Annotated in this window: 59 protein-coding genes (1 of these 59 running past the window's edge); 28 read left to right on the top strand and 31 right to left on the bottom strand. The window is 65.6% G+C overall.

Annotation, left to right across the window (positions count from 1 at the left end):
* A protein-coding gene (locus HWN72_RS23370; RefSeq protein ID WP_036525223.1) for a class II aldolase/adducin family protein crosses the window boundary here: on the bottom strand, positions 1-371 show its 5' portion. It extends 289 nt beyond the left edge of the window; 371 of the gene's 660 nt are visible here — the first part of the coding sequence; it begins with the start codon at positions 369-371; its stop codon lies off the left edge, out of view.
* A 112-nt stretch (positions 372-483) separates the two neighbouring features.
* On the opposite strand from HWN72_RS23370, the gene HWN72_RS23365 reads away from it, so the two are divergent.
* The 7 genes from HWN72_RS23365 to HWN72_RS23335 are packed head-to-tail and all read left to right on the top strand — an operon-like array spanning position 484 to position 7,009.
* Entirely contained in the window at positions 484-1,761 is a 1,278-nt protein-coding gene (locus tag HWN72_RS23365) for an aromatic ring-hydroxylating dioxygenase subunit alpha (protein ID WP_211151537.1), read from the top strand.
* Positions 1,754-2,257 carry an aromatic-ring-hydroxylating dioxygenase subunit beta gene (locus HWN72_RS23360; protein ID WP_069709350.1) on the top strand — a complete coding sequence of 168 codons (504 nt, stop codon included), beginning with the start codon at positions 1,754-1,756 and terminating at the stop codon, positions 2,255-2,257. The genes HWN72_RS23365 and HWN72_RS23360 overlap by 8 nt, the downstream gene beginning before the upstream one ends.
* A gap of 17 nt (positions 2,258-2,274) precedes the next feature.
* Entirely contained in the window at positions 2,275-3,180 is a 906-nt protein-coding gene (locus HWN72_RS23355) for a VOC family protein (protein WP_036525226.1), read from the top strand.
* Positions 3,173-3,919 (top strand): SDR family NAD(P)-dependent oxidoreductase, encoded by a 747-nt coding sequence (locus tag HWN72_RS23350; RefSeq protein ID WP_036525227.1) that lies wholly within the window; start codon positions 3,173-3,175, stop codon positions 3,917-3,919. The genes HWN72_RS23355 and HWN72_RS23350 overlap by 8 nt, the downstream gene beginning before the upstream one ends.
* 19 nt (positions 3,920-3,938) lie before the next feature.
* Positions 3,939-4,787, top strand: coding sequence for an alpha/beta fold hydrolase (locus HWN72_RS23345; RefSeq protein WP_211151536.1), 849 nt, complete (start codon positions 3,939-3,941; stop codon positions 4,785-4,787).
* On the top strand, positions 4,784-6,388 hold the full coding sequence (locus tag HWN72_RS23340) for a long-chain fatty acid--CoA ligase (protein ID WP_202902834.1): 1,605 nt from the start codon (positions 4,784-4,786) through the stop codon (positions 6,386-6,388). Before HWN72_RS23345 ends, HWN72_RS23340 begins: the two co-directional genes overlap by 4 nt.
* 12 nt (positions 6,389-6,400) lie before the next feature.
* Complete coding sequence (locus tag HWN72_RS23335) at positions 6,401-7,009, top strand: TetR/AcrR family transcriptional regulator (protein ID WP_051586787.1); 609 nt, start codon at positions 6,401-6,403, stop codon at positions 7,007-7,009.
* Here the strand turns inward: HWN72_RS23335 and HWN72_RS23330 are convergent, their stop codons facing one another.
* Entirely contained in the window at positions 7,010-7,753 is a 744-nt protein-coding gene (locus HWN72_RS23330; protein ID WP_051586788.1) for a MerR family transcriptional regulator, read from the bottom strand.
* A 126-nt stretch (positions 7,754-7,879) separates the two neighbouring features.
* On the opposite strand from HWN72_RS23330, the gene HWN72_RS23325 reads away from it, so the two are divergent.
* Positions 7,880-8,995 carry an alkane 1-monooxygenase gene (locus HWN72_RS23325; protein ID WP_211151535.1) on the top strand — a complete coding sequence of 372 codons (1,116 nt, stop codon included), beginning with the start codon at positions 7,880-7,882 and terminating at the stop codon, positions 8,993-8,995.
* Positions 8,996-9,119: 124 nt separating this feature from the next.
* On the opposite strand, the gene HWN72_RS23320 is transcribed toward HWN72_RS23325, so the two are convergent.
* The 6 genes from HWN72_RS23320 to HWN72_RS23295 form a co-directional block, all read right to left on the bottom strand.
* Positions 9,120-9,932 carry a tyrosine-protein phosphatase gene (locus HWN72_RS23320; protein WP_248006281.1) on the bottom strand — a complete coding sequence of 271 codons (813 nt, stop codon included), beginning with the start codon at positions 9,930-9,932 and terminating at the stop codon, positions 9,120-9,122.
* A 94-nt stretch (positions 9,933-10,026) separates the two neighbouring features.
* Entirely contained in the window at positions 10,027-11,157 is a 1,131-nt protein-coding gene (locus HWN72_RS23315) for a phosphotransferase family protein (protein WP_211151533.1), read from the bottom strand.
* A complete protein-coding gene (locus HWN72_RS23310) occupies positions 11,154-11,660 on the bottom strand; it encodes a hypothetical protein (RefSeq protein ID WP_211151532.1) in 507 nt (168 codons plus the stop codon). Before HWN72_RS23310 ends, HWN72_RS23315 begins: the two co-directional genes overlap by 4 nt.
* Complete coding sequence (locus HWN72_RS23305) at positions 11,657-12,622, bottom strand: hypothetical protein (RefSeq protein WP_211151531.1); 966 nt, start codon at positions 12,620-12,622, stop codon at positions 11,657-11,659. The genes HWN72_RS23310 and HWN72_RS23305 overlap by 4 nt, the downstream gene beginning before the upstream one ends.
* A 12-nt stretch (positions 12,623-12,634) precedes the next feature.
* The gene (locus tag HWN72_RS23300; RefSeq protein WP_211151530.1) at positions 12,635-15,001 is read right to left on the bottom strand and encodes a TonB-dependent receptor; all 2,367 of its coding nucleotides are present in this window, start codon (positions 14,999-15,001) and stop codon (positions 12,635-12,637) included.
* Between the two features lie 69 nt (positions 15,002-15,070).
* The gene (locus HWN72_RS23295) at positions 15,071-16,186 is read right to left on the bottom strand and encodes an alkane 1-monooxygenase (protein WP_211151529.1); all 1,116 of its coding nucleotides are present in this window, start codon (positions 16,184-16,186) and stop codon (positions 15,071-15,073) included.
* Positions 16,187-16,468: 282 nt separating this feature from the next.
* On the opposite strand from HWN72_RS23295, the gene HWN72_RS23290 reads away from it, so the two are divergent.
* The gene (locus tag HWN72_RS23290) at positions 16,469-17,224 is read left to right on the top strand and encodes an SDR family NAD(P)-dependent oxidoreductase (protein ID WP_036525234.1); all 756 of its coding nucleotides are present in this window, start codon (positions 16,469-16,471) and stop codon (positions 17,222-17,224) included.
* A gap of 74 nt (positions 17,225-17,298) precedes the next feature.
* Here HWN72_RS23290 and HWN72_RS23285 read toward each other — a convergent pair whose 3' ends face one another.
* The 12 genes from HWN72_RS23285 to HWN72_RS23230 form a co-directional block, all read right to left on the bottom strand.
* On the bottom strand, positions 17,299-18,267 hold the full coding sequence (locus tag HWN72_RS23285; protein ID WP_211151528.1) for a hypothetical protein: 969 nt from the start codon (positions 18,265-18,267) through the stop codon (positions 17,299-17,301).
* Positions 18,268-18,282: 15 nt separating this feature from the next.
* Entirely contained in the window at positions 18,283-18,795 is a 513-nt protein-coding gene (locus HWN72_RS23280; protein ID WP_211151527.1) for a hypothetical protein, read from the bottom strand.
* Positions 18,792-19,973 carry a phosphotransferase family protein gene (locus tag HWN72_RS23275; protein ID WP_211151526.1) on the bottom strand — a complete coding sequence of 394 codons (1,182 nt, stop codon included), beginning with the start codon at positions 19,971-19,973 and terminating at the stop codon, positions 18,792-18,794. Before HWN72_RS23275 ends, HWN72_RS23280 begins: the two co-directional genes overlap by 4 nt.
* 16 nt (positions 19,974-19,989) lie before the next feature.
* Positions 19,990-20,781 carry an enoyl-CoA hydratase/isomerase family protein gene (locus HWN72_RS23270; protein WP_036525237.1) on the bottom strand — a complete coding sequence of 264 codons (792 nt, stop codon included), beginning with the start codon at positions 20,779-20,781 and terminating at the stop codon, positions 19,990-19,992.
* Positions 20,778-21,494, bottom strand: coding sequence for an NAD(P)H-dependent oxidoreductase (locus HWN72_RS23265; RefSeq protein WP_036525239.1), 717 nt, complete (start codon positions 21,492-21,494; stop codon positions 20,778-20,780). The genes HWN72_RS23270 and HWN72_RS23265 overlap by 4 nt, the downstream gene beginning before the upstream one ends.
* Positions 21,491-22,030, bottom strand: coding sequence for a hypothetical protein (locus tag HWN72_RS23260; protein WP_155986217.1), 540 nt, complete (start codon positions 22,028-22,030; stop codon positions 21,491-21,493). Before HWN72_RS23260 ends, HWN72_RS23265 begins: the two co-directional genes overlap by 4 nt.
* Entirely contained in the window at positions 22,020-23,204 is a 1,185-nt protein-coding gene (locus tag HWN72_RS23255; protein ID WP_036525242.1) for a phosphotransferase family protein, read from the bottom strand. Before HWN72_RS23255 ends, HWN72_RS23260 begins: the two co-directional genes overlap by 11 nt.
* On the bottom strand, positions 23,197-23,706 hold the full coding sequence (locus HWN72_RS23250; RefSeq protein ID WP_036525243.1) for a hypothetical protein: 510 nt from the start codon (positions 23,704-23,706) through the stop codon (positions 23,197-23,199). The genes HWN72_RS23255 and HWN72_RS23250 overlap by 8 nt, the downstream gene beginning before the upstream one ends.
* Complete coding sequence (locus HWN72_RS23245) at positions 23,703-24,911, bottom strand: phosphotransferase family protein (RefSeq protein ID WP_051586794.1); 1,209 nt, start codon at positions 24,909-24,911, stop codon at positions 23,703-23,705. The genes HWN72_RS23250 and HWN72_RS23245 overlap by 4 nt, the downstream gene beginning before the upstream one ends.
* Positions 24,912-24,970: 59 nt before the next feature.
* Entirely contained in the window at positions 24,971-25,648 is a 678-nt protein-coding gene (locus HWN72_RS23240; RefSeq protein WP_036525245.1) for a TetR/AcrR family transcriptional regulator, read from the bottom strand.
* A 299-nt stretch (positions 25,649-25,947) separates the two neighbouring features.
* Positions 25,948-27,387: an aldehyde dehydrogenase gene (locus HWN72_RS23235; protein ID WP_036525246.1), complete on the bottom strand. Its 1,440-nt coding sequence runs from the start codon at positions 27,385-27,387 to the stop codon at positions 25,948-25,950.
* Positions 27,388-27,416: 29 nt separating this feature from the next.
* Complete coding sequence (locus tag HWN72_RS23230) at positions 27,417-28,472, bottom strand: 2Fe-2S iron-sulfur cluster binding domain-containing protein (RefSeq protein WP_036525248.1); 1,056 nt, start codon at positions 28,470-28,472, stop codon at positions 27,417-27,419.
* A 170-nt stretch (positions 28,473-28,642) separates the two neighbouring features.
* Between HWN72_RS23230 and HWN72_RS23225 the strand changes: the two genes are divergently transcribed.
* From HWN72_RS23225 to HWN72_RS23195, 7 genes are all read left to right on the top strand, one after another.
* Positions 28,643-31,243, top strand: coding sequence for a TonB-dependent receptor (locus HWN72_RS23225; RefSeq protein WP_211151525.1), 2,601 nt, complete (start codon positions 28,643-28,645; stop codon positions 31,241-31,243).
* 75 nt (positions 31,244-31,318) lie between these two features.
* Positions 31,319-32,026 (top strand): hypothetical protein, encoded by a 708-nt coding sequence (locus HWN72_RS31910; protein ID WP_036525251.1) that lies wholly within the window; start codon positions 31,319-31,321, stop codon positions 32,024-32,026.
* Positions 32,027-32,028: 2 nt separating this feature from the next.
* Positions 32,029-32,628, top strand: a complete 600-nt coding sequence (locus HWN72_RS31905) for a cytochrome c oxidase subunit 3 (protein ID WP_051586795.1) — start codon at positions 32,029-32,031, stop codon at positions 32,626-32,628.
* Positions 32,625-32,951, top strand: a complete 327-nt coding sequence (locus HWN72_RS23210) for a cytochrome C oxidase subunit IV family protein (protein WP_036525253.1) — start codon at positions 32,625-32,627, stop codon at positions 32,949-32,951. The genes HWN72_RS31905 and HWN72_RS23210 overlap by 4 nt, the downstream gene beginning before the upstream one ends.
* 147 nt (positions 32,952-33,098) lie before the next feature.
* The gene (locus HWN72_RS23205; RefSeq protein ID WP_036525255.1) at positions 33,099-33,887 is read left to right on the top strand and encodes an enoyl-CoA hydratase/isomerase family protein; all 789 of its coding nucleotides are present in this window, start codon (positions 33,099-33,101) and stop codon (positions 33,885-33,887) included.
* 4 nt (positions 33,888-33,891) lie between these two features.
* Entirely contained in the window at positions 33,892-35,451 is a 1,560-nt protein-coding gene (locus HWN72_RS23200) for a class I adenylate-forming enzyme family protein (RefSeq protein ID WP_036525257.1), read from the top strand.
* Positions 35,448-36,563, top strand: a complete 1,116-nt coding sequence (locus HWN72_RS23195) for an alkene reductase (RefSeq protein WP_051586797.1) — start codon at positions 35,448-35,450, stop codon at positions 36,561-36,563. The genes HWN72_RS23200 and HWN72_RS23195 overlap by 4 nt, the downstream gene beginning before the upstream one ends.
* A gap of 20 nt (positions 36,564-36,583) precedes the next feature.
* On the opposite strand, the gene HWN72_RS23190 is transcribed toward HWN72_RS23195, so the two are convergent.
* Both HWN72_RS23190 and HWN72_RS23185 read right to left on the bottom strand, forming a co-directional pair.
* The gene (locus HWN72_RS23190) at positions 36,584-37,855 is read right to left on the bottom strand and encodes a TetR/AcrR family transcriptional regulator (protein WP_069709347.1); all 1,272 of its coding nucleotides are present in this window, start codon (positions 37,853-37,855) and stop codon (positions 36,584-36,586) included.
* Between the two features lie 108 nt (positions 37,856-37,963).
* A complete protein-coding gene (locus HWN72_RS23185; RefSeq protein ID WP_156799935.1) occupies positions 37,964-38,170 on the bottom strand; it encodes a hypothetical protein in 207 nt (68 codons plus the stop codon).
* A gap of 59 nt (positions 38,171-38,229) precedes the next feature.
* On the opposite strand from HWN72_RS23185, the gene HWN72_RS23180 reads away from it, so the two are divergent.
* From HWN72_RS23180 to HWN72_RS23165, 4 genes are all read left to right on the top strand, one after another.
* Positions 38,230-39,153 carry a hypothetical protein gene (locus tag HWN72_RS23180; protein ID WP_036525259.1) on the top strand — a complete coding sequence of 308 codons (924 nt, stop codon included), beginning with the start codon at positions 38,230-38,232 and terminating at the stop codon, positions 39,151-39,153.
* A gap of 44 nt (positions 39,154-39,197) precedes the next feature.
* Positions 39,198-40,379, top strand: a complete 1,182-nt coding sequence (locus HWN72_RS23175) for a phosphotransferase family protein (protein WP_051586799.1) — start codon at positions 39,198-39,200, stop codon at positions 40,377-40,379.
* Entirely contained in the window at positions 40,376-40,885 is a 510-nt protein-coding gene (locus HWN72_RS23170; RefSeq protein ID WP_211151524.1) for a hypothetical protein, read from the top strand. Before HWN72_RS23175 ends, HWN72_RS23170 begins: the two co-directional genes overlap by 4 nt.
* Positions 40,886-41,070: 185 nt before the next feature.
* Positions 41,071-41,388: a putative quinol monooxygenase gene (locus HWN72_RS23165; RefSeq protein WP_036525263.1), complete on the top strand. Its 318-nt coding sequence runs from the start codon at positions 41,071-41,073 to the stop codon at positions 41,386-41,388.
* A 43-nt stretch (positions 41,389-41,431) separates the two neighbouring features.
* On the opposite strand, the gene HWN72_RS23160 is transcribed toward HWN72_RS23165, so the two are convergent.
* From HWN72_RS23160 to HWN72_RS23120, 9 genes are read right to left on the bottom strand one after another with little or no spacing between them, the layout of a single operon-like run.
* The gene (locus HWN72_RS23160; protein ID WP_036525264.1) at positions 41,432-42,373 is read right to left on the bottom strand and encodes a nitronate monooxygenase family protein; all 942 of its coding nucleotides are present in this window, start codon (positions 42,371-42,373) and stop codon (positions 41,432-41,434) included.
* Between the two features lie 4 nt (positions 42,374-42,377).
* A complete protein-coding gene (locus tag HWN72_RS23155) occupies positions 42,378-43,226 on the bottom strand; it encodes a MaoC/PaaZ C-terminal domain-containing protein (protein ID WP_211151523.1) in 849 nt (282 codons plus the stop codon).
* Positions 43,227-43,228: 2 nt separating this feature from the next.
* A complete protein-coding gene (locus HWN72_RS23150) occupies positions 43,229-44,143 on the bottom strand; it encodes an SDR family NAD(P)-dependent oxidoreductase (RefSeq protein ID WP_036525268.1) in 915 nt (304 codons plus the stop codon).
* A gap of 10 nt (positions 44,144-44,153) precedes the next feature.
* Positions 44,154-45,332, bottom strand: coding sequence for an acyl-CoA dehydrogenase family protein (locus tag HWN72_RS23145; RefSeq protein WP_036525270.1), 1,179 nt, complete (start codon positions 45,330-45,332; stop codon positions 44,154-44,156).
* The gene (locus HWN72_RS23140) at positions 45,329-45,658 is read right to left on the bottom strand and encodes a hypothetical protein (protein ID WP_211151522.1); all 330 of its coding nucleotides are present in this window, start codon (positions 45,656-45,658) and stop codon (positions 45,329-45,331) included. Before HWN72_RS23140 ends, HWN72_RS23145 begins: the two co-directional genes overlap by 4 nt.
* Complete coding sequence (locus HWN72_RS23135) at positions 45,655-46,530, bottom strand: CoA ester lyase (RefSeq protein ID WP_036525273.1); 876 nt, start codon at positions 46,528-46,530, stop codon at positions 45,655-45,657. The genes HWN72_RS23140 and HWN72_RS23135 overlap by 4 nt, the downstream gene beginning before the upstream one ends.
* Entirely contained in the window at positions 46,527-46,979 is a 453-nt protein-coding gene (locus HWN72_RS23130; RefSeq protein ID WP_036525275.1) for a MaoC family dehydratase, read from the bottom strand. Before HWN72_RS23130 ends, HWN72_RS23135 begins: the two co-directional genes overlap by 4 nt.
* Before the next feature lie 23 nt (positions 46,980-47,002).
* A complete protein-coding gene (locus tag HWN72_RS23125; RefSeq protein WP_211151521.1) occupies positions 47,003-48,202 on the bottom strand; it encodes an acetyl-CoA acetyltransferase in 1,200 nt (399 codons plus the stop codon).
* Positions 48,202-49,626, bottom strand: coding sequence for an OB-fold domain-containing protein (locus tag HWN72_RS23120; RefSeq protein WP_036525279.1), 1,425 nt, complete (start codon positions 49,624-49,626; stop codon positions 48,202-48,204). Before HWN72_RS23120 ends, HWN72_RS23125 begins: the two co-directional genes overlap by 1 nt.
* 163 nt (positions 49,627-49,789) lie before the next feature.
* Here HWN72_RS23120 and HWN72_RS23115 point away from each other — a divergent pair, with 163 nt between their 5' ends.
* The 8 genes from HWN72_RS23115 to HWN72_RS23080 form a co-directional block, all read left to right on the top strand.
* Positions 49,790-50,680, top strand: coding sequence for an SDR family oxidoreductase (locus tag HWN72_RS23115; RefSeq protein ID WP_036525281.1), 891 nt, complete (start codon positions 49,790-49,792; stop codon positions 50,678-50,680).
* Between the two features lie 3 nt (positions 50,681-50,683).
* Positions 50,684-51,847, top strand: coding sequence for an acyl-CoA dehydrogenase family protein (locus HWN72_RS23110; RefSeq protein WP_036525283.1), 1,164 nt, complete (start codon positions 50,684-50,686; stop codon positions 51,845-51,847).
* 74 nt (positions 51,848-51,921) lie between these two features.
* On the top strand, positions 51,922-52,398 hold the full coding sequence (locus HWN72_RS23105; protein WP_162177375.1) for a MarR family winged helix-turn-helix transcriptional regulator: 477 nt from the start codon (positions 51,922-51,924) through the stop codon (positions 52,396-52,398).
* A gap of 26 nt (positions 52,399-52,424) precedes the next feature.
* Positions 52,425-53,183, top strand: a complete 759-nt coding sequence (locus HWN72_RS23100) for an SDR family NAD(P)-dependent oxidoreductase (RefSeq protein ID WP_036525287.1) — start codon at positions 52,425-52,427, stop codon at positions 53,181-53,183.
* A 7-nt stretch (positions 53,184-53,190) separates the two neighbouring features.
* The gene (locus tag HWN72_RS23095) at positions 53,191-53,622 is read left to right on the top strand and encodes a PaaI family thioesterase (protein ID WP_036525289.1); all 432 of its coding nucleotides are present in this window, start codon (positions 53,191-53,193) and stop codon (positions 53,620-53,622) included.
* Positions 53,619-54,413, top strand: a complete 795-nt coding sequence (locus tag HWN72_RS23090) for an enoyl-CoA hydratase-related protein (protein ID WP_036525291.1) — start codon at positions 53,619-53,621, stop codon at positions 54,411-54,413. Before HWN72_RS23095 ends, HWN72_RS23090 begins: the two co-directional genes overlap by 4 nt.
* Before the next feature lie 35 nt (positions 54,414-54,448).
* Positions 54,449-55,693, top strand: coding sequence for an acetyl-CoA hydrolase/transferase family protein (locus HWN72_RS31900; RefSeq protein ID WP_051586802.1), 1,245 nt, complete (start codon positions 54,449-54,451; stop codon positions 55,691-55,693).
* Between the two features lie 19 nt (positions 55,694-55,712).
* On the top strand, positions 55,713-55,988 hold a 276-nt coding region (locus HWN72_RS23080), incomplete at its 3' end, for a 3-keto-5-aminohexanoate cleavage protein (RefSeq protein ID WP_211151520.1).

Genomic DNA, 55,988 nt, shown 5'->3' with positions numbered 1-55,988 from the left:
TCGTCCCACAAGGCGGGGCCCGGCGCGAAGTATGCACCGATGCCGTGGCGCGCGGCCGGGACGATCCCTTGCGTGGACAGCGCCATGAGCGCAGGCGGCATCGTACGGCAGATCCCGCCGACGTCGGCGCGCCGCGCATAGATCGCCTGATGCACGCGCACTTCGCCCAGCACGCCTTCCGGCAAAGGCCCCGATATCGGCACGACGACGCCCGGCTCGTCCGAAACCAGCCCCATCGGCATCGCCGCGCAGACAAGGAAACTGTCTCCATCGAGCCGCGCCGAACAATGCCCATAGGCATGCGCCAGCCCGCTGCGCCCCAGCGCCCGCGCGGCCTTGCGCACCAGATCTTGCCGCGCATTCGCCTCCATCGATCTCTCCCGCGTTGCCGGGTGTTGACCCCGGGTCCATCGCTTCTTACAAACCAAGTGCTCGGTTTGTTGATTCGTCTTGTAGCCGGGCCAATACGGGAGTCAACACGACATGGAGAGGATAACGACCGGGATCATCGATGATCCGGCGTCCAACAGGTTTCTCGTGCCGCGCCGGGTCTTCACCGACCGCGCCACGTTCGAGCGCGAATATGCGGCGATCTTCGACACTTGCTGGCTGTACCTCGGCCACGCATCCGAATTGCCCGCGCCCGGCAGCTTCGTGACGCGCAAGGTCGCGCGCAGGCCGATCCTGTTCACCCGCGACCGCGACGGCGAATTCCACGCGCTGTTCAACGCCTGCCCCCATCGCGGCGCCACGGTGTGCCGCGAGCGCAGCGGCAAGTCGCCGGCGTTCATGTGCCTCTACCACGGCTGGACTTTCGGTTCGGACGGGCACCTCAAGACGCTGCCCGGCTCCTCGGGCTATCCCGAGGGCTTCAAGACCGACCCGCAGAAGCAGATGGTCCACGTGCCGCGCATGGAGCGCTTCGGGGACTTCTTCTTCATCAGCTTCGCCCGCGACGGCGAGGATCTGGCGACCTACCTCGCGGGCGCGGGCGACTACCTCAAGCTGGTCTCCGAGCATTCCGCCAGCGGCATGCAGATCGTCGGCGGCACGCAGGAGTACGCCATTCGCGGCAACTGGAAGCTGCTCTCGGAAAACAGCTTCGACGGCTACCACGCCGCCTGCAACCACTCGACCTACCTCGAATACCTCAAGAGCGCGAACGGCGCCCTCTCCGCCACGCCGCTTGCGGGCGACGCGTTCGACCTTGGCAACGGCCACGCCGTCGTCGAATATTCCGCGCCCTGGGGCCGCCCGATCGCCAGTTGGGTGCCGCTGTGGGGCGAGGAAGGCAAGGCCGAGATCGACGAAGTCTACGCCGAACTCGTCAGCCGCGTGGGCGCCCCGCGCGCCGACCGTATTGCGCGCAAGAACCGCAACATGGTGATCTTCCCCAACCTGGTGGTGAACGACATCATGGCGATCACCGTGCGCACCTATTTTCCCACCGCGCCCGACTACATGGAAATCAACGCCTGGGCCCTCGCCCCGCGCGAGGAAAGCGAGTGGCGGCGCAAGTACCGGCTCTACAACTTCACCGAATTCCTCGGTCCCGGCGGCTTCGCGACGCCCGACGACGTGGAAGCGATCGAGAAGTGCCAGCAGGGCTACGCCACCGCCGGCGACGCGCTCTACAACGACATCTCCAAGGGCATGATCCGCTCCGACGCCCCCTCGTTCGACGACGAGGCGCAGATGCGCTGCTTCTGGCGCGAATGGGACCGCCGGGTCACGGCGGCGAAAGTGATGGCCGATGCCTGAGATGATCGACGACACCCTGATGCTGCGCCTGCGCGTGGAAGACCTGCTGTTCGAGGAAGCCGACCTGCTCGACAGCTGGCGGCTCAAGGAGTGGCTGGCGCTCTATACCGAGGACGCCTGGTATCATGTGCCGCCCAGCGACGTGGACGGCGATACCGCCGATCCCGACACCTCGCTGTTCTACATCATCGACGACGCCGTGCGCATGCGCGAGCGGGTGTCGCGCCTGTCCAAGATCGGCGCGCATTCCGAGCACCCGCGATCGAAAGTGCGCCACATCGTCTCGAACGTGCGCGTCCACCGCGACGGCACGGTGATCCGGGCGCGGTCCTCGTTCATCATCTACCGCAGCAAGGACATTACCAGCGACGCCTTCGTCGGCCACTACATCCACGAGATCGTCGAGCGGGACGGCGCCTTGCGCATCGCGGGCAAGAAGTGCGTCCTCGACATGGAAGCGCTGCGTCCACACGCGCGCATCAGCATCATCCTCTGACCGGCGGGAGAGACGCCATGGACCATCCCCTTCGCTTCGCCCGGCTGGGCTACTGCCGCCTGCACGCGCCCGATCTGGAGCGCAGCATCGGCTTCTACCGCGACGTCGTCGGCCTGACGCTGGCCCGCCGCGACGATACCGAGGCATGGCTGCGCTGCGGCGACAAGCCTTACGACATTGTGCTGGGCGAAGGCCCGGCGGGCCTCGCCGCCGTGGGCTTCGAGGTGGAGAGCGAGGCCGATCTCGACCGCGCCCATGCCATCGCCGAAACCCTCGATCTCTCGCCCCACTGGGCCGACGAGGCAACATGCGCGCGCATGCAGGTGCGCCGTTCGCTGCGCTTCACCGATCCTATCACCGGCATGGAAATCGACTTCTTCACAGGCCTCGCGGTGACGGACGAACCGCTCGCCTCGCAGCTCACCAAGATCGTGCGCATGGGCCATGTCGTCATCAACGTTCATGACCTGAGTGCTGCGCACAATTTCTGGGTCGAGACGCTCGGCTTCGCGGTGTCGGACCGGGTGGAGGGCATGGCCGAATGGCTGCGCTGCTGGCCCAATCCCCTGCATCACAGCCTGGCCCTGCTGCAAAGCCCGACCGGCGCCAACACGCTGCACCACGTCAACTTCATGGTGACGGACATCGACGATATCGGCCAGGCCATGAACCGCCTCAAGGGCGCCGAAGTACCGATCGTGTTCGGGCCGGGCCGCCACCTGCCCTCGACCAGCGTGTTCCTCTATTTCCTCGACCCGGACGGCAACAGCGCCGAGTTCAGCTTCGGCATGGAACTGTTCGAGGAACAGGGCGCGCGGGGCCCCCGCGAACTGGAGCACAAGGCCGAAGTCATGGACACCTGGGGTGGCCGCCCCGACCCGCGCTTTGGCAAGGGTAGCCCGGTGCTCGCGCGTCATGGCTGACGGACCGCTGGCCGGACAAGTCGCCATCGTCACCGGCGCGGGGCGCGGGATCGGCCGCGCCATCGCGCAGCGGTTGCGGGCGGACGGCGCGCGGCTCGTGCTGGCCGATCTCTCGCTCGATGTTGCCGAAGCGCTGGCCGGGGAACTCGACGGGATCGGCTGCGGTGGCAATCTGGCGCAGGAGGCGGTCGCCCGCGCCCTCGTCGATACCGCGCTGGACACGCACGGCCGGATCGACATTCTGGTGAACAACGCGGGCGGCGGCATCATCGCGCCGTTCCTTTCGCATACGCCCGAAACCTTGCGAGAAACAGTGGACCGCAACTTGTGGTCGGCGCTCTGGATGTGCTGGCTGGCGCTGCCGCACATGAAGCAGGCCGGGTACGGGCGCATCGTCAACATCGGCGCGGATTCGGTGCGCAACGGCCTTGTCGATCATGCAGCATACAATGCAGCAAAAGGCGGCGTGCATGGCCTGACGACCGGCCTTGCACGCGAATTCGCGCAGGACGGGATCACTGTCAACACCGTAGCCCCCTGCGCCGTGCGCACCGAACAGTACGACGAGATCGAGGCGGTGAACCCCGATCTCATCCGCAAGGTCGTCGAGGTCATCCCGATGGGCCGCCCCGGCACTGTGGAGGAAGTCGCCTCGATGGTCGCCCACCTTGCCAGCCCCGCCGCGGCGTTCGTGACCGGACAGGTCATCAGCGTCAACGGCGGCACCACCATGCTATAAGCCTTCTGGGAGAACGATGATGAGCACGGATTCCGCAACCTTGATCAACCCCGAGATCGGCGAGCGCGTCGACGTGGGCGGCATCGGCACCAACTATATCGTGGCGGGTGAAGGCGATCCGCTGATCCTGATCCACGGCTCCGGCCCCGGCGTCACCGCCTATGCCAACTGGCGCGGCGTGATCCCCGATCTGGCGCAGCATTTCCGCTGCTATGCGCCCGACACGCTGGGGTTCGGCTACACCGATTTCCCCGAGGATATCGCCGGCTTCGACATGGACCGCTGGATCGCGCACCTGACCGGCTTCATGGACGCGCTGGGCATCGAGCGGGCGCACTTCATCGGCAACAGCTATGGCGGCGCGCTGGCGCTGGCGCTGGCGACGCGGCACCCCGAGCGGGTCGGCCGCCTGGTGCTGATGGGCGCGGCGGGCGTGCACTTCGAGGTGACGGAGGGCCTGCGCAAGGTCTGGGGCTACGAACCCTCGGTCGAGGCGATGCGCGACCTGATGACCACTTTCGCTTTCGACCCCGCGCTGGTGAAGGACGAGATCGTGCGGTCCCGCTTCGAGGCCAGCGTGCGCCCCGGCGCGCAGGAGGCGTTCTCCAGCCTGTTCCCCGAGCCGCGCCAGCGCTGGCTGGAAGCCCTCGCCACCGACGAGGCCAAGCTGGCCGCCCTGCCGCATGAAGTGCTGATCGTCCATGGCCGCGAGGACGTGATCGTCCCGCATGCCGTGTCGGAGCGCTTCCACCAGCTCATCCCCAACAGCGAACTGCACCTGTTCGGCCAGTGCGGCCACTGGACGCAGATCGAGAAGCGCGAACGTTTCGTGGCGCTGGTGACGCCCTTCCTGAAAGGCCCGCAATGACCATACCCGGCTCGATGCAGGCGCGCCCGCTCGCCATCATCGACATATTGCGCTTCGCCGCCAGCGCGCACGCCACGCGCGAGATCGTCTCGCGCAACGTGGACGAGCCGCTGTGGCGTTACGACTATGCCGCCTGCCTGCGCCGCGCCGCGCAGGCGGCGGGGATGCTGGCCGCTATGGGCGTCGCCTCGGGGGGCCGGGTGACGTCGCTGGCGTGGAACACGCACCGGCATTTCGAGCTGTTCTTCGCGGTCCCCGGCATGGGCGCGGTGCTGCACACCGCTAACCCGCGCCTGCCCGACGAACATCTGGTCTACACCATCAATCACGCGGGCAGCCGCGTACTGCTGCTGGACCGCAACATGGCGGCGACAGTTGCGCGCATACGCGACCGGCTGGAGCATGTCGAACGCCTGATCGTGCTGTCCGACCGGACCTGCGAGGGCATCGAAAGCTATGAAGACCTGATCGCCCCGCACCCAGATGCGCTGGACTGGCCGAGCTTCGATGAAAATGCTGCGGCATTCCTGTGCTACACTTCAGGCACCACGGGCGATCCCAAGGGCGTGCTCTATTCGCACCGCTCGACCGTGCTGCATGCCCTGGCGGGCGGACTGTCGGGCAGCATGGGGTTCAGCGCCTTCGACGTGGTGATGCCGTGCCAGTCGCTCTACCATGCGACCGCGTGGGGCCTGCCATTCGCCGGCGCGATCAACGGCGTCAAGTTCGTGCTCCCGGCCGACCGCATGGACGGTGCCTCGCTCGACGAACTGGTCCGCACCGAGGGCGTTACCTTCTCGGGCGGGGTGCCGACGATCTGGACGATGTACCTCGATCACCTCGACCGCACCGGGGGAGACACCGGCGCGCTGGAGCGCGTGTTCATCGCGGGCTCTGCGGTGCCGCGCGACATGGCGGTGGCCTTCGACCGGCGCGGCGTCGCGGTGCGCCAGATGTGGGGCATGACCGAGACGAGCCCGCTGGGCGTCGTCTCCGCCCCGACCCCCGCGCTCGCTGACCTCGGCGAAGAGGACGCGCGCGAACGCATCTGGACGCGGCAGGGGCGCATGCTGTTCGGGATCGAGATCGAGATCGTCGACGCGCAAGGCAGACCCCTCCCCCACGATGGCGAGACCTCCGGCGCGCTGATGGTGCGCGGACCATGGGTGCTGGACCACTACTACCGCAGCGAGGAAAGCGCCTGCGACGCGCAGGGCTGGTTCGATACCGGCGATATCGCCACGATCGACCGCTTCGGCTTCATGCGCATCACCGACCGCACCAAGGACGTCATCAAGTCCGGCGGCGAGTGGATCAGTTCGATCGACCTCGAAAACACCGCCGCAGGCTGCCCCGGCGTGAAGGTCGCCGCCGTCGCCGGGGTGCCGCATCCCAAGTGGGAGGAACGCCCGATCCTGCTGGTCGAGGCGCACGAAGGCGTCGCGCTGTCCGAGGCGCAAGTGCTCGATCACCTCGCCGCACGGGTGGCGAAATGGTGGATGCCCGACCGCGTGATCTTCGCAAGCGTGCCGCTGACCGCTACGGGCAAGATCGACAAGAAGGTGATCCGCGACACCTATCGCGATATCCTTGCCAGCTGAGAAGGACCGCGATTGCCGACCGAAACGAAACCACGCCGCACTCAGGCCGAACGCAGCGAAGCGATGCGCGCCCGGCTTGCCGCCGCCGCGTACGAGACGATCGCGCAAGGCGGCTTCAATGCCCTGCGCATGCGCAACGTGGCGCAGGCGGCGGGCGTCTCGCAAGGTGCGCTGATGCACCACTTCCCGGACAAGAACGCGCTGGTCCTCGCCGCCGTGGAGCAGGCGCTGGCGCTGGCCGAGCAGGACAGCGGCGTGGGCGACCTCGCGCCAGATGCATCGCCCGAAGCGGTCCTGCGCGCGCTGCTTGACGACCTGCACGGGTTCTTCTTCAGCGACCGCTTCTGGGTGGCCATCGGCATGACCATGGAAGCAGCCAAGGACGCGGAATTCTACCCCGTCCTGCGCGGCAGCGTCAGCGGGCTGCGCACGCCGGTCTATGAAGGCTGGAAAAACCGCCTCGCCGCCGCAGGCTGGAGCGAGGAGGAAGCGCAAGGGGCGGTGCGCTCGGCGGCGGCGATGATCTCGGGCTTCTCGATCCGCCGATTCTGGGCGGAACCCGATGCGCTGGAGGAAACCCTGACGCAGCAATGGATCGCCGAACGACTGGCGCGGCGCTGATCAGCCCTTCGCGCGAGGCGCGCGGGGCAGCTTCTTCACCTTGATCCCGGCGCCGTCGCGGGTGCGTTCGCCGATCATGCGCAGGAACGCGCGCTGGCGCAGGATGCCGAAAAAATCGAGCATCGAGGGCAGCGCCACTTCCAGCATCGCCGCCGCCTCATCCTCGCCCATCTGGCCTTCGACCTGTTCGAGGAACAACTTCGCCTCGTTCGCCGCGACGAATTCGGACGCCTTGACGTAGTAGTCGAGGATGTCGGGCGGGAAGCCGTGCTCCTCGTCGAAGCCGACGCTGCGCATGCGGCTCCAGATGTTGAGCAGCTCGGCATCGGTGATGCTGATCATCGGGCCGTCCTCGCCCTCGGCCAGTTCGATGATCTCCAGCTTCGCCAGCGCGCGGGCATCGCCCGGAGCCTTGGGGTTCTGTTCCGCGAGCGCCGCCAGCGACAGGTAGCCCTTGCGCACGCCGACGCGGCCGGACACCAGTTCCTCCAGATGGCCGAGCGCATTGGCACCGATCTGCCTCGTCCCGTTCTGCCCGCTGAGCGCCGCCTTGATCTGCGGCAGGGTCATGCGCGAATCCTGCTGCAGCTTGCGCACCGCGAGAATCGCGCGGACGTGCTCCTCGCCGTAATCGGCCACGTTGCGCGCCGGACGGTGCGGATCGGGGAGCAGTCCGGCACGGAACAGCACGCGGATGGTTTCGCGGTTCACACCGGTACGGGCTTCCAGATCACGCATTTTCATGGGCCTTCCATACGCATTCCAAGCGGGAATGTCTTGGCCGACCGAGATGCAATTTCACGGATTGCCATAACGCATTTTTTGCGTATATATATAACGCAATTATTGAGCATTCCTGTGGAGAGGAACATGGACTACTCGCGCTACTATCTGGGCGTGCTTTTGCAGGTGGCGGTGATCGCCAGCTTCATCGTCGGCGGGCCGTGGGTCTGGGTCGGCATCGCCAGCCTGCCCGCGTTCGGCCTTGTCGACAGCGTGCTGCCCAACGACTTTCGCGCCCGCCGCATCCGGCATGAAGGGCTGGTCGAGATCCCCGTGTGGCTCTGCGCGCTGCTGGGTCCGGTGATCTACCTTGCCGCCGCTTACTGGGCCGCACGCAATCCCGGCGCGAACGGGTGGGAATATGCAGGCGTCATCGCCTCGTGCGCGTGGCTGAGCGTGATCCCGCTGGTTCCCGCCACGCACGAACTCTACCACCAGCGCGGCAAGCTGCGCCGCCTTGTCGGCCGGTACTGCCAGGTCTGCTACCTCGACGCGACGCGCGAGATCGCGCACGTGGTGGGCCACCACATCCACGTCGCCACCACGCTGGACGGCGACACCGCGCCGCGCGGCACCAGCCTCTACGCCTTCACCCCGCGCGCGGTGGTGGAGAGCACGAAGGAAGCCTGGCGCTCGGAAAGCGACAATCTGGAGAAGATGGGCAAGGGCCGCTGGTCGATCGGCCACCGGGTATACCGCGCGGCGCTGGTGCTGCTGGCGTTCCACGCGATCCTGTTCGCGATCGGCGGCTGGCGCGCGAATGCCGTGGCGCTGGCCGGGATGATCGGCGCGCGCTTCTGGATCGAGAGCTTCAACTACTTCCAGCACTACGGTCTTATCCGGGTTCCCGGCACGCAGATCGACCGACGCCATGTGTGGAACCATCTGAAGCCGATCTCGCGCGTGATGGGCTTCGAGATCACGAACCACGCCGATCACCACACCAACAGCTTCGCGGCGTTCTACGAACTGGTGCCGGATCGGCAGTGGATCCCGATGCCGAGCGTGTTCGTGTGCTTCTTCTCGGCGCTGATCCCGCCCTTGTGGCACCACAAGGTCATCATGCCCGCACTGCGCCGCTGGGACAACGAGATGGCCTCTCCCGCCGAGCGTGTACTGGCGCGGGAACAGAACCGCCGCGCCGGATGGCCCGACTGGTTCGAGGACAAGCCCGTAGCCGAAGGACAGATGGCGGCGGCGTGAGGCCCCCTTCGTCATTGCGAGCCCAGCGAAGCAATTCAGGGCCGCGTAAACCGCCCTGGATTGCTTCGCTGCGCTCGCAATGACGAGGGAGGTGGCCTTTGAGTGGCAGCCTCGCCGCTCCGGATCAGGCCTGCAATCGCTGCCCGATCCGGTCCATGGCTCCCGATGGAAGCCCCGCCATCGCCTCAAGGTAGGCTGCGGGGCTTGCGCTGATCTCGCCGATCTTGGCGAGGCCGGCTTCCAGATACTCCGGCCGCACCGACATGGCTTCTTCCAGCACCCATTGCGAACCGCGAGCACGATCCTTGCCGAGCAGCGCGTCGAGCCCGGACTCGATGCGCTCCGGTCCCATGGCGTTGGTCAGCAGGTAGTCGTGGAACACGTCGTCGCGGTGGACGCCGAGCGCGATTTGCACCAGCGCGACCGCCAGCCCGGTGCGGTCCTTTCCGGCGAAGCAGTGGATCAGGGTGGCGCCGTCGTCCTGATCCAGCGCGGTCACCAGATGGCCCATGGATTCGCGAAAGCGCGGACTGTCGGGCAGGATGCGGTAGATCCGCGTCATGTGCGCGACCACTTCCTCGATCGTCGTCATCTTCAGGAATGCGGCGACGGCGTGGGGGATCGTCTCGTCATGGGCGGTCGCCCGGCGGATCGCGCCGGCATAGCCGTCGAAGGCCCCGCCCCTTTCGAGCGTGCACTCCGAACCGGCGCGCAAGTCGATGATCGTCGCCACGCCGAGCGCGGACAGGATGCCCTCGAACCCCGCCCCCGCCGCTTCGAGCTGGCCCGAACGCAGCAGGCGCCCGGGCTTGAGCCGGGCACCGGAGGCGGTGGCATAACCGCCGAAGTCACGGAGGTTGTGGACGGGCGAGCCCGCCGGAAACGGGCCCTGAAGAACCGGGGGGGTGCCGGTGGCCGGCTGGCTGTTCGATGTCATCACGCAAGAATCCCGTTGCTGGATTTCGAGGGGCCTTCTGGCAGCTTCGGCGCCTCGGGGTCAACGAAATGGTACATGGATTTACGATTTCCTGTCAGTGCCGCCCCTTCTCCAGCAGTGCGGTCAGGTGGCTCAGCACCACATGGGCGGAGGTCGCCAGCCAACTGAGCAGCGCGTCCTGATGGTTGTTGCCGTCGCGCGCGGCGGTGAGGCAGCTGGAGAGGTCGATCACCGCGCATTTCCACGCGGCGAGCACGTCGTAGAAGAACAGCGCGGCCGGATCGACCGTGCGGCCCGAGGCATTTTCGTAGGCGGACAGGAATTCGTCGCGCCGAAACAGGCCCGATATCATCGTCTCGCCATCGGCACCCCGGTTGGCGAAGATGGGCTGGAGGTTCCAGGCGAGGTCTTCGTGAAAATCGCCGACATGGGCGAGTTCCCAGTCGAGGATCGCGGTGACTGCGCCGCCCGCAGGGTCGAACAGGTAATTGCCGGTGCGGTAGTCTCCGTGGACCAGCACCGGGTCGGTGCAGGCGGGCAGGTTCTCGCGCAGCCAGCATTCGGCCAGCGCCATGATCGGGAAGGCATCGACGACGTCGTCGGCCCAGACCTTGGCCCACCAGTTGACCTGCCGAAGCGCCATTTCGTGCGGGGCACCGCCTGGCATCGCGAAGTCCGGCAGGGCGGCGGCGCGATAGTCGAAGCCGTGGATGCACACGAGGTTGTCGATGAAGGCGGGTGCCAGCAGCGCGATCCAGTGCGCGTCGAAATCGGTGCGCAGACCCGATACGGAGGCGGCGGCCTGCGGGGGCTTGGCGACGCCGGGCACGAACGTCGTGACCAGCGCGGGCAGGCCGAAGGTGGCGCCGTCGATATCGGCATGGCGCACCTCGGGCACCGGCACGACGCCGTGCATGGCGCGCAGCACCTGATCCTCGCGGCGGCGGCAGGTCTCGATCAGGCCCTCCAGCGGGTCCATGCGCAGGACGAGGCGCTCGCCGCCGTGGTCGAACACGAACTGCTCCTTGGAAGCCCCGCCCGCCATGCGCCGCAGGCCCGAGATGCTGCCGGGGCCATACAGGCTTTCGAGCGAGGCGGTGACCTGCGCGATGCTGCGCGGGATATAGGGGCCGGTCAGGCGGCGGGCCTTCTTCTCCTCGAGGATGGCGAAGATGCGAGGTTCGATGGCCACGCAGGTATCGGTGTTTTCGGCGGTCAGGATCACCGGGCGGTCTCCATGGTCAGGTCCGCGATGCTGTGCAGTTCGGCGGGGTTGAGGTCGAAACCGCTGGCGGCGAACCACGAACGATCGCGCAGCGACTGCCGCGTGCTGAAGGCGAGGACGCCGCGGTGCAGCGCCTCGCGGAAGGCGGGTTCGCCATCGCGCGCGGCGGCGCGCACGAGGCTGTCGGTCGCGCGCATCACCGCCTTGTAGTGCGCTTCCGCCGGACCATCCGCCACGCGCGCCTCGGCCAGTTCGGCAGCGGCGGCGCGGGTGGCCGGGCCGCCGGAGGGGGCAAGGCCCTCCAGCGTCGCCTCGAGATCGGCAAGGCAGGTGCGCGCATAGCTTTCCGCCTTGTTCCACTGGATCGCCAGAAGCCGCAGATGCCCGACGATCAGCGCCGCCTGCTCTGCGGCAAGGCTGTTGAGCGGATCGATCGCCGGGCGCACCACGTCCTCCATGGCGCGCACCATCGAGGCGATCCTGAGGTCGATGTCGGGCGTCATGCCAAGTCCGCCCGCAAGCGGTTGAGCGGGAAGCCCTCCAGATACGTGCCCACGCCGATCGCGCCGTCGCTGCGGTGCCAGCGCGCCATCGTGATCGGCGAGAGGTTGTTGCCGTAAGGCACCCAGGGGTGATGGACCAGCACCGAGCCGGAGACGGTATGCTCGCGGTCGTCGCGATCGACGATGGTCATTTCCATCGTCGTGGGGAACAGCCCCGGGCGGTGCGTGCGGACCGAGCCCGCCTTGGCCCCGCGCACTTCGCCGCCCACCAGCGCATAGCCGTGCTTGAAGACGTGCTGCTGCCCCACCGGCGCGGTGCGATCGACCGAGAAGATGCCGTGGAGCGCCAGCCCGTCATCGAAATGGGCATTGGCCCACAGGATCGGATGGAAGCCGTTCTCCGGACGCGGCCCCCAGCTGTGGTCCATGGTCGAGACGCAGTCGATCGCATGGGTCCGCCCGCCCAGCGAGAGCGAACCCTTCATCCGCACCGTCATGTCGAAGTGCGCCGAATAGGCCGTCCCGAAGCCCGAGTTCGCGACGGCCGCCGCCGCGTCCGCCACGGCCATCGGGTCCATCGCGGGGTCGTGGATGTCGTAGGGCTCCATCAGCGCACTGGCTTCGATGTGCAGCTTCACGCCGCCTGCATCATAGTCGAGCACATAGTCGCGGATCGAGGTCGCGTTGAACGACAGGCCGGTTTCCAGCCGGAAATCCTCGGCTCTGTCCACCAGCGGGTTGTGGTTGATGAGGTCGATGTAGACCGCATCGTCGGCGCTGAACCCTGCGCGGTCGATGATCTCGATGTCGCTCACCGTCGCGCCCACTCCGGCGCGGTGGACGATGTAGATGAAGCCGAAGATGTTGGCTTCGGGAATGTAGAAGTTGAAGTATCCGGTCTCGGCCCAGTCGGCGCGGCTGACGTCGGGCAAGTGCAGGCGGGTGTCCGCATCGGTAATCATGCGTCTCTCTCCTTAAAAACGATAGCTGAAGGTGGCGCCGTAGGTCGCGGGGCGGCCGGTGTAGCGGACGTAGACGTCCTGGGTCTGGAACGCGCTGGTCCAGTAGTACTTGTTGAAGACGTTGCGGCCCCAGACCGAAAAGCGCCAGCTGTCGTCGGGCGCATGAACACCGGCGCGCAGGTCGACCAGCGTATAGGCCCGGATTTCCAGCTGCGGGATGTCGCCGATGCTCGCGGTGGTGCGGCTGTTGTAGTTCGCCGAGGCCCCGACGAAGCCCTGCATCGATGGCGTCAGCGGGAAATCATACCCCGCATCCGCCACCACCGACCACTTGGGCGAGAACGGGAAGCGCGCGCCCGAGAAGTCCGCCAGCTCGCCCGACTGGTTGAAGCCGGTGAACCGCGTGATCTCGGTATCGAGATAGGTCCCCGCTACGTTCAGGTGCAGGCCGTCCGCCGGCTGGATCACCACTTCGAGTTCGGCGCCCTTCACCCGCGACTTGGGCACCTGCACCAGCGCATCGAGCGGCCCGAAGATCTGGTCGAGAATACGCCCGCGCAGCTGCTTGTCCTTGTAATCATAGTAGAACACCGCGCCGTTCAGCTGCACCGCATGGTCGAACAGCGGTTGCTTAAAGCCCACTTCGTAAGCGGTGATCGATTCCTGCGCGACCGGCGCCAGTTCCTTGGCGGTGGCGGGCGCGACGGTCGGGAAGCTGCCTGCCTTGTAGCCCCGGCTGACGGTGGCGTAGATCAGCCCGCGATTGCCCGTCTTGTAATTGACGCCCGCCCGCCACGACAGGTTGTCCTCGTTCAGCTTGGCCTTGAGCGGCGTGATGAGCGGAAAGCCCTCGGCAGTCAGCGAATAGCACTGGCCCTCGGCGATCGGCACCACCGGCTGGCCGGGGCGGATCAGCGTCTGCAGGAATTCGAAGATCGGCGCGAAGCTCTCGTTGCCGCCCGGCCCCGGCCCGACGAGCGCGCAGCTGGCGTTGTCGCGGCGGCTGTCGGTATAGCGCAGGCCCGCCTGCACCGTCAGGTTCGGGATCACCTCGTACTCGACATTGGCGAAAAGCGCCGCCGTCTTGATGAGGGAATCGTTGACCGGAGAGACGTTGCCCCCCTCCATCGGCCCGACGTAGTGCGTCGTCGCATCGGTGGCGTAATAGGTCGCGTGATCGCGCGTCTTGTCGCGCTGGTAATTGGCGCCGACGATCCAGCGCAGCCCCGCACTCGTGCCGGTCAGGCGCAGTTCCTGCGACAGCGAGGTGACCTTGCCGTCGGTCAGGATGTCAGCGATCTGCAGCGGCGTCGCGTCGTAGTCCTGGAAGGACTCGGTCCGATAGTGATTGTAGGCCGAGATCGAGGTGAGCGTGACCGTATCGCTCAGGTCGTAATCGACGCGCAGGCTCGCCTGGACGAAGCGGTCGTCGTGCTTCAGCGGGAACAGGTCGGTGGTCCAGTCGGCCGAGCGCGAGGTCAGCGGCTGCGGCGGCAGGGCGCGGATCGGCGCCTCGTTGGGATTGCCGGGCGCGCTGATGAAAGTCTCGGTGCGCTGCGGCGCCTGCGAGTCCGACTTGTCGAGCCAGCCGTTGACGTTGAGCGCCACCTTCAGCGTATCGGTCGGCTGCCAGTCGAGCAGCAGGCGGGCCTGCGTCTCGCGCCGGTTGCCCAGTTCGTCGCCGGTGCTGCTGCTCTTCTGCCACGGCCCGCTGCGGATGGCGCGGGCCGAGAAGCGCGCCAGCAGGTTGGGCGTGATCGGCCCGCTGACGAAGCCTTGCGCATCGATCGTGTCGAAGCGCGAATAGCTGAGATCGGCCCCCGCCTGGAAATCCTGCGTCGGCTTGGCGGCGACGAAGTTGATCGCACCGCCGGTGGTGTTCTGGCCGAACAGCGTGCCCTGCGGACCCTTGAGCACTTCGACCCGCGCCACGTCGAGCGCGGCGGCCTTGGTCATGGCGCTGAACGGCAGCGGCACTTCGTCGGTATAGACCGCCACGGTCGGCGGCGTGGCGAGCGAGAACTCGACGAAGCCGATGCCGCGCAAGGTGTAGATCGGGGTGTTGAACGGCGACGGCTGCGCGGTCAGGCCCGGCACGATCTTGGCGAGGTCGGCGGTACTGGAAATCCCCGCCTGAAGCAGTTGCTCGCCCGAGGCCGCGGTGATCGACAGCGGCACTTCGTTGATCGACTGCGAGCGCTTCTGCGCCGTCACGATGATCTCGGCGATGCCGAAAGACGTCGGCGGCGCGGTTTCCGTGGCCTGCGGCTCGGCAGCCTGAGATCCGGCTGTTTGCGCCCAGCCCGGCATCGGCGCAAGGGCGCTGGACGCAAGAAGAAGCCGGGCAAAACGCCCGTTGCACGCGAATGCTTTGTTCATGATGTTCTCCCAATACTTTGTTCTGGTTTTATTTTTACTTGGTAATCAGAAGCATCTTCGGGGGGAGGATTAGGCGGTGAGCGCGGGGCCGCTGCGGTCGGCGCTCGGTTCGAACCAGTCCGGCCAGCCGGCGCGGCGGTTCTGTTCGCGGGCCAGTTCGCGTTCTTCGGGGCTGGCCAGTTCGTTGTCCCAGCGGCGCAGCGCGGGCTTGATGATGAGGTTGTGCCACAAGGGCGGGATCAGGGCGGAAAAGAAGCACACGAACACGCTGGGCATGCGGATCCACTGACGGTCCGGCACCAGTTCGTGATAGGCGGCGAAGCTGTTGGTGTGGTGATCGGCGTGGTTGGTGATCTCGAAGCCGATCAGGCGCGAGAGCGGGCGCAAGTGGTTCCACACGTGGCGCCGCGCGATCGGGCCGTCTTCCAGCCGGACCAGGCCGTAGTGCTGGAAGTAGTTGAAGCTCTCGATCCAGAAGCGCGCGACGATCATGCCCGCCAACGCCACCGCATTGGCGCGCCACCCGCCGACCGCAAAGAGGATCGCCTGGAAGATCGCCTGCGCCAGCAGCGCCTTGTAGAGCCGGTGGCCGATCGACCAGCGCCCCTTGCCCTGTGCGGCAAGGCCGTCGCTCTCGGTCGTCAGCGCCTCGATCGTGCTGGAAAGCACGGCGCGCACGGTGAAGCCGTAAAGCGATGTGCCGCGCGGCGCGGTATCGCCGTCCTTCACGGTCGCGACATGGATATGGTGCCCCACGACATGCGCGATCTCGCGCGTGCAGTCGAGGTAGCAGACTTGCGCATAGCGGCCGACGAAACGTCGCAGCTTGCCGCGCTGGTGGTAAAGCTCGTGGCTGGACGGCACCAGCGGCACCACCGAAAGCCAGCCGAGTGAAAGAATGACACCGATGTACTGACCCGCGGTGGCATCGGGTGCGCGGACCACCCAGAAGGCGGCGGCTACGTAGAGCCCCGGAGCCAGGAATGTCGCCAGCCACACCGGCAGATCGGCGGCGAAACCGCGCTTCATCCGGCGCGCGGAAAGATCGTCCGGCAGAATGCTGTCTAATAGAGCAAGGGCCGGCAGGGACGCAATTCCCGTCCAGACCCAATATCCTCCCAACGCGAATCCGACATATGTACATAGCTGGACGAGCGCCGCTACATAGTAGCGAATACTGGACATGTTCCTCTCCTACATTTCATAGGATTTATTTTTATATTTTGTGTCTGGTATTTCTTACGCGGAGCATGCCGGGTTTCGGCACGGGGACATTTCCCCTGTGGGCCATCGGCGTCGCTGTAGTGGAATGTATTACATTACAGATGATGACCGTCAACTGATTTATCAATATTGCGTAAAATTTATACGCAGTCCAGACTGCGCCGCGCGGCGCCTTGCGGGATCGATTCCCCGGCAAGGCGCAGGGCCGATACGTCCCACAGGGACGACAAGGGAGAGAACTGCATGATACTCAAAGGAAAGACCGCCATCGTCACGGGCGGCGCGACCGGCATCGGCCGCGCCATCGTCGAGCGATTCCTGGCCGAAGGCGCGCAAGTCGCGATCGCCGACATCAAGGGCGCCGAGGACGCCGCCGCCGCGCTGGGCGCCAATGCCTTCGGCGTCGCCACCGACGTCGCCGACAAGGCCAGCACCGAATCGATGGCACGGGCGGTGACCGACCGGTTCGGCGGCATCGACATTCTCGTCAACAATGCAGGCATCTTCACCGGCCTCAATTACACCCCGATGGAAGCGATCGAGGTCGATGCCTGGCGCCGCATCATGGACGTCAACGTCATGGGCCCCTGGCTCTGCGCCCGCGCGGTGCTGCCCGCGATGCGTGCCGCCGGCGGCGGCAGGATCATCAACATCGCCTCGGTCATCGCCAACCTCGGCATCCCCTTCATGCTGCACTATGTCGCATCCAAGGGTGCGCTTGGCGCGATGACGCGCGCGATGGCGCGCGAACTCGGCGCGACGCAGAGCGGGATCCTGGTGAACTCGATCTCGCCGGGTTACACCCACTCGGACAACGCAGTCGCCAACGCCGACCAGCACGCCGCCTTCGAAGGCACCGCCGCCTCGATGCGCACGATCGCCCGGCCGCAGCAACCGGGCGACATCGCCGGCGCCGCGCTGTGGCTTTCCGGTCCGGACGGCGGCTATATCAACGGCCAGAACATCGCCGTCGACGGCGGCATCTTCATGACCCAGTGACGCAGTGCCTCCCCGCGCGTTACGCACGCACGGGGAGGCACTTCAGATATGGCTATGGCACCCTTGTGGTACCTCTAGGTGCCGTTGAGTGCATCCCGGTTCCGGGTCAGGTAAGAGCGGCTCAGCACGTCCTGCTGCACCCCGAAACCCAGCATTCCCGCGCAGTTCCAGCGCATGAAGCTCTGCGCATAGACCATCGAGGGGAACGGTGCCCAGACGCACCCGTTGATCGCCGCCGCCGTCAGTTCATGCCGCCGCCCCAGCGCATCCTCCACTTGCAGGTGGTTGGACATCGGCAGCCCGGCGTGGCGCTCCACCGCCCCTTGCGCGGAGACAAGACCGCTGACCACGCCGTCCTCCAGCACATAGCCGCTGATGAGCGGGCCGAAGCCCGACCGCGCCGCCGGATCGAGGCCGAGGAACGCATGAACCGTCAGCTTTTCCGCGAAAGAGCCGTGAATCCAGGTGGCATTGCCGTTGTCCCGCTCCTTGCGCGGCCCCCAGCTGCGGTCCAGCGTATCGACGCAATCGACCGCATACTCGCGCCCGCGCAGCCGCAGGCGCCCGGTGATCCGGCCGGTGATCTCGTAGTGCCCGGAGAACGCCGCCCCTCCCCAGCCCGCGCCGATGCGGCCCGCCGCCATCGGGTCCATCACCGGGTCGTTCATGTCGAACGGTGCCATAAGTGCCTGAAAATCAAGTTCGAATGCGGTATCGTCGATACCCTCGTAGCGTATCCGGTAATGCGAAAGCGGATCGACCGCCTCCACCTCCAGCCCATTGGGAAAGGCATAACGCAGCAGCGAGGCGGGGCACGGCAGATGCTGCTGGTTATCGACATAGGCCTGCGCCTCCCACGCCGGAGCGATGCGGTCCTGCACCAGCACATCGACCATCGCCACGCCCAGCTCCGGCCGCGACAGCACGTAGATGCTCCCGGAAATGCAGGCTTCGGGCACCGAAAACGGGAAGAAGTTGGTCTCGCACCAGTCGTAGGGTGCATCGGCGCCGAACTGGAATTCAGCGTGTTTCCTGGCAATCATTCGCCATCCCTTCAATCAGTTGCCCGCGACCATGGCCTCCACGGTCGGCAGCGAATCCGCATCGTGGTCGAAGCCCGCATCCTGAAACCAGCTGCGCGCCCGCCGTGCCTGCCGGATGGAAAAGGCCAGCACCGCCGCGTCGATGGCGCTCCGCACCGCAGGCTCGCCGTCCTGCGCCATCGCGCGCACAAGCCCCTCCAGCGCGCGGCCGACGCGGTGGAAGGCAAGGCGCGGGTCGGCGGGATCGTCCACTTGCGCGCAGGCCTCGGCCAGTTCGCGCCGCGCCATGACTGCCGCAGGCCCGCCCTCGATCGGCGGCAGCGCGGCGACCACGGCCAGCAGGTCCGTCAGACACAGCGCGTGATAGGCGCCGATCAGCGGCATGTGCCGCTCCAGCATGCGCAGTTGCGCGAGCACCACGCCGCACTGCTCGACGGCCAGCAGATTGCCGGAATCGACTGCCGGAACAACGACATGCTCCAGCGTCTGCACCACACTGGCAAGGCGGATGATCGGGTCCGGTGTCATGCCATTTCTCCAGAAAGCAGTTCGCACAGGGTGTCGGACATCCCGGCCGTGCACGATGCGAGGAAAGCCAGCAGCGCGTTCTGGTGGTTGGTCCCGTCGCGCGCCGCGATGATCGACGAGCAATGGTTCATGGCGATCAGCTTGTAGCTCGTCAGGACGCGATACCAGTGCAGCGTCGCCGGATTCACCGTGCGCCCGGTCAACGCCTCGTAGCGCGAAATCAGGTGGCCGGTGGTGAACATCGAGCCGACATGGAACACGCCGTCGGCATCGCGGTGGCCGAACAGCGGCTCGAAACTATAGGCGATATCCTCATGAAAATCGCCGATATGCGTGAGTTCCCAGTCCAGCAGCGCGGTGATTTCCTGCCGCTCCTCGTCGAACAGGAAGTTGCCGACGCGGTAGTCACCGTGGAGCAGCACTGGCTGCTCGCAGACGGGCAGATGGTCGTAGAGCCAGGTCTCGGCCAGCGTCAGCAGCGGCAGGGAATCGGTTTCCTCCAGCGCCCGCACGCGGGTCCAGTAATTGACCTGCCAAAGCGCCGCGTCGGTGGTTTCGGGCCGGGGAACGACGAAATCGTCGAGCCCCGCCGCGCGATAATCCACCGCGTGAATGGCGGCGAGATGGCCGATGAACTGCGAGGTCAGCGCATGCCCGAGGCTTTCCCCGAACCGCGCCTTCAGACCCGAGGGGCCGGCGCCGCTGTCGATGGGCTTGGTCACGCCGCCGACGAAGCCGGTGACCATCAGCGGCTGGCCCATCGTCTCGCCATCGCCGTCCTCGGTCAGGACGGGCGGCACCGGCACCACGCCCGCGACCGCGCGCAGGACTTGCGCCTCGCGGCGGCGGCAGGTCTCGATGATGCCCTCGCGCGGGTCCATGCGCAGCACGCAGCGGGCGAAGGCGGGGTCGATCTCGCCCTCGACATCGAAGACGAACTGCTCCTTGGAAGCCCCTCCCCCCATGCGGCGCACGCCCCGTGCCCGCGCGGCGATGCCTTCGCGGGCGAACAGGACCGAGAGCCCTTCCGCGATATCAGGCGCGGTTCGGGGGATATAAGGCCCCAACTTGCGGCGTTCCTGCTTCGCCAGCAGGATTTCGAGGAGCCGGGGCTCGATCGCATCGCGGTCGATCGCGGCCACCGGTTCTTGCGCTAAGCGCTGTGCCTGGGTCTGCATGACTCCCTCTCTTTTTCTATTTTCCGGTGAACACGGGCTGCCGTTTCTGAGCGAAGGCGGTGATGCCTTCGCGCGCGTCGGCAGTGGCGGCAGCGCGGGCCATGGCCTGTGCTTCGGCCTCCATCTGCGCCTCCGCCGGGACTTCGCCCGAGAGGCGCAGCAGGCGGCGGATTTCGCCGATGGCGCGGGTCGGTCCGGCGGCGATCCGGTGGGCGAGTTCTTGCGCCCGCGCCGCCAGCGCCTCGTCGCCTTCCAGCACTTCGTCGACCAGCCCGGCCTCAGCGGCGGCGGCCGCATCCCAGGTCTCGTTGAGGATCAGGAACCGGCGCGTATGGCTGCGCCCCATGCGGTGCACGAGCGAGAGCGAAGCACCGCCGTCGCAGGCCAGCCCGATCCCGGAATAGGCCGAGACAAACCGCGCCCGGTCGCTCGCCAGCACGAAGTCCGCCCCCGCCGCCAGCGCCACCATGCCGCCCGCGCAGACGCCGTGGACCGCCACCACGATCGGCGCGTCGAGCCGCTGCAGCCGCAGAATTCCGGTATGGAAATCGCCGGTCCACTGCTTCATCAGGCGCGGCAGTTCGTCCAGCCTTGGCAGGAAACCCGCGATGTCGCCACCATAGCCGAAGGCCCTGCCTTCCGCGCGGATCAGCACGGCGCGAACGTTGCAGCGTTCCGACAGGTCGACCGCCACGTCATAAAGGTCGCGGCAGAACGTGCCGTTGATGGGATTGCCGGTCTCGGCCTTGGTGAACGTCAGCGCGGCGATGCCGCCCTGCACGTCGAGGCGCATCGTCTCGTAGCTCATGCCTCGACACTCGCGAGCGGCGCCAGCCTGTCGTCGAAGGCGTTCAGGTCCGGCACGGCGAGCACCGGACGGCGATCAATCTGTGCCACGACGCCGCGCAGATCGTCCAGCAGGGCCGCCCGCGCCGGCTCGCCGATATAAGGCACGTTGTAACCGACGAAGGGCTCCAGCACGCTGGTGCCGACATAGCCGAGCGTGCCCTGGAAGAAATGCCGCATCATGCCCGTGACCAGTTCGCCGTGCACGCCTTGCGCGCCGAACATGTTCTCGCGCCCGCCCAGGCTCATGGCCGCGAAACTGCGCTTTCCGGCCAGTCCGCCGCGTCCGTAGAGGCGCTTTCCGCCATAGCAGACGCCCGACAGCATCACCCGGTCGAACCAGCCCTTCAGGATCGCGGGTGCGCCGAACCAGTAGATCGGGAAGGTGAACACCAGCAGGTCGGCGGCCAGAACCGGCTCGATCTCCTCCAGGATATCGGGCGCCAGCGTGCCGCTTTCGTAGCCGTGGCGCTGCTCCAGCGCATAGACCAAGCGCTCATCGTCGCGGCGGCTGCCGAAGTCGGCGGGCGAGGCGACCGGGTTGAAGCGCTTGGCGTAGAGGTCGGAAATCGTGACTTCGTGACCGTCCGCCTCAAGCTGCGAAGCGATGACGGTCTTCATGGCGGTGACGAAGGAATCGCCCTCAGAATGGGCGTGAACGAGATGGGCTTTCATCGCGGCGTCTCTCCGGCGCTGTAGAGGATGGTTTCGGGCAGGGGCAGGCTCGCCGGGTCGCGGTCGAAGCCGGTGTCGGCCACCCAGGCGCGTTCGAGCAGCGTCTGTCTGCGGGTGTGTTCCAGCACCACCGGCCCGATCGCGCGCAAGGTGGCAGCGTCTTCTCCGACCTGCTGCACGGCGGTCTCGATCGCACCGCGCAAGGCCCTGACCGCCTGCTCCAGAGCGGTGCGGTCAGGCACCACCGGCGGGGCGATCGCGCGGACGTCCTCGATGGCCTGCGCGAGTTCGCCGCGCGCGGGGTGCGCATCGGGCAGGCATGCGGCCACTTCGCTGCCGAAGGCACTGAAGGCATGCGCGTCGTGCACGTGGAATGCGTATTCCTGGGGGATCTGCTTGCGCACCAGCGCCAGCGATCGGACGATCAGCGCCAGTTGCTCACGCGCGAAATCGGCGTCGGGCGGCAGGACCGGCGCGACGATATCCTCCAGCGCCTTCTGCACGGCAGCGAGGCGCAAGGGTGTGTCAGGAACCATTCTCGGCCCTTTCCAGATGCTGCAGAAGCGTATCGACGCAGACATGGCCGAAGCCCGCCAGCCATGTCAGCAGGATGTCCTGATGGCTCTTGCCGCCGATCACACAGCGGATGCCGGTTGCGAGGACGATTATCGCCGATTTCCAGGTGTTCATGACGCTGTAGTACGCGATCTTGCGCGGATCGACCGGGAAGCCGGTGGTGCGTGCGTAGCGGTCGAGGAACTCGGCCTGCTCGATCAGGCCGCAGACGATGAAGCGCCCTTGCGCATCGCGATAGCCGTAACCTTCCTGCAGCGTCCAGGCGAGGTCTTCGTGGTAATCGCCGAGGTGGGCCAGTTCCCAGTCGAGAACCGCCGTCACTTGCGCGGTGTCGGGATCGAACAGGAAGTTGCCTGCGCGAAAGTCATGGTGGACCACCACCACCCGCTCGATCGGCGGCGCATTGGCACGCAGCCACTGCGCGGTATAGCGGATGATGGGCATCGGCTCGTACGAGTCTTCCTCCCAGATCCGCTCCCACCAGTTGATGACCTGATGGACCCCGGCGGTACTGCCTGCTTCCGGCCGATCGAAGGCGTCGAGATCGGCCGACTGCCAGTCGAATTGATGTATCCGCGCCAGCAGGTCGACGAACTGTCCACCCAGCGCATCCTGCAGTTCGGGAGAGAACCCGGTGCCCAGCCCGGTGACGTTGCCGCCCGAGCCCGGCGCCTTGGTCACGCCCTCAACAAACCGGGAGATCATCGCCGGACGGTCGAACCATTGCCCTTCGGCATCCACCCAGGGCGCATCGGGCACCGGCACCGTACCGGCCATCGCCCGCATCATCTGGAATTCGCGCAGGCGGTGCGTCTCGACGACGGATTCGGGCGGTTCGCGCCGAAGGACATGGCGCGCCTCGGTTCCGTCCGGTTGTGCCAGCGTGAAACTGAACTGCTCCTTCGATGCTCCACCGCCCAGCGGCGCGACTTGGGAGACCCGGGCGCCCGGCATGGCGTGCGCGAAGAAGCGCTCCAGCCTTGTTGCGATCTCGCTGACCGGACTAGGCACGTAAGCTGGGCCGGAACGCGCCTGCAGCTTTCGGGTAAGCGCTTCGTCGATCGTGCGTTCCGTCGGATAGCGAAGGCGCAGCGCCTCTATCCACTCGCGCGTGGGATGCTGCTTGCTATCCATCGCCGCGCCCGATCAGTGTCTCGATGGAGGGCAGGTCGGCGGTGTTCACGTCGAAGCCGCAGGCCGCGAACCAAGACCGGTCCCGGGCGGCCTGACGGTTTGCGTGCAGCAGGACTTCACGGTGGAGCGCGCGGCGAAAGTCCGCGTCGCCGTCCCGATCGACAGCGCGAACCAGCCCTTCCAGCGCTTCGGACAAGGCACGATAAGCGACTTCGCCGCGCACCGGAGGCGTTCCGGCGAGGGCCGCCAGTCCTGCCGCTGCGGCAAGGGTTTCAGGCCCTCCCGCCGCATCGATCCTGCCGGAGACCTCGATCAGATCCTGCACGCACAGGCGGGCGTAATCTTCCAGCTTGTCCCACTGCGCCTCCAGCATGCCGATATGCGCGAGCATGAGCCCGGCCTGCTCCTGCGCCAGCGGATTGCCGGGGTCGATCGCGGGCATGATGACCGTCGCCAGCGCCCGGCGCATGCTGGACAGGCGGACTTCGAAACCGGGGTTCATGCCGCCTTCTCCTCAAGCATCAGACGCGTGATCTCGTCGAGCAAAGGGTGCGTGACCATCGACAGCCAGGTCAGCAGGATGTCCTGGTGGTTATGCCGGTTGGCCGCCGCCGTCAGGCCGCTGCTCGCCATCGCCACCACGCTCCACGACAGCAGGATGCGGTAGAAGCGCAGAGTGTCGCGATCGACGATGCGTCCCGTCTCGCGCTCGTAGCCGCCGATGAAATCCTCGACGGTCATGAGGTTGGAGCACAAGTAGCGCCCCTGTTCGTCGCGCGCGCCGAAGATTTCGACCAGCGACCATGCCAGATCCTCGTGATAGTCGCCGACATGGGCGAGTTCCCAGTCAAGGATCGCGGTGATTTCGCCGCTGTCGCCGTCGAACAGATAATTACCGGTACGGAAGTCCCCATGGACGAGAACCAGCTCCCGTGCAGCGGGCAGATTGCTGCGCAGCCAGGATTCGACGACCGCAAAGCCCGGGATCGGCGCATAGGCACCCTCCCGCCAAACCCGCGCCCACAAGTTGACACGCTGGCGCGCGGCCTGGAACGGGTCCGCATCGGGAATGGCGAAGTGCTGCAATGCTGCCACCCGGAAGTCGAAGCGATGGATGGCCGCCATCAGCCGGAGGAACTGCGGTCCGAGCCGCTCGCGCCATTGCGGCGTGAAGCCGGTGCCAAGGCCCGATACGCCTGCGCCCGCCTGCGGCGGCTTGGTGCTGCCACGCTCGAACGAGGTTATCATCCCGGAAGCGCCGAGCCATGTCCCCTCATGATCCAGAAAGCGGGGACGGGGCACCGGAACCACGCCCTGCATGGCTTCCAGGATCTCGAACTCGCGCCGTCGGCTCGTTTCCAGCACGCCGTCAGTCGGGTCCATCCTGACCACGAGCTGTTCGCTGCCCTCAAGGCAAGGCGCGTCCAGCGTGAAAAGGAACTGCTCCTTGGACGCGCCCCCCGCCAGCCTGCGCAGGCCGCTTACCTTCGCAGCCGGATGGAGGTTCTGCGCGAACAGGCGCGTGAGCCGCTCGGTGATGTCGTCGATCGCGACAGGATGATAATCGGATGACGCCAGCTTCGCCGCCCGACCATCCAGCATATGCGCGAGCGTGGGGTCCTGGTCGGCCGGGTCGGCGGCGCGGTTCCGCGCACGATCCGGGCACAGTTGTACGACGCGGGAATCCCCGCCGAACCTTTCGGTCATACATTCTCCCATGTATCTCTATCTGTTATTATCCGGTGCCAGGCACCGGCAGATCACGGTCAAGACTTGAGGAAAGAGAAGTCCCTGATATTCGGCCGGACTTGCCGGACTATCGCAGCTATCGTCCTGCGATCTTCGTCGGACACGATGCCATAGACGATCAATGCGGCATCGTGCGTCATGCGGGCCACGAATTCGGCATCGTCCAAATCTTCCTGGACCCACAGGTCGATCACGCCGGAACTGTGCGTCAGCAATGCCAGTGCGACATCGTCACGCGAAAACGATCCATCGCTCGGATGGTCGGACAAGTAACCGCGCTCGACCAGTCCCGCGAGACTGCGACGCCAGAAGTCCAGCGCGCGGTCGAGGTAGACCGGCCGCGCACCCATGTCGCGCTCGCCCAGCTGGAACTTGTAGAGCGGGCGATAGAGACCCGGCCGCTCCACGAAGAGTTCCGCAGCGAACGTCATGGTGTGTATGGCGTAGAGGACCGGGTCCTTCTCCGAAACATCCGCCTCGCGGCCGCTGATGATCGCATCCAGGCACCGGTTCAGAAGGCTGTAGAGTACCGTCCCTTTCGATCCGAACAGGTTGTAGAACGTCGTCGGGCTGATCCCGACATGCTTGGCCAGCTGGTGCATCGTGAAGTCGGTGCTGGATGTCGAAAGGATCAGCGCCTCGACGCTGTCGAGGATAAGGTCCTTGCGCTGGTCTTTCGGCAGCTTTCTCAACATTTCGGAATCCCGGCAGCACCTTCGGAATGCAGGCAATGTGTGAAGGTTAGCGCCAGAACACGACTTCGCAATCGTAACTCCTGCCACGGCCAATCAAACAGTAATTCGCTTTTCGACAGCGGAGCGAACATTTGCGAACGCTTCCGCTTCCTCAATCACCAAGTTCGGGTCCTTTTCGACCCTGTGCCTCGAAGTGTAATACGTTACAAAAACTCGGTCAATATGTTTATTATTATCTGCTTTCGAAATGCCGGAGATTTCTCGCAGGGGTTCCGCAAAAAATCTCCGGCCCGCAGGCTTCACGCCATGACGTATATGGACTTGGTGTTCTGATAGGCCGCGATCGCCTCAGGCCCGAACTCCCGGCCGAGGCCGCTGGCCTTGATGCCGCCGAACGGCGCGCCGAGCGACGGCATATAGCCGTTCACGCCCACTGTTCCGCTGGCTACCTTGCGAGCGATCTGCGTGGCATGATCGCCATCCGCGCTCCAGACCGAACCGCCGAGGCCGAACGCGCTGTCATTGGCGATGCGAATGGCTTCTTCCTCGCCGTCGTAGGGGATCACCGAAAGCACCGGGCCGAAGATTTCCTCCTGCGCGATGCGGGCTCCATTGTCGACGTCGGCGAAGATGGTCGGCTCCACGAACCAGCCCTGATTGGTCGACTGCGGACGACCGCCACCCGCGACGAGGCGCGCTTCCTGCTTGCCGATGCCGATGTAGCTTTCCACCCGGTCGCGGTGTGCGGCCGATGCCATCGGCCCCACCTGCGTCGCAGGATCGAGCGCATCACCCACCACCAGTCCGTTCGCGAACTCGGCCAGCGCCCCGACCACTTCGTCATAGCGGCGACGCGGCGCCAGCACGCGGGTACCGTTGTAGCATGCCTGGCCGTTGTTGAGCATGCTGGCCATCGGCACGCCCTGCAGGAACGCGCCGACATCGACGTCGTCCAGCAGGATCGCGGCGGACTTGCCGCCCAGTTCCAGCGTGACCGGGCGCAGCAGTTCGCCGCAGGTGCGCGCGATCGCCCGCCCTGCCCCGGTCGAGCCGGTGAAGGCGACCTTGTCGATGCCGGGGTGCGAGACGAGGTAGGCGCCGACATCACGGTCGGCCGCGACCCAGTTGAGCACGCCTGCAGGCACACCCGCTTCCAGCGCTGCTTCGGCGAGCAGGTAGCTGTCGAGGATCGTGCCGGGTGAAGGCTTGATGACGACGGTGCAGCCCGCCGCCATGGCCGGAGCGATCTTGTTGAGCGCCAGCGTCACCGGGAAGTTCCAGGGCACGATCGCGGCGACCACGCCGATGGCGGAACGCTCCACCAGCGTCTCCTTGCCCATCTGCGAGGGCCGCACGTCGGGCGCGCCGAGCCCTTCGGCAAGCTGCGCGTAATACTGCACGACGCCTGCGCCGAACTGCCCTTCCAGCAGCGTGCTGAGACCGATCGGCATGCCGTTCTGCGCACTGACGGTGCGGGCGATCTCATCTCCCCGCGCCGCGACGGCGGCAACGAAGCGCTGCATGACCGCCGCCCGTTCGGCGGGGCTGGCGTCCGCCCAACCCGAAGTCTCGAAAGCCTTGCGTGCTGCAGCCACCGCCGCATCAACGTCGGCCTCGACCGCTTCGGGCGCGCTGCCGTATTCCTCTCCGGTTGAGGCGTTCACCAGCGTGAAGCGGCGGTCACTGGCGGGGGAAACCCACTGGTTGCCGATGAAGAAGGCGTCCTTGGATATCGTCATCGTGGTCATCCTCTTGTGGTATGGGGGTGTCAGGCGCGCGCACCGGCGGCCGAGCTGGCATCGGTGAACTTGTCGTAGTGGATGGCCTCCAGCGCGACGCCCTGCCCCGTCAGTTCGGCGACGGCGGCATCGATCATCGGCGGCGGGCCGCACATATAGGCCTGCAGATCCTGCGATCCGCCAAGTTCGGCGATGGCGTCGGCGATCTCCCGCGTGACCAGACCGTGACGAACGCCGTCGACCTGCTCTTCGGACAGGGCCGGCCGAAACAGGAACTTGCCCTCCCAGCGCGCCGCGATCGCGGCAATGTCTTCAAGGCAGTAGAGATCGCGCTCTCCGCGCCCGCCGAACAACAGCACGACGTCGCGCGCCACGTTGCGGGCAGCCGCATCTTCCAGCAGGCTCATCAGCGGCGACAGACCGCTGCCGCCGCCGACCAGCAGGATGGGCCCCTCACCCGGCCGCAGCCAGAACCCGCCGTGCGCGCCCTCGATGGCGAATTCGGTGTCCGCCAGTTCGCCTGCAAACAGCGCCTCGGTGAAAGCGCCGCCCGGCACGCGGCGGACGAATGCGGACACCGTCCGGCTACCTTCCGGCGCAGGGGCATGGCAGAACGAATAGGACCTGTGCCCCGGCCCCGAAGGCCACCGCACGTTCATGTACTGCCCGGCCTTGAAGCGCAGCGGCGCATCGACCTGCCAGGTCACCTTGCGGATGTCGTGCGTCAGATCCTGCACCGAAACAATTCGGCCGCCGACCGTCACCGGCGCCTCCTCCGCATCCGGCAGATCGACCTCGATGCGCAGATCCGATTCGGGGATCGCCTGGCAAGCCAGGATATAGCCGGCTTGCAGTTCCTCGCGGCTCAGCGTGTAGCCGAAGGGCGTTATCGCATCGACCTTCCCCGACAGCAGCCGCGACCGGCAACTGCCGCAAGTGCCGACCGTGCAGTCGTGCGGATAGGCCAGCCCGTTTTCGAGCGCCTGTTCCAGCACCGTCTTGTTCCGACCGACCGAGAAGGTCGCCCCCGAAGGGACAAGCTCCACCTGCGGCTCGGGCTTCTTGCCGAATAGCTTCTTGAACATGGTCCTATCCCAAATCGGCCGATTCTCGGTGGTCCGGCTTACGATCCAACTATCAGCGGATGCTGCAAAGCACAAACTCGTAAATCTGTTGACATTCGATTCGAGCTACATAATTTACGTATCAAGGTCACGCAAAAAACGTAAAAGTGATCTGGGAATGGGAGAACAGCATGAAAGCGATTCGCTGCGTGAGCATCTGCGCGCTCGCCGTCGGACTCACCTCGCCTGCCTTCGCACAGGAAAGCCAGGATACTGCCAGCCAGGGCGGCCTGCACGAGATCATCGTCACCGCCACCAAACGCTCCGAGAACCTGCAGGATGTGCCGGTCGCGGTTTCGGCGATCTCGTCTGAAACGCTGCAGTCCAAGGGTGTGTTCGAGACCTCCGACCTCAATGCCTCGATGCCGAACCTGCAGGTGTCCTCGCCCTATGGTTCGCAGCAGCCGAACTTCTCCCTGCGCGGCGTCGGCGTCGGCACCGAATTCAACGCGAACGCCGCCTCGCCCGTCGGCGTCTATGTCGACGAGGTCTATCAGGCGTTCCGGTCCAGCCATGGCCAGCAACTCTACGATCTCGAGCAGATCGAGGTCGTGCGCGGCCCGCAGGGCACGCTTTACGGCCGCAACACCACCGGCGGCGCGATCAATTTCATAACCCGCAAGCCCAAGCTCTCCGGCACCAACGGCTATGCCACCATCGGCTACGGCAACTACAACCGGATCAACGGCGAGGCCGCGATCGAAGTCACGCCGGTGGAGGACAAGGTCGGCATCCGCATCGCCGGAACTTACGTCGATTCCGACCCCTACTTGCGCAACCGCCTGGCGCCCGGCCTGAACACTTCGGCAGCGGGCGGCGCATCGGGGCTGAACCAGGTGAATGACCGCTCGCCGGGCGGCACCAAGAGCTACGGCATCCGCGGCACGCTGCGGGTGAAGCCGACCGATACGCTCGATATCACGCTCAAGGGTTACTACGCCAAGGCCGTCGGCGGCACCGAGCCGCCGCTGCCGACCGGGCAGTCGAAGACCAGCGACGTCATCGATTATACCTCGCCCAATTTCCTGCTCGGCGGCCTGTTCGGATCGCTCGCCCCGGCGGGCCTGCTGCCGGCTTCGTACAGCCAGTCGGGCGAAGGACTCGGCCTCAAGGAAATCCAGGCCGACACCATCGGCAAGGCGCTGACCCGCTCGGAAGGCGTCGTCCTCACCGTCAAGGCGGAACTGGGCGATTCTCTCGATCTGGTTTCGGTCAGCGGTTACGATTCCGGGCGTTACCTGCAGTCGATCACCGACTGCGACGGCACGCCGCTGCGCATGTGCGCGATCGGCTATCAGTCCAACTTCAACGCCTTCAACCAGGATCTGCGCTTCGTGCTCGACCGGCAGGCGTTCAAGCTGATCCTGGGCGGCGGATATGGCCGCGACTCGATCACGGCGGACAACCGGCCGGACTTCTTCAACTTCCTGAGCGACGTGCGCGCGGCGGTCGGCCTGCCAGACACGTATTTCAACCCAGGCGGCGCCTTCAACGGCACGGCGCTTTCGGCTGGCTCCCTGCCCACCGGCATCCGCGCGACGAACCATTCCAAGCAGAAGCGCACCAGTTGGGCCCTCTACGGCGAGGGCAGCTACGAGATCACGCCGACCCTGAAGCTGACGGCGGGCCTGCGTTACACGATCGACAAGACACGCTTCATGGACGGCATCACGACCTATTACGACGATGCCGGCAATGCGCGGATGATCACCGTGTCGGACTTCAACGATCCGGCGCTGGGCAACACCTACTTCATCGAGCCGGTGCGCGACGAAGCCGGCAACATCGTCATCCCGTCCTACCGCGACCTCGGCGTGCCGATGCCCGGCGGGCTTGAGCGCAGCGGCAAATCCAAGAAGTTCACCGGCCGGGCGATCCTCGACTGGAAGCCGATCGACGACGTGATGCTTTATGCCAGCTTCAGCCGCGGCTACCGGGCGGGTACCTTCAACGGCCTCGCCTACGGCAGCGCCAATCAGGTCTACTTCGTGCGGCCCGAGCAGGTGAATGCCTACGAGATCGGCTTCAAGTCGCGCTTCCTCAACAACCGGGTGCAGGTCAACGGCGCGTTCTTCTACTACGATTACAAGGGGCAGCAGGGTCAGGTGGTGGATAATACCGCCACCGCCAACCTCATTGCGCTCGACGGCACCCTCAAGGGCTTCGAGGCGGACATCCAGTTCGCCGCCACCGACCGCCTGACGCTGACCGCGTCCGTCGGCATCCTCGACAGCAAGTACAAGGGCTACGATCAGGCCGCCTGCGCCGCCAAGGATTTGTCCGGGCAATTTCCCGCGCAGGACGGCTCGTGCGTCCAGACCTCGGGCGGCAATGTCAGCGTCGGGGGCAATCCCTTCCCTTATGCCGCCAAGTCCTCGCTCAACTTCGGGTTCGACTGGGACGCGGTGGAGCTGGGCGGCGGCACCATCAAGCTGCACGGCGATGCCTCTTACACCGGCCGGTATTACTTCGACTCGTTCAAGGACTATAGCCGCGGCCCGCTCCCGAGCGTCGCCAGCGGCAAGTTCGGCGAGGGCAACGGCGACTACTGGCTGCTGAACGGGCGCATCTCCTACGATACGCCGCGCTACACGATCTCGGTCTGGGGCAAGAACCTGACCAACAAGGTCTATTACCCTTACGGCATCTCGCTCGAAAACCTGTTCGGCAACGGCTACCGCGTGCGCGGCCTGCCACGCACGTACGGCATCGAGGCGACGATGCGCTTCTGACGGTGACCGGGGCGGGGCCGATGGTCCTGCCCCTTTTTCATGACCTTACGACAACAAGAAAACTGGGAGAGTGCCGTGGAGACCCCCTACAAGTACGTCCGGATATGCGCATGGGGAGGCCCGATCCTCCTGATCGTCACCATCATCTTCTGGGGCATTCTGGGGCGCAACATTCCGCCCTACTCCGCCGGGCTTTCCGCCGCCGAGTTCAAGGCGCAGTTCGCCCCGGTGGCGGACCAGATCCGCGTCGGCATGACCGTGACGATCGCCTGCTCCGTCCTCTACTTCGTGTGGGGACTGGCGATCACCAAGGTCATGGAGAAAGTCGAGCGGCACAACAACGTGCTCTCCACCCTGCAGTTGTGGGGCGCCGGGTTCACGACCCTGATCTTCGTCATTCCCTGCGGCATCTGGCTGACCGCCACCTTCCGCGCCGACACGCTGGAGCCCGGCACGCTGCAGATCCTGTTCGATCTGGGCTGGATGATCTTCGACCTCGCCTATTCACTCACCACCCTGCAGATGGTGGCGCTGGGCGTGTGCTTCCTTTCGGACCGGCGCCAGGTGCCGCTGTTCCCGGCCTGGGTCAGCTGGTTCAGCATCTGGGTGGGCGTGATGTTCGTGATCGAGGCGCTCAATCCGTTCTTCAAAACCGGCCCGTTCTCGCGCAGCGGCACCGTCAATTACTGGCTCGAGTTCTCAATCTTCTTCCTCTTCATGGCGATCATATCGGTCTATCTGTTCAAGGCGATCGACCGTCTGGTCCGAGAAGAAGCGCCCTGACCGTGCATGGCCAGCCAGGCGCGGGCAACCTGCGCGAACGCGACCGGACGCTGCCCGGCGATCCGGGCGTGTTCTTCTTCATCACGGCAGACATGGCGATGTTCGCGGTGTTCTTCCTGCTGTTCATGGTTGGGCAGTTCCAGGACCCGGAAGGCTATCGCGCCTCACGCGCGGCGCTCGACCCGGTGCTGGGGCTGACGAACACGCTGATCCTCGTCTTCAGCGGCTGGTGGATGGTCCGCGCCGTCGAGGCCGGGCGCGAGGGCGACTGGCGGCACGCCCGCACGCGGGTGCTGGCGGCGATGCTGTTCGGCTCCGCTTTCGCCCTGACCAAGGGCTACGAATACTACGCCAAGGTCTCTGCCGGCATCACGCTGACCTCCAGCGAGTTCTTCGGCTATTACTTCGCCTTCACCGGCATCCACTTCCTGCACTTCGTGCTCGGGATCGGCGTGCTCGCGGTCACCGCAGGCAAGCTCACCAAGCCCGAGGGCACGAAAACGCTGGTCTGGCTGGAGAGCGCCGCCGCCTACTGGCACATGGTCGACCTGCTGTGGATGGTGCTGTTTCCCATGCTCTACCTTGCGGGAGGCACGTCATGAGCGCCCGCTTCGGCAGTACCGCCACCCTGCTCGCTCTCGCCGCGCTGTCTGTGGGCAGCTTCCTGCTCGTCGAAACGGAAGCTGCTTCCCTTGTTGTTGGCCTGGCCGCCGTCGCGATCGCGCTGGTCAAGGCGTCGTTGATCCTGAACCGCTTCATGCATCTGGAATGGCGCCACCGGCCTTTCGCGCTGCTGCTGGCCGCCTGGCTCGGGATCGTCGGCGCCATCCTCGGCGGAGGACTATGCGCTTTGCCCTGGAAGGCTCCGACTCACATTCCTGTCGCCGTGAATGACAGGGCACTTCCCTTCGAGATGATAAAGTGATTAACTGGTTTGGAGGCGGTTCTTGGAATCGCTCGGCCGTATCGCCATCCGCGCCGTCCTCCGGCGCAGTACAGTGGTAGCGGACGCAGACAATGGCGCCGGCAACAAGCCGGCGCTGATATGAGAATGACGGAGAGTTTGTCCTCGATGACTGATCAAACCATGCGCATAGAGCGCGACGGTGCCCTCGCCCGTCTCGTCTTTTCCCAGGCAGAGCGTGGAAACCCCATCAACGCCGAATTCTGCGGGGCATTCCTCGATGCCGCAAACACGATCTCGGAAGACCCGTCGATCCGGGCCGTGCTGATCGTCGCCGAGGGCAAGAACTTCAGCTTCGGCGGCGATATCGCCACGTTCACCGGTGAGCTCGACCGCCTGCCGATGATGATAAAGCGATGGACCGCCGCGCTGCACGTCGGCATCGCCCGCTTCGCACGCATGGACGCGCCGGTCGTCGTCGCCGTGCAGGGCATGTCGGCGGGGGGCATGAACGGGCTTGTCGCGGGGGCGGATTACGTCGTCGGCTCGGCCACTTCGCGCTATCTCGCCGCTTATGCGGGGATCGCCTTCTGCGCGGATGCCGGAACCTCGATCATGCTGTCGCGCCGTATGGGCATCGCCCGCGCCAAGCGCTTCCTGCTGATGAACGAGCTGCTCGATGCCGATGCAGCATTCAGCGCCGGGCTGGTGGACGAAGTCGCGGCGCCTGAGGATTACCTCGCCCGCGCCGAAGCCGTCGCGCGCCAATTGGCCGAGGGTCCGACCCGCGCCTTCGGGGAAATCCGCCGCCTGTTCCTGAGCGTGGAGGACCAGCCTCTCGAAACACAGCTCGAACTGGAGGCGCTGGCCCTCGCCCGCTGCGCCGGGACCGCCGACGCCCGCGAAGGCATCACCGCCTTCGCCGAAAAACGCAAACCCGTCTTCAAGGGGGAGTGACGCCATGTGGCTATATCCCGAAGTCCGCACGATGGGCGAATTCATCGAGTATCACGCCCGCCACACGCCCGATCGCCGCGCGCTGGTCTATGGGCAGCGCAACATCTCGTTCGCCGAATACGACCGGGCCGCGAACCGTATCGCCAATGCCCTCGTCGCCCGCAGGATCGGTCCGGGCGACCGGATCGGTTTCCTCGGCCTCAATTCGCCCGACTTCTATTTCTCGCTGATCGCGAGCGCCAAGACGCGCGGCGCTTTCACCGTGTTCAACTGGCGCCTTGCCGCAGGCGAACTGGCGCAGTTGATTGCGGACAGCCGCGCTAGCGTGGTGCTGGTCGAGCGCTCGATGGAAACCCTGTGGAACGAGGCCATAGCCATCGCCGGGCATGCTCCGGCGGCGATATGGTTCGACGAGGCCGACAGCATCGAAGCCCAGTGCGCCCACTACCCCGACACCCGCCCCGACCTGTTCATCAGCGAGGAGGACATCGCCGTCCAGCTCTACACCTCCGGAACGACGGGAGTACCCAAAGGCGTGATGCTCAGCCACGGCGGCTTCAACCGCATGCGCCTGTGCGAGCATCTCGAACCCGCCTATGAGTGGGTGGACGGCGACATCTTCATCAATCCTCTGCCGAATTTCCACCTGCTTTCGATCGGCATCGCTTTCCAGTGCCTTTACAACGGCGTCGCCATTTCGGTGGTGCGGCAGTTCGATCCCGGGCTCGTCTGCGAAGCCATCCAGCGCGACCGTCCCACGTTGGTGACGCTGACACCGACGATGCTGCAGATGCTGCTCGATCATCCGCGCGCCGCCGACACCGATTTCACCTCGATCCGGCTGACGCTCTATGCCGGATCGCCGATCTCGCTCGGCCTCATCAAGCGCGCGATCGTGCGGATGCCGGGCAAGTTCATGCAGTTCTACGGCGCCACAGAGGCGGGCGGTGCCTTCTCCATCCTGCGCCCGGACGAGCATGACCTCGACAACGAGGCCAAGCTGCAGAGCTGCGGACGGCCGCTGCCGCTGATCGAGTTCCGCATCGTCGATGCGCAGGGCAACGAGCTGGGCATCGACGAGCCCGGCGAGCTGCTGATCCGTACACCGTCGATCACCACCGGCTACTGGAACCAGCCCGAGGCGACCGCCAAGGTGCTCAGGCACGGCTGGTATCACACTGGCGACGTCGCGCGCCGGGATGCGGAAGGCCTCTACTACATCGTAGATCGCCTCAAGGACATGATCGTGTCGGGCGGCGAGAACATCTACTGCGCCGAAGTGGAGAACGTGCTCTCCACCCATCCGGAAATCGCGACCGTCGCGGTGATCGGCGTGCCCGATGCGCGCTGGGGGGAAGCGGTCATGGCATGCATCATCCGTCATCCCGGCGGCACCGTCACCGAACCCGAAGTCATCGCCCATGCCCGCACGGCCCTTGCCGGGTATAAGGTGCCCAAGCGCGTCGTCTTCATGGAAAGCTTCCCGCTGATCCCCAGCGGCAAGATCTCGAAGAAGGATCTGCGCGCGCCCTATTGGGAAGCGCACGGAAGGAGCGTGGCATGACCGGCATGCACCCGCACCTCTTTGCGCCGGTCCTGATCGGGACGCTAGACCTGCCCAACCGTGTCATCATGGCCCCGCTGACCCGCGCCCGCTCGGGCCCGGACCAGGTGCCCACCGCGCTGATGGCGCAGTACTACGCCCAGCGCGCCGACTGCGGGCTGATCGTGTCGGAGGCCACCGCCGTCGATCCGCTCGGCATGGGCTGGTATGGCGCGCCGGGCCTCTACAACCCGGAGATGGTCGCGGGATGGCGTGTGGTCACCGACGCCGTCCATGCCGCCGGTGGGCGGATGTTCGCCCAGTTGTGGCATATGGGCCGTCTCGTCCTGCCTGACTATCTCGGCGGAGACTTGCCGATCGGTCCTTCGGCAATCGCCGGAGAAGGCGAAACGATGGCTCCGCCGCCGCCCGACTACACCGGCGGCTTCCTGCCGATGAAGCCCTACGTCGTCCCGCGCGAAATGGACCAGGCCGATATCGACCGCGTCGTCGCGAGTTACGGAGCGGCGGCGCGCAATGCGGTTGCCGCAGGGTTCGACGGCGTCGAGATTCACGGCGCCAACGGCTACATCATCGACCAGTTCCTCCAGTCGAAGACCAACTTGCGCAGCGACGGCTATGGCGGCGAAGTCTCCAACCGGGCGCGCCTGCTGCGGGAGATCATCGAGGTCGTGGCGGCACAGGTCAATCCGGGCCGCATCGGCCTGCGGATCAGCCCCACCAGCGAACGCAAGGGCATGGGTGATGAAGACCCCGGCGCCCTCGCCGAAACGATCGGGCAGATCGCCGGTGAGTTCGGCATCGCCTATGTCCATCTGATCGAGCCGATCGCGGCGGGATTCATGGAAAAGCCCCGGCATCCGGTCATGGACCGGCTGCGCGCGTCCTATGCCGGAGCGGTGATCCAGAACGGCAGCTTCGACGCGGCGACCGCTGATGCGTTCATCGCCGCAGGGCAGGCCGATGCGGTATCGTTCGGACGCCCCTACATCGCCAATCCCGATCTGGTGGAGCGCATGCGCGAAGACCGGCCATTGGCCGCAGCGAACTTCGACTACGCCTATGTCGGCGGAGGATGCGGCTATACCGACTATCCCCGGTATGCCGGGTAATGATCGCGACCCTGCCGGAATTATCCGGCGGGTCGGATCAGCCGTGTAACCGCCTCGATCAGCGCCTTGCGTGTCGAGGCGCGGTCATACCCGAAGGCCGTGTTGAGCACCGCGCGGCCTTTCATCCACATCGCGAAGGCCGACGCCTGCTGCCGCCGCAGCGAGACGAGGCCGGCCCAGATTCCGCGCCCGGCCTGATAGCTGGCGGTGCCGTCCAGTATCCGCAAGTGCTCGACGAGGGGAAGCAGTTCCGGCTCCCGCCCTGACAGCAGCGCGACTTCGCCAATCGTTCTCGCGAAGGATACGTAGAACCCATTGTCACCGCTGCCGTCGGCCGGCGAGATCGCGTTCGCCATGCCTTCGGCCCAGTCCTCCAGCGTAAGCGGCTTGTCCTTCGCGCTGTACGGATTCAGCGGATCGGCCACCTTGTGGATCATGGCGCGCCACATCGCCTGATTGCGAAAGTTCGACATGCCTCCAAAATGATAGGCGATGATCGAGGGAGACACGCCAAGGTTGCCGGCGATCCGCCGCTGGTTCACCTTTTCGATCCCGTGTTCGAACAGGTCACGCGCCGCCTCTGTCAGCAGCCGTTCGCGCAGGTCGTCCGGATTGGGCGGCGCGCGCATAGCGAAACTTTCGAGCCTGGGCTCCAGCAAAGCGCTTATGCTGTGCTCTTCATCCCACGATAGATCGAACATTGCCGCCAGGAGTGCACGCAAGGTCTCGCGCTGCAGGATGGGATATTCGGCGAAGGAATCGAGACCTTGCGCCCAGACTTCCTCCATGCACAGGTAAGTGACCAGCGCTTCGGCAAAGCTACGGTCCCGCCCCTGCCCCTCCAGAATATCGCCCCACGCCCGGACTCGCATGTCGTGCCAGGCTTCGACGTGACGCAGGTTGCCGGCCACCGCTTGCGGATGGAACAGCACTTCCGACCAGAAGCGGGCATTGTCGCTCCCATGCCGTAGCCGGATATAGTTCGCGGTCCACTCGACAAAGTTCAGGTAGCCGAGCGGTCTGCCGGCGATATTTGCGATCAGGCTTTCGTGAAACGCGCTATCTTCGAGAAGTGCCTGCTGCAGCGCCGCGCGAAGGAGGCCTGACTTGTCGCCGAAATGATGGACGATCGCGGCGGTCGTGACTCCGGCGTTCGCGGCTATGGCGCGCATCGGCATGTTGCGGATGCCTTGCCGCGCGATCCCCTCGACAGCTTTCCCGACAAGCAGAGATTTCAACGGATAGCCGTCCTGTCCGGACGGTGCCGCTTCCTGGAGAGCCTGTACCGACATGACGGCACCTTACAGGCCCACAGGTTGAGCGCAATGACCTTGCGTGACACCGAACATAACGAATGAACAGCCATTACCCATCACATGATTTATATATATTATTATATATCAATATTTTAATTCGACGTCGAAGTTAGTTTTGGCGCGATGACAAAACAGGATGGCAAATACCTCTTGTTCGCTTTGATTAATCAGGTTACCAATTTTCAAACAGCCGAATGAGTCGGCGAACGAATGGAGAGGAAGGACGCGGGCGCCGGGGCACAACCGCCGATCGAGCGCGCTGATGCGAACTTTCCAAGCATCTTCAGGCATGGCCGTCCCGCAGATTGCGACCGGCAAGACATCCTCACGACTGCAGGAGACAGCGTCCGATGAACGTCATCACCTCGATCCCGAAATTTGCCGACAGGCACGCCTACAAGCACGATCTTGCCCCGGACGGCCGCGAGGCTCTCGCGCACATGCTTATCATTCCCGAGCACGGAATAGCCGGCTTCATCTATCCCAGCCTGCGCGGCGGCGGCACGGCGAAAGTGCGCACCACGCTTTTCGGCCCAGGCCTTGGCGAAGAAATCCACGAGGAGATCGAAGGCGAGGCCCCCGACCTCGATTTCGACGACTGGCGCTTCGGACCGCTGGAAATGGCCATCGTCGAACCTCACCACAAAGTCGAACTGCGCTGGAAGGGAGAGCGCATCCAGTTCGACGGCACGTACGAGGCAGCCTATCCCGTCTACGCCTTCAGCTCGCACCCGGACGGCCTGCCGCCTTACTACGGTGACGACCGCACCGAGCAGCACGGCAGGGTCACCGGCCAGTTGACCGTCGACGGTAAGACCTTCGAGGTCAACGGCTGGCTCGTGCGCGATCATTCATGGGGGCCGCGCGTCTGGGGGCTCAACCAGCATTACAAGTGGTTCCACGCAGTCACTGCCGAAGCGTCGATCCATTACTTCGAAATGCAGTCGTTCGGCCGGCGCCACCTGCAAGGCTATCTCGTCAAGGACGGCAGGATGACCCACCTCGTCGATGCCGAGTACGACTACACGTTCGACGAGAACATGATGCAGCAGACTTTCGATTCCACCGTATTCGACGACGAGGGCCGCACGGCGCGCGTGGAATGCAAGGCATTCGCCAACATCCGGCTCGACTTCGATCCGATAACCTATCTTTGCGAGGCACCCGTCACCGTGACCATCGATGGAGTCCCCGGCGCCGGGTGGTGCGAGTTCTGTTGGAACAAGGACTACTACAACTTCGCCCGGCAACATGTGGCAAAGTACGGCCAGTAGACAGCCGAGCCGACCATGACTGCCCTGACGATGAGGTTATCCCGATGGCTACGGTCCATTCGACCAGTACATCCGCCTTCGCATCCACGCCGGATCGGTCCGATCTGGAGCCCGGCATCCGGGCCGTGCTCGATCGGCGGGCACTGCGCAAGGCGGCCAGCGACGTCTATCGCGTCGCGTCGATCGCAGAAGTTGAGGAACGCCTGTCCCGGTTCCTGGCAAGCGTCGCTCCGGGCCTGATCGCCAGCGGCGTGCGCCGGCTCGGCGGCGGCGCGTCCAAGGAACAGTTCTACTTTGAAATCGGCGGCGGCGCTGCTCCAGCGCAGGCCTACGTGCTACGCATGGAGCCGATCCAGTCGATCTCGGAATCGGATCGGGGCCGCGAGGCCGACCTGCTCAACGCGGTGCGGGGCATAATTCCCGCGCCAGAACCGGCATGGCTCGACGCGGAAGGGACATTCTTCGGCCAGCCCGCAGCCATCATGCATTTCGTCGCCGGTGTGACCAAACCGAGCGACAACGGCAATACGGTGACCGGTCTGGGCACTTATCTGGGGCCGGATCTTCGCGGCAGAATCGCACCGCAATTCATCCGCAATCTCGCCGCCATCCACGCGCTGGACCTTGCCGATCCGAATCTTGCCAGCTTCCAGCGACCGGACGCCGATCCCTGGCAGGCGGCGCGCTGGCAGGTGAACTGGTGGGCTCGCCTGCACCACGAAGACGTGATCCAGGCCCATCCGGTGCTCACACTCGCGGAAGAGTGGATGTATGCCAACCTGCCCGCCGCGACCGATCTGGTGATGGTCCACGGCGACTATCGCACCGGAAACTACCTGTTCGACGAGGACAGCGGCGAGATCACCGCCATGCTCGATTGGGAACTGGCCCATATCGGCGACCCGCACGAGGATCTCGCGTGGACGCTCCAGCGGATATTCGGTTCGTCCGAGAACGGCGTGCACCTTGCCAGCGCGATGCTGACGCGCGAGGACTTCATTGCCGCATATATCGCGCAGACAGGACGATCGGTGAATCCGCGTTCGCTGCATTTCTACGAGATACTCTCCGCCTACAAATGCGTGGTGATGACGCTGGCGACCGGCATGAAGACCGCGCGCGACCGCCACAATCATCAGGACGTCCTGCTCACCTGGCTGGCACCCGCGGGATACATCTTCGTGTCCGAACTCTGCCGCCTTCTGGATGAGGCAACCGCACCATGAATCCATCGATCGAAGATCGCCTCGGCAGCATGATCCGGGCCATGGAAGAAGTCGTTCTCCCCGAACTGCGGGGACGCAAGGGGCTCGCGGAGGAGCAGGCATCGCTGGTACTGGGGCATCTCCACCAGTTGCGCGCGCAGGCAGGCCTGAACACGCGCTACGAAGACGCCGAGTTCCGCGCACTCGCAACGTTGGCCGCAGAACTGGTCGCAGCAGCGAACGGCGGCCCGGTGACGACATCCGCAGCGCATGAATTGCGGTCGGCGGCCATGCCCGCAACCGACGATGACGCCCTGCAGGCAGCGACCGTACGGACGAGCGCCGCCATAGCCGCGCTGATCGCCGCTGCGCACGTCGATGGAGATACCCGGTTCCGCACTGCCGTCTACCGGCAGGTGCTAGGCCACGGGGCCGCGACCGCCCTGCGCGACCGGAGCTGGTTCGCGATTACCAGGTTCGAAGGCCCGGACACGGAACTGCCGTCGATGACGGCTGCGCTCACGTAGTTTCGGCTTTTCGGGCCGCGAACACCGGGCTCACAAGTTACGACGGAGGGGACTGTCAAGGATGAATTCCCGCCCCGTTCGCTCTCGATCTCGAAGGCGCTTTCAGGGTGAGCCAGCTCATCCGTCTGAAACCGCGCACTTACGGGATAGAGGCGAAGATGCAATTCCAGGCACGGAGAGATCGCATGCACCCTGTATTCGTCACCCTCGAACTCCATTTCGCACCGGGCACGATGGAGACGTTCCTGACGCAACTGCCCGGCATTCTCGAAGAGACGCGCAGGACCGACGGCTTCGTCGCCATCAGTGCCCATCGCCATCATGAGGACGCCGACAGACTCATCCTTTCCGAGCAATGGCACAGTGCGCTGGCCTATCAGACCTACCTGCAGTCCCGCATCGTCTCAGGGCTGTTCACGGACTTGTCCAAGCTGCTCGTTGCGGAACCGCGCATCGACATCTGGCAGCCCGCTCATCTCACCGTAACGGCACCAGTCGACTGACAAAGAAGGCGCGGGAGGCAAACTCTCCCGCGCCCTTTTCATGTCAGCCTGCGTCTGCCAGCCAGCGGCGCGCCTCGGCGTATTCGTCCACCAGCGTACCGATCCATTCCCCCGCAGGCCCCGCGACCTTGACCGCGCCGATGCCCTGCCCGGCGCTCCAGATTTCCTTCCACGCCTTGGCGTTGTCGCCGCCGCCGTCGATGTTGATCGCCTTGCCCGCCGCGCGCACGAGGTTGTCCGGATCCAGCCCGTTCTCGACGATCGAGGGGCGCAGGAACGTCGCCTTCACGCCGGTGAACGAGTCGCTGACGAGGATGTCGTCGGCCGCGCAGTCGACGATCATCTGCTTGAAACCGGCCTGCGTGTTGGCCTCTTCCGACGCAAGGAAAGCCGAGCCGACATAAGCGAGGTCGGCCCCCATCGCCTCGGCCGCCAGCACCGAGCGGCCGTTGGCGATGCAGCCCGAGAGGATCAGCAGCCCGTCCCACCACTCGCGGATTTCCTGCACCAGCGCGAAAGGCGAGATATTGCCGGTGTGCCCACCTGCACCGGCACCGACAGCTATGATCCCGTCCACGCCCATCTGTGCTGCCTTCTGCGCGTGGCGGTTGCGCACGACGTCCTGGAACACCAGCGCGCCGTTGTCCTGAAGCCGCCGCACGAGGTCGGGGTTGGCCGCCAGCGCCAGCACCACGATCGGCACCTTGTGGCGCAGCACCACCTCCAGATCCGGCTCCAGCCGCGAATTCGAGGCATGGGCGACGAGGTTGATCGCATAAGGCGCGTCGCCCACTTCGGCCTTGATCCGGCCGATGTCGGCATCGAGCGCCTCGGTCGTGCGCGGGTTCAATGCGGGCATCGAGCCGATGATCCCGGCCTTGCACTGCGCGATCACGAGGTCCGCGGTGGAGGCGATGAACATCGGCCCCGCCATCACCGGAATGCGCAGTCTGCCCTTGAGGGCGGCGATCTCTTCCCTGTTCATCGTTCTATCGCTTCCATGTTATCGCGCCGTCATCCAGCACCTTGCGATCCCCCACCAACGCGCGGAACCGCGCCGAGGCATCGCCGTCCTTCCATATCTCGAATGTGACTTCGTCCCCGGGCATGACAACGCCCGAGAACTTGCAGGCCAGCGCCCCCACCGCCCCCGGATCGCGCCCCAACGCGCGCGAGACCGCCACGCCGGCGACGGCATAGCTCGCCAGCCCATGCAGGATCGGGCGCGGGAAACCGGCCTTCGCCGCGAAGCCCGGATCGAGATGCAGCGGGTTCCAGTCCCCCGACAGGCGATAGATCAGCGCCGCGCGCGGCGAGATTCCGTAGTGCCGGACCGCATCGGGAGCGCCGACCGGCTCGAACTTCGCCTCGCGCGGGGCTTCGGGGCCGCCGAAACCGCCGTCGCCACGCAGCAGCAGGGTCTGGCGCAGGCGGCAATGGACGGCGTCGGTATCGGCATTGCTGATCTCGCGCTCCAGCACCAGCACCGCGCCGCGCCCCTCACCCCGGTCGGTCAGCGAGACCACGCTCGCCGTCCCTGTCACCGTGGCGCGGGGGGGCAGCGGCTCGAAGAACTCGGCTGCCTGCGCGGAATGCACCAGCTTGCCGAAATCGACCCCGAGCGCCGGCTCGCGAATCCACATGCCGGGCGAACACAGCGTCACACCATAAGTCGGCAGAACCCGCAGCGATCGTTCATCGAGAAACGCGAGGACGCCCGCGTCGCACGGATCGTGCCCCAGCCCGACGCCCAGCGCATAAAGGATCGCGTCACGCTCGGCATAGGACTGCGTGCGCACGCCGAAGCCGTAGTCCCGGATCGCGTCGGGCCGGATCATGGTCACACCGGGTCCCAGGTGAACACGTCGCCCGAACGGTGAAGCGGGTAGAAGTCATTGGCGAACTGCGGGAACACGCGCTCGGTGATCGTCTCGGGCGTCCAGCCCTCGGCGGTGTGGGCGGTGCGGATCGGGCGCGACTGCGAGAACAGGTAGATCTCGTTGTTGCGCACGCCGAAGACCTGTCCCGTCACGTCCTTGCCGCCATCGCTGCACAGCGCTGCACAGAACGGCCCGATCTTGTCGGCGTCCAGCTTCTTGAGGCCCTCGACGCGCTTCTGCTGCTCGGGTGTGTCGGTCGGAATCGAGCTGACCATGCGCGTCCACGCCCAGGGCGCGACGGCGTTGGAGCGCACGCCGAAGCGCTGCATGTCGATCGCGATGCACTTGGACATGCCGACGATGCCCAGCTTGGCCGCCGCATAGTTCGCCTGCCCGAAGTTGCCGACGAGCCCGGTCGAGGAGGTCATGTGCACGAAAGCGCCCGAGCCCTGATCCTTGAAGAACGGCGCGGCGGCGCGGCTGGTGTGGAAACTGCCCATGAGGTGCACGTCGATCACCGCGCGGAAGTCCTCCGGCTCCATCTTGTGGAAGATCACGTCGCGCAAGTTGCCCGCGTTGTTCACCACCGCGTCGATCCGGCCGAAGCTGTCGATCGCGGCCTGGACCATCGCCTGCGCCCCGTCCCATTCGGCGACGCTGTCGTGGTTGGCGACCGCCTGCCCGCCCAGCGCACGGATTTCCTCGACCACCTGCTCGGCGGGCGAAGCGCTCTCCTCGCCCTCGCCGGTCAGCGCCACGCCAAGGTCGTTGACGACAACCGCAGCACCCGCCTTCGCCATGGCCAGCGCGATGCCGCGACCGACGCCGCGACCGGCGCCGGTGACGAGCACGGCCTTGCCTTCCATCATTCCCATTGTCGTATCCTCAGTAGCTCTTGGGAAGGTCGAGGACCTTCTCGGCGATGAAGCTCATGATGAGCTGCTCGGTGATCGGCGCGAGGCGCGTCAGCGCGGCCTCGCGGTACAGTCGCTCGACATGGTATTCCTTGGCATAGCCAAAGCCGCCATGCGTCGCGACCGATTGCCACGCCGCGTCATGACAGGCGCGGGCGGCAAGGAACTTGGCGGAATTGGCCTCGGCTCCGCAGGGCAGGCCGCTGTCGTAGAGGCGCGCGGCCTTCTCGACCATCAGCCAGGCGCTTTGCAGATACATCCACTTTTCCGCGAGCGGGTGCTGGATACCCTGGTTCTGGCCGATCGGCCGGTCGAAAACCACGCGCTCCTTGGCATAGTTCACGCCCCGGCGCAGTGCGTCGGAACCGATGCCGGTGGCGGCGGCGGCGATCAGGATGCGCTCGGGGTTTAGCGAGTGGAGGATATAGCCGAAGCCCTTGCCTTCCTCGCCGATGCGGTCCTCGTCGGGGATGAACAGATCCTCGATGAAGATCGCGTTCGAATCCACCGCCTTGCGGCCCATCTTGGGGATCAGGTGGACATCGATCTTGCTGCGGTCGAGGTCGGTGTAGAAGATGGTGATGCCGTCCGTCGGCTTGGTCACGTCCTCGAACTTGGTGGTGCGGGTCAGCAGCATGATCTTGTTCGCGACCTGCGCGGTCGAGGTCCAGACCTTCTGGCCGTTGACCCGGTAGCCGCCGGGCACCTTCTCGGCGAATGTCTTGATCCGCGTGGTATTGAGGCCGGCGTCTGGCTCGGTGAAGCCGAAGCACACCTGGTCCTCGCCCGAGACAAGGCGCGGCACCCAGCGGGCCTTCTGCTCCTCGGTGCCCTTGACCACGATCGGGTGCGGCCCGAACAGGTTGATATGGATCGTCGAGGACGCGGCGAACCCGCCGCCGCAAGAGGCGACCTCGCGGATCATCGTCATCGCCTCGGTCACGCCGAGGCCGGAGCCGCCGTATTCCTCGGGCATGGTGATGCCCAGCCAGCCGCTTTCGGCCATGGCGCGGTGGAATTCGCGCGGGAACTTGCCGTCGTCGTCGCGGGCAAGCCAGTATTCGTCGTCGAACGGCTTGCAGACCGCGCGCACGCCTTCGCGGATGGCTTCGAGATCTTCCTCGGTCGGAAGGGGACGGAGTGCACTCATGACGAAATCCTCGTTGAATGGGACTGGATGCGGCGCAGCAGGTCGGGCCCGCGCCACAGAAGCCAGGCGGCGTTGACCATGTTGCCGGTGCAGCAGGTGACGATGAACAGCACGACCACAAGCGTCAGGTTGCGCTCGTAGGCGTAGATGATGAGCGAGCAGAGCAGGAAGCCGGAATAGGCATCGGCCCAGACGTAGAGGCCCCAGACCACCGACCACACGTGGAGCTGGTCCGGGATGACCTCGCCGGTCGCGAAGGCATAGAGAAGGAACGCGGTCAGGCCGACCACGATCGCAAGGCTGGCGCCGCGCGCGAAACCGCTCATCCATCTTCTCCTGCTGCGGCCAGCGTCTTGTGCGCGGCCTTGAGGTGGGGAATGTCGAACATCTTTCCGTCGATGCCGATCGTACCGAGTTCGGGATTGGCGGCGAAGGCATCGACGATGCGGCGGGCATGGGCCACTTCCTCCTCAGACGGGCTGAAGCAGCGGTTGATCGTGTCGACCTGATCGGGGTGGATGGCGATGCGGCCGAGGAACCCGTCGCGCCGGGCCTTGCGGCAGTCCACTTCCAGCCCCTCGGGATCGCGGAAGTTGGCGTAGAGCGTGTCGATCGGCACGACCCCGGCCGAGGCCGAGGCGAACAGGCACTGCGCGCGGGCAACCTGATAGGGGAAGGTCCAGGAGCCGTCGGGCTCCTTGTTGTCCGTCGCGCCGATGGCGGCGCCAAGGTCTTCCGCCCCCCAGGTCAGGCCGACGAGGCGCGGGTGCGGCGGCGTGTAGGACTGCAGGTTGAACATCGCCAGCGGCGTCTCGGTGGAGACGACGGCGATCTTCACCGTGCCCACCGCCATGCCCGCCTCGGCCTCGAGCCGGTCCAGCTTGCGGGCGATTTCAGCGATGTCCTCGGCGCCATTGGCCTTGGGAACCAGCAGCCCCGCAAGGCCAGGGCGCACCACGGCGGCAAGGTCGTCGTCGATCAGCCCGCTGTCGAGCGGATTGGGCCGCACGAACAGCGCAGCGCCGACCTCGCCCGCGCGGTCGAGCCAGCCCGCGACGATGCCGCGCGCCTCGGGCTTCACCGCCGGAGCAACCGAGTCCTCGAGATCGAGGATCAGCACGTCCGCCGCTGTCTGCGAGGCTTTTGCGAACTTTTTCTCGCTGTCGCCCGGCACGAAGAGAAGCGAGCGCAGCCTCACGCCGGCTTCCTCAGCATCAGTGCATTGCGCTTGGTGCGGCAGACGATCTGGTCGTTCTGGTTGAGGCCGATGTGCTCGAACAGGACGATGCCCTGCGTCGGGCGAGACTTGCTGGCGCGCACCTCCAGCACATGCGTTTCCGAGCGGATGGTATCGCCGGAGAAGACCGGGTTCGGAAACACCGTATCGGTCATGCCGAGGTTGGCGACCGTGGTGCCCAGCGTCGTATCCTGCACCGACAGGCCGATCACCAGCCCCAGCGTGAAGATCGAGTTCATGAGCGGCCTGCCGAATTCGGTCTGCGCCGCATAGTCGTGATCGACATGAAGCTGGGCCGGATTGAAGGTCAGCGACGAGAACAGCATGTTCTCGTATTCCAGCACGGTCTTGCGGATCTCGTGCCGGATCACCTGCCCGACCTCGAACTCCTCGAACCAGAGGCCTGCCATCGTATCGTCTCCCTATTATCTTGTCAGTTCAGGCGGCCGAGGATCGCCACGGCGGCAACGCTGTTGAACGGTGCGCCGCCCAGATTGTGCGTCAGGCCGAAATCGACCTTGCCGCGCTGGCGATCGCCCGCCCGGCCCTGAAGCTGGTTGTAGACCTCGTAGGCCATGCGCAGGCCCGAGGCGCCGACCGGGTGGCCGAAGCACTTGAGCCCCCCGTCGAGCTGGCACGGAATCGCGCCGTCGCGGTCGTACCGGCCATCGAGGATGTCGGCAGGCGCGCGGCCCTCATCCGACAGGCCGAGGTCTTCCATGATGACCAGTTCGGTGATCGAGAAGCAGTCGTGCACCTCGGTCATGTCGATGCTCTGCTTCGGGTCGTGGATGCCCGCCTCGGCATAGGCCTTGCGCGACGCGACGCGGGTATTGGGCACATGCGCGCCGTCCCATTCGCCGTACTGCATCTCCCAGCCGTTGCTGGCGCTGAGCTGGATCGCCTTGATCGTGACGGGGTTGACCTTGCCCAGCCCGCGCGCGATGTCGGGCGTGGTAACGATGGCGCAGGCTGCACCATCCGACACGCCGCAGCAGTCGAACAGGCCGAGCGGATCGGCGATCATCGGCGCGTTCAGGATCTTGTCCATCTCCACCGCCTTGCGCATGTGCGCCTTGGGGCTGTGGACGCCGTTCTGGTGGCTCTTCCACGAGACATGCGCCATCGCCCGCTTGAGGTCGCCCGCGTCGATCCCGTGCCGCGCTGCATAAGCGCCCGCCAGCTGCGCGAACGTGCCCGGCGCGGAGCCGTAAGGCATCCACAAGTCGTTCTGCACGCCCTTGGTCTTGAGCGGCAACCCGCCGTAGCCGGTGTCCTTGAGCTTCTCCACGCCGATGGCCAGCGCGATGTCCACCGCGCCCGAAGCCACGGCATAAGCCGCGCCGCGCAGCGCCTCGGTCCCGGTGGCGCACATGTTCTCCACCCGCGTGACCGGCACCCGCTGCAGGCGCAGCGCATGGGCGGCGGGCAGCGCGGAATTGCCGACGTTGATGTCGTCGAGCGCATTGCCGACCCACGCCGCCTCGATCTGCTCGCGCGCGATACCGGCATCCGCCAGCGCCTCGCCGAACGCCTCGACCATCAGCCCGTCAGCGCCAAGCTCCCAGCGTTCGCCGAAACGGCTGCAACCCATGCCGACGATGGCGACCTTGTCCCTGAATCCGCTCGCCATCAGGCGTCTCCCAACGTCGGGCGCGCGCGCGGCGCCGCTTTCCAGAAATAGGTGCGGGTGCCCAGCTCGCGGTTCTGCGACTTGATGCGCAGCCGCATGCGGACGCGGTCCCCCACCGCAAAGCCCTGCTCGGGCCGGTCGACCATCTCCATCAGCACCCGCGCGCCGTTGTCGAACTGGACGAGACCAAAGTCGAACGGCGGATCAGGGGTGAAGTTCAGCCGGTCCGCCGTGATCGAGACGATCTTCGCCTCCAGATCGGCAAGGCGCACGTCCTCCAGAACTTCGGGCTCGGACAGAGCCGGGTTGACCGGATAGGCGCTCTTGGGGAACTGGACGTTGCCCCCACTGTCGCGCCCGCCGATGAAGCCGATGGTGTCGCGGCCGACGCGCTCCAGCACGGTGGCCTGCGATTTCTGCTGGAATTCCGCGCGCATCCCCCAGTCGAGCGACAGCGCACCCGAAAGATTGAGGAAGCGCGTGGGAGAAGTCAGGCGAAAGCCCTGCGTGAGAACCTCGGCGAACCCGGCCACGCCCTCGACTTCGCCGGTCACTTCGAAGACCAGAGCATCGACGCCGCTGCCAAACCCGACGACCAGCACGTAATCGCCCACTGCCGCCGCCGCCAACGCAAGGCCGAGGCCGTAGAGCGGCATCGCCGTGCCCAGATCGCCCGCCGCATCGGAAACCGATTGACAATGATTGGGCGCAGCGACCTTCAACTGCCGCGCCGCAGCGGCCCATGTCCCGCCGACCGGCTCGGCCACCGCGACATGCGTCAGATGGCCCGGCTCGATCCCCGCTTCCTCGCAGGCGTCGCGGATGGCGGGAACGATCAGTTCGGCCACCGCCACGTCGCGTACGAAGCGTTCCTCGTAGGCATAAGGCGTGGGGTGATCCTGCGAGGCATAGCGATCGACCAGATCGTGCGTCACGCTGGCGAAACCCGCCAGCCGCGCGCCGCCGCCCTCGCCGATGCGCACCGCGGCGGCGCCGTCGCCATAGGCGAGCTGCGCCGCGCTGCCCGCCTGCGTCAGCCGCTTTTCCGAGGCGACGACGATCTGGTCACCCGTACCCAGCAGCGCATCGAGCATGGCAGTCGTCGCTGCCCGCCGCGAATTGCCGAAGTCCACGGTGCGCACCGTGCGCGGCAGGGCCAGCGCATCGAGCGCGATCGCGCTTTGCGAACGCTCCGTGTAATAGGCCGAGGTCGAGGCGATCCGCAGACTTTCGGGCGCGGTCCGCACCAGACCCCGCGCCGCTTCTACAGCCATGGTCAGGCTGTCCTCGTCCCAGCCAGCCAGCGCGCGGAAACCGCCGCGCGGCATGCCGAGGCCACTCCAGGAATATTCGCGGGCGATCGCCTTGCGGTCGACGCGCAGCGCGGGCAAGTATGCGCCCATCGCGGTTATACCGATCTGCACCCTATCCTCCGCAAGATCATTTTTCGGCTCTGCCGCTGCTTTCGCAGCGGCCTATCGTCGCAGCCTTCTTGACAGCGACGAATCATTTTGTAAACAGGTTCACAATTAGTGGCAAGGGCGATTTGGCACCCGTCAGGGCAGCACCCGGCCAAGGGAGCAGGACTTGGACATCTTCAAACAGGACGTGCTGGCCGGAAAGGCCATTCTGGTGACCGGTGGCGGCAGCGGCCTTGGCCGGGAGATCGCCCGTAGCCTCAGCGCGCGCGGCGCCGTGGTGCATATCTGCGGCCGTCGCCAGGCGCTGCTAGACGAAACGGCGGCGCAGATTTCGGCGGCGACCGGCGGCGCGGTCCATGCTCACGCCTGCGACATCCGAGATGCCGATGCAGTGGACGCGATGATCGAGGCGATCTGGCAGACGGGTCCGCTTTCCGGCCTGTTCAACAACGCCGCCGCCAACTTCATCGCACCGACCAAGGACCTGAGCGCCCGCGGCTTCCGCGCGGTGACCTCGACGGTGATCGACGGCACGTTCTACACTACGCTGTCGTGCGGCAAGCGCTGGATTCGCGACGGGATCGCGGGCGCGGTCGTCTCCAACCTGACGACCTGGGTATGGACCGGATCGGCCTTCGTGGTGCCGTCCGCCATGGGCAAGACTGCGATCGACGCCATGACCAAGTCGCTGGCGGTGGAATGGGGCCCTTACGGCATCCGCCTCAACGCTGTGGCCCCCGGCCCCTTCCCTACCGAAGGCGCGTGGGAAAAGCTCAATCCGATCCCGGACACGCAAAGCTCGGCCACCAATTGCGAGACGGTGCCGCTGCGCCGCTTCGGCGATATGCCGGAACTGTGCAACCTGATTACCTTCCTGCTGTCGGACGGTTGCAATTACCTGACCGGGCAGACCATCGCGATCGACGGTGCGCAGCATCTGGCCGGTCCCGGCACCTTCGCCGATCTCACCAACCTGACCGGCGAGCAGTGGGATGCAGCGCGCGCCGCTATCGCGGGTTCGGTCGCCAAGGAAAAAGCCCAACGGGGGAGCAACTGAGCCATGATCGAAAGATCCCTCTTCCAGCCCGAACACGAAATGTGGCGCGACACCGTCCGCAAGTTCATCGAGAAGGAAATCGTCCCCTTCCACGACCAGTGGGAAAAGGACGGCATCGTCCCGCGCGACGTATGGCTCAAGGCCGGTGAGGCCGGGATGCTGTGCTGCACGGTTCCCGAGGAATACGGCGGCATCGGCGCGGACTATCTCTATGACGTCATCGTCTTCGAGGAACTGTGGCGCGCGGGCACGAGCGGCCCGGGCTTCCTGATCCACACCGACCTCGTCGCCTCCTACATCCTCGCCTTCGGGACCGAGGAGCAGAAGCGCCAGTGGCTGCCCAAGATGGTCAGCGGCGAGGCGATCGGCTCGCTCGGCATGACCGAGCCGCACGCGGGCAGCGATCTCAAGGCGATCCGCACCCGCGCCGAACGCGACGGCGACGACTTCGTGATCAACGGGCAGAAGGTGTTCATCTCGAACGGCCAGCTGTGCGACGTGATCGTGCTCGCCACCAAGACCGACAGCGCCGCCGGGGCCAAGGGCACCTCGCTGTTCCTCGTCGATGCCAGCCTGCCCGGTTTCAACCGGGGCCAGAACCTCGACAAGCTGGGCATGAAGGCGCAGGACACCTCGGAACTGTTCTTCGACAACCTGCGCGTGCCCGCCAGCGCAATGCTGGGCGAGGAAGGCCAGGGCTTCGCGCTGATGATGACGAAGCTGTCGCAGGAACGGCTCGCCCAGGCGATCCGCTCGGCGACCGTGACCGAAACCGTCATCGAATGGACGGTGGACTACACCGCCGAGCGCAAGGCCTTCGGCCAGACCATCGGCGATTTCCAGAACACCCAGTTCGTGCTGGCCGACCTCAAGGCGCGTGCGGTGATGGCGCGGGTCTTCACAGACAAGTGCATCGACCTGTTCATGAAGGGCGAGCTTGATCCGGTCGATGCCGCGATGGCCAAGATGACCACCTCGGAGCTGCACTGCGAAACGGTCGACAAGTGCCTGCAATTGTTCGGCGGCTGGGGCTACATGTGGGAGTACCCGATCTGCCGCGCCTATGCCGACGCGCGCATCGTCAAGATCGCCGGCGGCTCCATCGAGATCATGAAGACCATCATCGCGCGTGAGATGTTCAAGGGCAAGCTTGCGCGCAAAGGGTAATGGAAACACGCTTACCTCTTGATGCGCGCGCAATTGCGGATAGTGCGGAAGGTTCAACTTCCGGAGTTTCCAGCGTGCCCAAGAATTTGGATTCCAACCTGCGTTTCGGGTTCCTGATCCACGACGTGTCGCGCATGCGCCGCATCGTCGTGGACCGGGCGCTCAAGCCGCTCGGCATCACGCGATCGCAGTGGTGGGTGCTGGCTTTCCTGTCGCGCCGCGACGGGATGACCCAGACCGCGCTGGCCGCCGACCTCGATCTCACCAAGGTGGCGATCGGTGGGCTGGTCGATCGCATGGAAGGCGGCGGCTTCGTGGAACGCCGGGCGGATGAACGCGATGCCCGCGCCCGCCGCATATACCTGACCAAGGCCGGCCAGAAGCTGGTCGCCACGATCAGGGAAGCGGTCGATGCGGTGGAAGCCGACATCATGAGCGTGGTGGAGGACGAAGAACTCGAGGGCGCCAGCGGCGTGCTCCTCAAGGTCAAGACGAGACTGATCGAACTCATCGGCAGCGATGCCGAAGGGGCCGGCGACATAGAAATGTAGCCGGTCATGAACAAACGGAGGTTGTTGTGAAAGGTTTGGAAGGCAAGGTCGCCATCGTCACCGGCGGCGGACAGGGCATCGGGCGCGCGCTCGTTCTCAGGCTCGCGGCGGAGGGGTGCAAGGTCGCCATCTTCGATCTCAGCCCCGAGGCGGGCGAAAAGACCGCAAAGCTCGCCGGAGACGCCGTGGTGCAGACCTGGCAGGTCGATGTGAGCGACTTCGAGGCCGTTCAGGCTGCCGTAGGTGCCGTTGAGGACACCCTTGGTCCCGTCTGGGCGCTGGTCAACAACGCCGGATGGGACAAGCCGATGCCCTTCCTCACGACCACCCCGGAGTTCTGGGACAAGGTCATCTCGATCAACCTCAAGGGCAATCTCAACACCCATTTCGCGGTCGCGGGCCGGATGGCGCAGCGCGGCGGCGGGCGGATCATCAACATCGCCTCGGACGCGGCGCGCGTCGGCACCAGCAACGAGGCGGTCTATTCGGCCTGCAAGGGCGGCCTCATCAGCTTCACCAAGTCGATCGCCCGCGAACTGGCGCGCAAGAACGTGCTCGCCAACTGCGTCTGCCCCGGCCCCACCAATACGCCGATGATGGCCTCGGTGCTGGGCGAAGGCGCCGACGCGGAGAAGTGGAAGGACGCGATGGTGCGCGGTATCCCCTTGAAGCGCATGGGAGAACCCGAGGACTACGCCGGCATCGTGGCGATGCTCGCGTCGGACGACGGCGCCTATATCACCGGGCAGGCCATTTCCGTCTCCGGCGGCATGAACATGGTCTGATCCGGCCATGTCGGATCAGGACACCACCCCGCCGCCGATCCCGGGAAACTGGGAAACCGGCATCGTTACCCGCACGGGAGCGTGGACGGTCGGCCAGATCTGGGTCGACTGGGCAGCGAAGCGCTACTGCCTGAAAGTCTCGGAAGATCACTGCAACGGCGTCGGCGGCATGCACGGCGGCGCCATGGCGACTTTCCTTGATGGGCAGGCCTTCGTCTACCAGGACCGCGAGGCCGCCGATCCCCATACGCCGACAATATCCTTGCAGGTCAATTACCTGGCTCCGCCCGTCGCAGGCGACTGGCTGGTTGCGGACGTCGTGCTGGTGAAGACCACGCGCACGATGATCTTCACCCAGGCGATCGCCACCGTCGGAGAGCGGGTGATGGCCAGCTCCCACGCGATCTACAAGAACAACGCAGGAAAGGACTCGCTATGAGCGAAGCACCCCAGTTCAAGCACGTGATCTACGAAGTGAAGGGCCGCGCGGCCTGGATCACGATCAACCGCCCCAAGCTCTACAACGCCTTCAATGCCCAGACGATCGAGGAACTGATCGCCTCGTTCAAGCTGGCCGCCGACGATCGCGGCGTCAGCTCGGTCGTGCTCACCGGCGCGGGCGACAAGGCCTTCTGCACCGGCGGCGACCAGTCGGCCCACGAAGGCCAGTACGACGGGCGCGGCATCGTCGGCCTGCCGATCGACGAACTGCAGTCGATCATCCGCGACATTCCCAAGCCCGTGATTGCCCGTATCAACGGCTTCGCGATCGGCGGCGGCAATGTCTTCGCGACGCTGTGCGACCTTTCGATCATGTCGGAATCGGCGAAGCTCGGTCAGGTCGGCCCCAAGGTCGGCTCGGTCGATGCAGGCTGGGGCACGGCGCTCCTCGCCCGCCACGTCGGCGACAAGAAGGCGCGCGAGATCTGGTTCCTCAACCTCCAGTATACGGCGGCAGAAGCGCTCGAGATGGGGCTCGTCAACAAGATCGTCCCGCACGACCAGCTTGATGCGGCGGTGACCGAGTGGACCGACATCCTCGCCCAGCGCTCGCCCACCGCGCTGGCGCTCGCCAAGCGCAGCTTCAATGCCGACAGCGACAACATCCGCGGCATCTCGATGCTGGCGCTCAATGCGGTGAAGCTGTTCTACGACACCGACGAGTCCAAGGAAGGCGTCCGCGCCTTCACCGAGAAGCGCGCGCCCGACTTCCACAAGTACGTGAAGTGACGGAATAGCAGATAGCAAATCAGCAGGTCCGGCCCGTGGCACCACGACGCATCACCGAAGACGATCTGGCCGCAGTCCTGCCGCCCGGTGGGCTGACGCTGGTTTCGTCGTGCAGCGCGGAATCGGATCTGCTGGCCGATATGGTCGCCGGGGGGGGAGATACCCTGGCGGCCATGCGGTTCTCCGGCATCTTCGTGCCCGGCCTCAACCGCCGGACATGGTCGGGAAGCAGCCGGAGCCGGGTGCTGACGTTCTTCCAGACGCCGCAGCTCAGGGCAGAACCCGAGCGGGTCGATTTCAGGCCGCTGTGCTACGGGCAGATATCCGCGCTCTATGCGGCCGAGCCGCCAAGCGCAGCGCTGTTCATGTGCAGCCCGCCCGATGAAAACGGAATGTGCTCGTTCGGGCCGGAAACAGCATTCATTCCCGATTTCTGGCGATGCGCCGGAACGCGGATCGCGCATATCAACCCCGCCATGCCGCGCACGGCAGGCGATCCGGGTATTCCCTTCGGCGAACTGACCGCTTTCATCGAGCAGGATCAGGTATTGAAAGGCACGCCCGCCGATCTTCCGGACCCTGTTTCGCGCGCGATCGCGGAACATGCGGCCCGATTCATAGAAGACGGCGCCACGCTGCAGACCGGCCTCGGCAAAGTGCCCGACGCCGTCCTCGATGCATTGCATGACCGCCGCGACCTGCGCCTTCATACCGGCCTCGTCGGCGACGGCGGGCTGCGGCTGGTGCGGTCGGGGGCCATGGCCCCGGGTTCGAGCGCCCTCGTCGGCGTCGCGATCGGATCGCCCGAACTCTACGCAGGGTTGGATGATCCCCATTTCCAGTTCCGACCGGCCTCGGTAACGCATGATCTGCGCATCGCGGGAGCCGCCGAACACTTCGTCACGGTGAATTCCGCGCTGGAAGTCGACCTGTTCGGACAAGTCTATTCCGAGGTCGGCCCCAAGGGCGCCATGTCGGGACCGGGAGGCGCCAGCGACTTTGCCGCCGCCGCCCGCCTGTCGCCGCGCGGGCTGCGCCTGATCTGCCTTCCCGCCGACGCGGCGAAAGGCACGCTGTCGCGCATCATCGACCCTGCCTCTGCACGCGGCCCGGCATCGCTGAGCCGGCTCGATACCGATGTGGTCGTCACCGAACATGGTGCCGCCGACCTGCGGGGCAAGAGCCATGATGACCGCGCCGAAGCCCTTATACGTATAGCCGCCCCCCAATTCCGCGATGTCCTGGCAGAAAGCTGGCGTGCGGTTTCGGATCGGCTCTGAGAACACAAGAGAGGATTATATGGCCAAGACCATCATCAGCTGCGCCGTGACGGGCTCGATCCACACCCCGTCGATGTCGCCGCATCTGCCGGTGACGGCCGACGAGATCGCGCAGAGTGCGCTTGAGGCGGCAGAGGCCGGCGCGGCGATCGTCCACCTGCACGCGCGCGATCCGCAGACCGGCAAGCCGGTGCACGAACCCGAAGACTTCGCGCCGTTCCTCAAGGTCATCAAACAGGCGAGCGACGTGGTGGTGAATATCACCACCGGCGCCTCGCCCTATATGCCGGTAGGA

It is taken from the genome of Novosphingobium sp. HR1a, assembly GCF_015594425.1.
Classification (GTDB): Bacteria; Pseudomonadota; Alphaproteobacteria; order Sphingomonadales; family Sphingomonadaceae; genus Novosphingobium; species Novosphingobium resinovorum_A.
Note: the sequence above shows the minus strand (reverse complement) of the source record. Positions and strands in the feature narration are given on the sequence as shown.

Bases quoted from the DNA above. Each gene is read 5' to 3' on its own strand.
- HWN72_RS23365 (WP_211151537.1), top strand. From the start codon at position 484: ATGGAGAGGATAACGACCGGGATCATCGATGATCCGGCGTCCAACAGG.
- HWN72_RS23360 (WP_069709350.1), top strand. From the start codon at position 1,754: ATGCCTGAGATGATCGACGACACCCTGATGCTGCGCCTGCGCGTGGAA.
- HWN72_RS23355 (WP_036525226.1), top strand. From the start codon at position 2,275: ATGGACCATCCCCTTCGCTTCGCCCGGCTGGGCTACTGCCGCCTGCAC.
- HWN72_RS23350 (WP_036525227.1), top strand. From the start codon at position 3,173: ATGGCTGACGGACCGCTGGCCGGACAAGTCGCCATCGTCACCGGCGCG.
- HWN72_RS23345 (WP_211151536.1), top strand. From the start codon at position 3,939: ATGAGCACGGATTCCGCAACCTTGATCAACCCCGAGATCGGCGAGCGC.
- HWN72_RS23340 (WP_202902834.1), top strand. From the start codon at position 4,784: ATGACCATACCCGGCTCGATGCAGGCGCGCCCGCTCGCCATCATCGAC.
- HWN72_RS23330 (WP_051586788.1), bottom strand. From the start codon at position 7,753: ATGAAAATGCGTGATCTGGAAGCCCGTACCGGTGTGAACCGCGAAACC.
- HWN72_RS23325 (WP_211151535.1), top strand. From the start codon at position 7,880: ATGGACTACTCGCGCTACTATCTGGGCGTGCTTTTGCAGGTGGCGGTG.
- HWN72_RS23320 (WP_248006281.1), bottom strand. From the start codon at position 9,932: ATGACATCGAACAGCCAGCCGGCCACCGGCACCCCCCCGGTTCTTCAG.
- HWN72_RS23310 (WP_211151532.1), bottom strand. From the start codon at position 11,660: ATGACGCCCGACATCGACCTCAGGATCGCCTCGATGGTGCGCGCCATG.
- HWN72_RS23305 (WP_211151531.1), bottom strand. From the start codon at position 12,622: ATGATTACCGATGCGGACACCCGCCTGCACTTGCCCGACGTCAGCCGC.
- HWN72_RS23300 (WP_211151530.1), bottom strand. From the start codon at position 15,001: ATGAACAAAGCATTCGCGTGCAACGGGCGTTTTGCCCGGCTTCTTCTT.
- HWN72_RS23295 (WP_211151529.1), bottom strand. From the start codon at position 16,186: ATGTCCAGTATTCGCTACTATGTAGCGGCGCTCGTCCAGCTATGTACA.
- HWN72_RS23290 (WP_036525234.1), top strand. From the start codon at position 16,469: ATGATACTCAAAGGAAAGACCGCCATCGTCACGGGCGGCGCGACCGGC.
- HWN72_RS23285 (WP_211151528.1), bottom strand. From the start codon at position 18,267: ATGATTGCCAGGAAACACGCTGAATTCCAGTTCGGCGCCGATGCACCC.
- HWN72_RS23280 (WP_211151527.1), bottom strand. From the start codon at position 18,795: ATGACACCGGACCCGATCATCCGCCTTGCCAGTGTGGTGCAGACGCTG.
- HWN72_RS23275 (WP_211151526.1), bottom strand. From the start codon at position 19,973: ATGCAGACCCAGGCACAGCGCTTAGCGCAAGAACCGGTGGCCGCGATC.
- HWN72_RS23270 (WP_036525237.1), bottom strand. From the start codon at position 20,781: ATGAGCTACGAGACGATGCGCCTCGACGTGCAGGGCGGCATCGCCGCG.
- HWN72_RS23265 (WP_036525239.1), bottom strand. From the start codon at position 21,494: ATGAAAGCCCATCTCGTTCACGCCCATTCTGAGGGCGATTCCTTCGTC.
- HWN72_RS23260 (WP_155986217.1), bottom strand. From the start codon at position 22,030: ATGGTTCCTGACACACCCTTGCGCCTCGCTGCCGTGCAGAAGGCGCTG.
- HWN72_RS23255 (WP_036525242.1), bottom strand. From the start codon at position 23,204: ATGGATAGCAAGCAGCATCCCACGCGCGAGTGGATAGAGGCGCTGCGC.
- HWN72_RS23250 (WP_036525243.1), bottom strand. From the start codon at position 23,706: ATGAACCCCGGTTTCGAAGTCCGCCTGTCCAGCATGCGCCGGGCGCTG.
- HWN72_RS23245 (WP_051586794.1), bottom strand. From the start codon at position 24,911: ATGACCGAAAGGTTCGGCGGGGATTCCCGCGTCGTACAACTGTGCCCG.
- HWN72_RS23240 (WP_036525245.1), bottom strand. From the start codon at position 25,648: ATGTTGAGAAAGCTGCCGAAAGACCAGCGCAAGGACCTTATCCTCGAC.
- HWN72_RS23235 (WP_036525246.1), bottom strand. From the start codon at position 27,387: ATGACGATATCCAAGGACGCCTTCTTCATCGGCAACCAGTGGGTTTCC.
- HWN72_RS23230 (WP_036525248.1), bottom strand. From the start codon at position 28,472: ATGTTCAAGAAGCTATTCGGCAAGAAGCCCGAGCCGCAGGTGGAGCTT.
- HWN72_RS23225 (WP_211151525.1), top strand. From the start codon at position 28,643: ATGAAAGCGATTCGCTGCGTGAGCATCTGCGCGCTCGCCGTCGGACTC.
- HWN72_RS23210 (WP_036525253.1), top strand. From the start codon at position 32,625: ATGAGCGCCCGCTTCGGCAGTACCGCCACCCTGCTCGCTCTCGCCGCG.
- HWN72_RS23205 (WP_036525255.1), top strand. From the start codon at position 33,099: ATGACTGATCAAACCATGCGCATAGAGCGCGACGGTGCCCTCGCCCGT.
- HWN72_RS23200 (WP_036525257.1), top strand. From the start codon at position 33,892: ATGTGGCTATATCCCGAAGTCCGCACGATGGGCGAATTCATCGAGTAT.
- HWN72_RS23195 (WP_051586797.1), top strand. From the start codon at position 35,448: ATGACCGGCATGCACCCGCACCTCTTTGCGCCGGTCCTGATCGGGACG.
- HWN72_RS23190 (WP_069709347.1), bottom strand. From the start codon at position 37,855: ATGTCGGTACAGGCTCTCCAGGAAGCGGCACCGTCCGGACAGGACGGC.
- HWN72_RS23185 (WP_156799935.1), bottom strand. From the start codon at position 38,170: ATGCCTGAAGATGCTTGGAAAGTTCGCATCAGCGCGCTCGATCGGCGG.
- HWN72_RS23180 (WP_036525259.1), top strand. From the start codon at position 38,230: ATGAACGTCATCACCTCGATCCCGAAATTTGCCGACAGGCACGCCTAC.
- HWN72_RS23175 (WP_051586799.1), top strand. From the start codon at position 39,198: ATGGCTACGGTCCATTCGACCAGTACATCCGCCTTCGCATCCACGCCG.
- HWN72_RS23170 (WP_211151524.1), top strand. From the start codon at position 40,376: ATGAATCCATCGATCGAAGATCGCCTCGGCAGCATGATCCGGGCCATG.
- HWN72_RS23165 (WP_036525263.1), top strand. From the start codon at position 41,071: ATGCACCCTGTATTCGTCACCCTCGAACTCCATTTCGCACCGGGCACG.
- HWN72_RS23160 (WP_036525264.1), bottom strand. From the start codon at position 42,373: ATGAACAGGGAAGAGATCGCCGCCCTCAAGGGCAGACTGCGCATTCCG.
- HWN72_RS23155 (WP_211151523.1), bottom strand. From the start codon at position 43,226: ATGATCCGGCCCGACGCGATCCGGGACTACGGCTTCGGCGTGCGCACG.
- HWN72_RS23150 (WP_036525268.1), bottom strand. From the start codon at position 44,143: ATGGGAATGATGGAAGGCAAGGCCGTGCTCGTCACCGGCGCCGGTCGC.
- HWN72_RS23145 (WP_036525270.1), bottom strand. From the start codon at position 45,332: ATGAGTGCACTCCGTCCCCTTCCGACCGAGGAAGATCTCGAAGCCATC.
- HWN72_RS23140 (WP_211151522.1), bottom strand. From the start codon at position 45,658: ATGAGCGGTTTCGCGCGCGGCGCCAGCCTTGCGATCGTGGTCGGCCTG.
- HWN72_RS23130 (WP_036525275.1), bottom strand. From the start codon at position 46,979: ATGGCAGGCCTCTGGTTCGAGGAGTTCGAGGTCGGGCAGGTGATCCGG.
- HWN72_RS23125 (WP_211151521.1), bottom strand. From the start codon at position 48,202: ATGGCGAGCGGATTCAGGGACAAGGTCGCCATCGTCGGCATGGGTTGC.
- HWN72_RS23110 (WP_036525283.1), top strand. From the start codon at position 50,684: ATGATCGAAAGATCCCTCTTCCAGCCCGAACACGAAATGTGGCGCGAC.
- HWN72_RS23095 (WP_036525289.1), top strand. From the start codon at position 53,191: ATGTCGGATCAGGACACCACCCCGCCGCCGATCCCGGGAAACTGGGAA.
- HWN72_RS23090 (WP_036525291.1), top strand. From the start codon at position 53,619: ATGAGCGAAGCACCCCAGTTCAAGCACGTGATCTACGAAGTGAAGGGC.